Origin of the sequence: Chromobacterium alkanivorans, assembly GCF_016937655.1 — a bacterium.
GTDB classification, from domain to species: domain Bacteria; phylum Pseudomonadota; class Gammaproteobacteria; order Burkholderiales; family Chromobacteriaceae; genus Chromobacterium; species Chromobacterium alkanivorans.
The window spans coordinates 1-55952 of the sequence record NZ_JAFHKL010000017.1; the positions used below are offsets into that span (position 1 = coordinate 1).

The following is a 55952-nucleotide window of genomic DNA, read 5'->3' on the forward strand; positions in this document are numbered from 1 at the left end:
CGCGCTATCCTTCCATTCCCATCCCGTTTTCCTCTCTATGCCGTGCGCCGATGCGGCGGCCGTCATCTCCATGTACTAATTGCGCGCTTGATGAACTAAGCTGAATGCAATCATCTAATTAAATAGTTGTTGAATAAGATTAAAAAACTTTATACCACTGCAGCTTGATACCAATGGACTAGGAAAGGACGCGAATGAGCGAGCATCTGTGTCGGGAAGAAAATTGCGGCGAGTCGATCGGCCGGCGGACGGTGATGAAGACCGCGCTGGGCGCGGCGGCGCTGTTTGCCGTGGGCGCCGGCGGCGGCTTGAGCGGGGTGGCTTACGCGGCGTCTTTGAGCAAGGCTCAGCGCGACGCGATGACGCCGGAGCAGGTGCTGGCGGAGATGGCGAAAGGCAATGAGCGCTTCCGCACCGGCAAGGCAATGCAGCACGATTACCTGGCGCAGAAACGTTCCAGCGCCGAGGGGCAATATCCCTCCGCGGTGGTGCTCAGCTGCATCGATTCGCGCGCGCCGGCGGAGATCATCATGGATGCCGGCATCGGCGAAACCTTCAATTCGCGGGTGGCCGGTAATGTGGTGAACGACGATTTGCTGGGCAGCATGGAGTTTGCCTGCGCGGTGGCCGGCGCCAAGGTGGTGCTGGTGATGGGGCATACCGCCTGTGGCGCGATCAAGGGGGCGATCGACCATGTGGAGCTGGGCAATCTGACCGGCCTGCTGGCGCGCATCCGGCCGGCGATCGGGCAGACCCGTTACGATGGCGAGCGCAGCAGCAAGAACGCGGAGTTCGTCGACGCGGTGGCGCGCAGCAATGTGCTGCACACCATCGACCAGATCCGCAAGCGCAGCGATGTGCTGGCCAAGCTGGAAAACGAGGGCCGGATCAAGATCGCCGGCGCCATGTATCACTTGAGCGGCGGCCGTCTCGAGTTTCTGTAAACGCCGTGGATAGCAGCGCCGGCGGCGTTTAGCCCGCCGGCGTTCTCAGCCGTTCCGCCATGTCCTCTTCCGAACAGACTTCAATGCCGGCCTGGCGCAACAGGCTGGCGGCCACGCCTTCCCCGTCCTTGAGCATTCCGGAAAACTCGCCGTCGTAGATTCGGCGCGTGCCGCAGGAAGGGCTGTTGGCCTTCAACAGCGCTTGCCGGCAGCCATGGGCCTGCGCCAGGCGCAAGCTGGCCTGGGCGCCGCGCAGAAAAGCGGCGCTGACGTCTTCGCCGGCGGCGGTTTCCACCGTGGCCTGGCCGCGCAAGGCGGCCGCGCCGTCGCCGCCGCGCAACTCCGCCGCCGGCCTGGGCGTGGGCAGGCCGCCCATGCATTCGGGACAGGCGGGAATCAGGGTGAAATCCCGGCGCAAGCGCGCCCAGTCATGTTCGGCCAGCGGTTTGGCCTGGCCGTCGTAGCGCACGGCTTGCCCCAGCAGGCAGGCGCTGACCAGCAGCGTAGCTTTCACTTCCATCGCGTTTCCAATAGCGCCGCCAGCTTGAGCGCGGCGGCGTGAAGTTCCTGTTCCTCCACGCCGGCGTAGCCCAGCACCAGCCCGCTGCGGTCCGCCGGGCCGATGAAGTGCTTGGCCAGCGGGCGCAGCCACAGCTGCTGCCGGGTGGCGGCGAGGCTGAGTTCCCATTCATCGAAGCCGGCGGGCAACTGAGCCACCAAGTGCAGGCCGGCCTCGCCGGCGGACAGCGGCAGCGCGTCGCCCAGCGCGCGCTGCAGGGTGCCGCGCAACAGTTGTTGCCGCAGCTGGTAGAGTTCGCGCATATGCTTGATATGGCGGGCGAAATGGCCTTGTTCGATGAAGTCGGCCAGCGCGGCCTGCACCTGGTAATTGCCTTCCCGGTACAAGCGGGCCTGCACGCGGCGGAAGGGTTCCACCAGTTCTTCGGGCAGGATCAGATAACCCAGGCCCAGCGCGGGAAACATCACCTTGCTGAAGGTGCCTAGATAAACGACGCGTTCGCTGTCCGCCAGGCCCTGCAGGGAGGCGATGGGATGGGTGGCGTAACGGAATTCGCTGTCGTAGTCGTCCTCTATGATCCAGCTGTCGTGCTGCTTGGCCCATTGCAGCAGCGCCAGCCGACGCGCCAGCGACATGACGACGCCGGTTGGATACTGGTGGGACGGGGTGATGTAAATCAGGCGCGGCGGCGTGGCTTGGTGCGCGGGCGTCGGGGCCATGCCCTGGGCGTCCACCGGCACCGGGACGATGTTCAGCTCCGACGCGCGCAAGGCGGCTTGCGCGCCGCTGTAGCCGGGGTCTTCCACCCAGGCGGCGTCGCCGGGATCGGCCAACAGCCGGGCGAGCAATTCCAGCCCTTGCTGCGCGCCCTGGGTAATGACGATTTGCTCCGGCTGGCAGCTCACCGAGCGCGACAGGTACAGGTATTGGCTGAGGGCGCGTTTGAGTTCGGGCAGGCCGCCGTCGTGGCGGTAGTGCAGATGGTCCAACTGCGGGCGCTGGACATGGCTTTGCAGGCAGCGTTGCCACTGGGCGTGGGGAAATTGTTTCAGCTCCGGAGTGCCGGGAGCGAAGGCGCCGGCCAGGCCGGTGGGCAGCGTGCAATGGTCGGAGACGCGTTGGCCGCGCCGCGACAGTCCCGGATGTTGCCGGGCGCGCTGCGGCGGCGAGGCGCTGGGGCTGAACAGGGCGGCGACATAGGTGCCGGAGCCGTGGCGGCTTTCCAGATAGCCTTCGGCGGCCAGTTGTTCGTAGGCGTTGAGTATGGTGTTGCGGCCCAGCGCCAGCTCCGCCGCCAGCGCGCGGCTGGCCGGCAAGGGGGCGCCGCCGGCCAGCTGGCCAGCGCGGATCAGTTCGCGCAGTAAACGGTACAGCTGGCGCGCCAGGCTTTCCGCGCCTTGACGTTGCAAACGCTGGCGCAGGAAGTCGATCAACCACTCGGCGGACAAAGTGGTTCCTCCAGATTTTGCATGGTGGCACTGTTTGGGGTATGACTTGTCGCTTAGGCTAACAGCATTCCAGAGCCGCAGGAGAAAAAAATGTTGAGTCAGCAGGATTTTTACGCCGCCAAGCTGGCGTACGAGATGGACGCCGCCGATGTCTGGAGCGCTTTGCAAGCCGGGGAGAAACTGGTGTTGATCGACGCGCGAGCGGAAGAGGCCTTCCTGAAGGAAACCCTGCCCGGCGCCGTGTCCGTGCCGCACCGGACCATGGACGAGGCCAGCACCGCCCATCTGCCCAAGGACGCGGTCCTGGTGTCCTTCTGCGACGGCATAGGCTGCAACGCGTCGACCAAGGGGGCGTTGAAGCTGGCGCGCCTCGGCTTCAATGTGCGCGAACTGCAGGGCGGCCTGGATTGGTGGGTGCGCGACGGCTACGCCACCACGGCGCGCGCCGGCGTCGCCGTGTCCTGCGCATGCTGAAGGGAGCCGTGATGATGGAAGCGGGCATGGCGTCGCCGGGCACGGTCAACGCCTTGGGCCAGGCGGTGGGGCTGCCGCTGGCCGACTGGCGCGAGGCGGCCTGGCCGCCCAAGACGGATTTGCAGGGGCGCTTCTGTCGGCTGGAGCCGCTGCAGGCGGAGCGCCACGGCCCCGCTTTGTTCGCGGCGATGAGCGTGGACGCGGACGCGCGCAACTGGACCTATCTGAGCTATGGCCCGTTTGCCGATTACGCGGACTACTACGGCTGGCTGGCCGAGCAGCAGCGGCGGCGCGATCCGCATTTTTACGCCATCGTGGACGCGGCCAACGGGGAGGCGCTGGGCGTGGCCGCTTATTTGCGCATCGATCCGGCCATGGGCTGCGTCGAGGTGGGGCATCTGAATTTCTCGCCCTTGCTGCAGCGCAGGCCGGCGGCGACCGAGGCGATGTATTTGCTGATGCGCCAGGCCTTCGCGCTGGGCTATCGCCGTTATGAATGGAAGTGCGACGCCTTGAACCTGCCTTCGCGGCGGGCGGCCGAGCGGCTGGGTTTCCGCTTCGAGGGCGTGTTCCGCCAGGCCATGGTTTACAAGGGGCGCAACCGCGACACCGCCTGGTTTTCCATCCTGGATCATGAGTGGCCGGCCTTGCGGCAAGCCTTTGAAGCTTGGCTGTCCGCGGGCAACTTCGACGCGGCGGGCGGGCAGCGCCGGACGCTGGCGCAATGGCGGGGCGAGGACTGATTTGGCCGGCGGACTTCAAGCCGCCACGCTAGGCAGGTACAATGAGTATTTGATTTATTGAATAGATTTGCTTGCCAGATGAAATCCCTGCCGCGTAATGCCCGCATCAAGGGCGAGCCGTTTTTGCCCAACCGCTTCATTTTTGGTGATGCCGTCGACGATCAGGGCCTGGAAGGCTCCGAGTACCTGATTCACACGGAAGCGCCGGCTTTTGTTTGCCGCCTGCTTGGCGACGACGACACCGACTTTCCCGGCCGCGGCCGGGAAGGCCTGAGCAGCGCCATGCTGTTCGACGAGGCGGACAATGTGACGGTCTATGTCTGCAATCTGCGACTGCGCCTGTTCGACTTCAACTTCAGCAATGAAGACGAGATGCCGACCGTGGGCCAGTTGCAGGCGATCTGCGACGAGGCGATGGAGGCTTACCAGCGCCTGCACAAGGCTTACGCCGACCGCGAGGCCGCCGGTCCGGTGCCGCGCGAGATGCGCATCGGCCCCACCGAGCCGTTGCCGCCGGCGGAGCGCGGCCGCGCGGTGAACCAATTGGTGGAGCTGGCGCGACGCGCGGTGGATCAGCCGATGGAGCGCGCGCAGCTGGCCGGCGAGGTGCAGATGGCGCTGGCGGCCGGCGACCAGGCGGTGTTCACCGAGTCGCAACTGGCCTTGCTGTCCCAGCCGGCCGCGCGGCAGTTGCTGGTCAATTGCGCGCGCGACGCGATCGCCTTCCCCGAGGTGATGCGCAAGGACGGCGCGGTGGTGTCGTTTGAGCTGTGGGCCTTGCCGTTCGCGTTTTCGCGCGCCCAGGGCGGCGTCTGGTGGCATTTCCCACAGCTGGAGCGGCTGGAAGTGGCGCTGGCGGACGCGCTGGAAGTGCCGGAGCAGTCGATACTGTGGATCTCCCCGACCCTGTTCACGCTGGAGATGCTGAACGAGCGCGCCTGCCAGGACCTGGTGCAATTGGCGCCGGTGATGGACGCCGGCTGCGATTTCGCGCCGCTGGATCCGGATTCCTCGCGCGCCACTTTCGAGGCGGCGCGCAAGACCAACGAGCCGCAACTGGTGTTGGCCTGGATTCCCTTCCTGGTGGAGCGCGGCGCCTTGCCGCCGGATCAGGCGCGCCGCTTGGCGCGCAAGGCGCTGGACGCGGCGATGCCGCTGGTGCAGCAGGCGGTGGGCGCCGAGATGGAGTACGGCGAGGCCGAGCTGTTCGCGCCGCTGCCCTGGTGGGAGGCGGTGCAGACCGGCGTGCGCGCCTGGAACCGCAAGCGCCTGGGCGTGACCGCGGCGCTGTTGGCCGCGAGCGCGGGCGGGGTGCAGGAACTGGAGGCGGTGGCCGAATACCAGCCGGAACTGCAGGGCTATGAAGTGGGCTTCCGCCTGCGCGGACGCGAGGAGTCCGCCGCGCACGCGCCGTGGCTGGTGACGCCGGACGTGGCGCCGGAGCGGGATGAGGCCTGGCGGGATCTGGCTGAATGCCTGAAAGAGGCCGGCATTCCCTTGTCGGAGACCTTGGCCAAGTTCCACTGAGGCCATTGTCTTCGCCATAAGAATCTGTTTACGGTCTCGCGAGCTAAGGCGAGACAAGGCGAAAACGGCTGAGAAAGCGGAATGTACACACGGTACATGAGCATTTCGAAGGTGTTTTCAACGCCGTATCGCCGACGCGCAGCAGATCGTAAATAGGTTCTAAAAAACGGGCTGGATTTCCAGCCCGTTTTTCCTTGGCGCGGCGCTTTACTGGTCGATGCCGCCCAGCAGCACGTATTTGATTTCCAGATAGTCCTCGATGCCGTACTTGGAGCCTTCGCGGCCCAGGCCGGATTGCTTGACGCCGCCGAAGGGTGCGGCCTCATTGGACAGGATGCCGGTGTTGACCGCCACCATGCCGTACTCCAGGCCTTCGGACACGCGGAAGATGCGGCCGATGTCGCGGGCGTAGAAGTAGCTGGCCAGGCCGAACTCGGTGTCGTTGGCCATGCGGATCGCTTCCTCTTCGCTGTGGAAGCGGAACAGCGGCGCCAGCGGGCCGAAGGTTTCCTCCTTGGCCACCTTCATCTGCGGGGTGACGCCGGTGATCACCGTCGGTTCGAAGAAGCTGTGGCCCAGCGCGTGGCGCTTGCCGCCGGCCACCAGCTTGCCGCCCTTGGCCAGCGCGTCGGCGATGTGCTCTTCCACCTTGGCCACCGCGTTCATGTCTATCATCGGGCCCTGGGTGACGCCGGCCTCCAGGCCGTTGCCCACCTTGAGCTTGGCCACCGCGGCGGCGAACTTCTCGGCGAAGGCGTCGTAGACGCCGTCCTGCACCAGCAGCCGGTTGGCGCAGACGCAGGTCTGGCCGGCGTTGCGGTATTTGGAGATGATGGCGCCTTCCACCGCGGCGTCGAGATCGGCGTCGTCGAAGACGATGAAGGGCGCGTTGCCGCCCAGTTCCATCGACACTTTCTTGACGGTGTCCGCGCATTGGGCGATCAGCTTGCGGCCCACTTCGGTGGAGCCGGTGAAGGAGAATTTCTTCACCGCGTCGTTGCCGGTCAGCACCGCGCCGATTTCGCTGGAGCCGCCGGTCAGCACCGAGAACACGCCGGCGGGAATGCCGGCGCGCTCGGCCAGCACCGCCAGCGCCAGCGCTGACAGCGGGGTCTGGCTGGCCGGACGCACCACCATCGGGCAGCCGGCGGCCAGCGCCGGCGCCGCTTTGCGCGTGATCATCGCATTGGGGAAGTTCCACGGCGTGATCGCGGCGGTGACGCCTATCGGCTCCTTGTTGACCAGGATGCGCTTGTCGGCGCCGGGGGAGGGTATGGTGTCGCCGTACAGGCGCTTGGCTTCTTCGGCGTACCACTCGATGTAGGACGCGCCGTAGGCGATTTCGCCCTTGGCTTCCGAGAGCGGCTTGCCTTGTTCGCTGGTGAGGATGACCGCCAGGTCGTCCTGGTTCGCCATCACCAGATCGAACCAGCGGCGCAGCAGGGCGGCGCGTTCTTTCGCCGGCTTGCGCTTCCAGCCTAGGAAGGCCTCGGCCGCGCCGGCCACGGCGCGTTCGGCTTCGGCCTTGCCCATCTTGGGCACGCTGGCGATGATTTCGCCGGTGGCCGGATTGCTCACCGGGATGGTTTCGCCGTTGTCGGCGTCAAGCCAGACGCCGTTCACATAGCACTGCTGTCTCAGCAGCGCGGGGTCTTTCAAATTCAACATGCGGCTCTCCAACGCGGAAAATGTCGGATAAGGCCCGCGCCGGGCGGCGCGGGCCTTGAACTATGCACAGGCGCTTAAGCTTTGAGCGCGGCTTCCAGCTTGGCCAGGCCTTCTTCGAACACCGCGTCTTCTATGGTCAGCGGGAACAGGAAGCGGACCACGTTGGCGTAGACGCCGCAGGTCAGCAGGATCAGGCCGGATTCCAACGCCTTGGTCTGCACTTTCTTGGCGAAGTCCGGGTCAGGCTGCGAGCTGCCGGGCTGGTTGAACTCCACCGCCAGCATCGCGCCCAGTCCGCGGACTTCGGCGATCTGCGGCACCGCGCCTTTCAGGCCGTGCAGTTTTTCCTTCAGCAGTTCGCCCAGGCGGTTGGCGCGGTCCAGCAGCTTTTCCTCGGCGATGACGTCGATCACCGCCAGCGCCGCGGCCACCGCCAGCGGGTTGCCGGCGTAGGTGCCGCCCAGGCCGCCGGGGGCCGGGGCGTCCATCAGCTCGGCGCGGCCGGTCAGCGCGGACAGCGGGAAGCCGCCGGCCAGCGATTTGGCCATGGTGATCAGGTCGGCCTGCACCGAGTAGTGCTCCATCGCGAACAGCTTGCCGGTGCGGGCGAAGCCGGACTGCACTTCGTCGGCGATCAGCAGGATGCCGTGTTCGTCGCAGATCTTGCGCAGCTGCGCCACCCACTCGTTGGGCGCGGCGTAGAAACCGCCTTCGCCCTGCACCGGTTCAAAGATGATGGCGGCGACGCGCTTGGGGTCGACGTCGTATTTGAACAGCTTTTCCAGCCCGTGCAGGGAGTCTTCCACCGACACGCCGTGCAGCGCGTTGGGATAGGGGGCGTGATAGACGTCGCTGGGGAAGGGGCCGAAGCCCACTTTGTACGGCGCCACCTTGCCGGTCAGCGCCATGCCCAGCAGGGTGCGGCCGTGGAAGGCGCCGCCGAAGGCGATCACGCCGGCGCGGCCGGTGGCGGCGCGCGCCACTTTCACCGCGTTTTCCACCGCTTCGGCGCCGGTGGTGAACAGCGCGGTTTTCTTCGCGTGCTGGCCAGGGGTCAGCTGGTTCAGCCGCTCGGCCAGGCGGATATAGGATTCGTAGGGGACGACTTGATAGCAGGTGTGGCTGAAGCGGGACAGTTGTTCGGCGACCGCGGCCTGCACCTTGTCGTGCAGATGGCCGGTGTTCAAGACGCCGATGCCGCCGGCGAAGTCGATGTAGCGTTTGCCGTCGGTGTCCCAGACTTCGGCATTCTTGGCGCGTTCGGCAAAGAAGCCGCACATGACGCCCACGCCGCGCGGGGTGGCGTCGGCCTTGCGTTGCATCAAATCCTTATTGCTCATCTGCTATCTCCTCGACGTTGTGCGGTCGGCGCCGCATCGGACGGGCCGCCGCGAATCGGTGTCGGAACGGGGCTGGTCTGTCATGGCGCCGGTTGCCGCTCCGTGGTTTTTTGCTTTCATTATTGCTGTCTGACCATCTCAGGCATTCTATGTTCGTGTTTAGCAAAAAGCTACACATGCCCTAAAAAATTAAACACCTGTTGCGTGGACGTCAGCGGGGGAAGGAGAGGGACGGAAAGAAGCGGAAGAAGGCGGCGGCCATGCCGGTTGGCATGACCGCGGAGAAGCGGATTTAACGGCGGATGACGGCGTTGACCTTGCCCAGCACCTCGCTGTCCAGTTGGCCGGCGGCCTGGGACAGCGACAGCCGCGCGATCAGATAGTCGTACTTGGCGGTGGCCAGGCTGGTCAGCGTCGAGTAGTAGGCCTGTTCGGCCTGTAGCAGGTCGATATTGGTGCGGATGCCCACTTCCTTGCCCAGGCGGGTGGATTCGACCTTGCTTTTGGCCGAGATCAGCAGCTGTTCCTGGGCGCGCACCAGCGCCGCGCCGTTGGTGACGCCGAGGAAGGTGCGGCGCACGTCTTCGCGCACCTGGCGGCGGGTGGCTTCCAGCTTGTCCTTGGCGGACTCTTGCTGCGCCGCGGCCTCGCGCACTTGCGAGTTGATGCCGCCGCCGGCGAACAAGGGCAGGGTGACGCCGACGCCTATGCTGCTGCCGCGGGTGTGCGGCTGTTGCATCGGGGCGCGGGTCTGGGTGTCGCTGTAGCCGGCGGTCAGGCTGATCACCGGCAGGTGGCCGCCCTTTTTCTCGGTGACGTTCTTGTCGGCGATCTCCAGCGCCTGCTCGGCGGTCTTGATGCTCAGGCTGTTGCGCAGGGCGATCCCGATCCAGGCTTCCAGCGTGGCCGGCGTCGGCAGTTCCAGCGGCAGCTTGTCCAGCACCGGCTGGATGGTTTTGGGGTCCAGGCCGGTGACGCGGCGCAGATTGTTTTCCGCCAGCTCCAGGCTGTTGATCGCCTTGATCTCCTGAGCCACCGCGCCGTCGTAGCCGGCCTGGGCTTCATGGGTGTCGGTGATGGTGGCGGTGCCCACTTCGAAGGCGGTCTTGGCCTGTTCCAGCTGTTGCTGGAAGGTTTTCTTGCTGGCGCTGGTGGCGGACAGGGTGTCCTTGGCCAGCAGCACGTTGAAATAGGCCTGCGAGGTGTCCAGGATCAATTGCTGCTCGGCCGCGCCGAAGCTGGTTTCCGCCTGCTGCGTCGCCAGCTTGCCTTTTTGGTAGCCGGTGTATTTGCCGACGTCGAACAGCGGCTGCTGCAGATTGACGCCGTAGGTGGTGGCGTCGTAGCGGCCCTGGCCGGCGGGCGCGATCGGATTGGTGTAGTTGTAATTGGCGGTGGCGCCGACCTGGGGCATCAGCAGCGCGCGGCCCTGCACTGCTTTCTCGCGGCCGGCGTCGAGGTCGGAGCGCGCGGCGGCGAAGTCGGCGTTGTAGTCGCGGGCGGCGCGCCAGGCTTCGACCAGGTCGAAGGCGTGGGCCGGCAGGGCGAAACTCAGCAGCAGGCTGCCCAGCACGGGCAATCGGAATCGGGTCTTGTTCATTTGTGTTTGTATGCTCGGTTTGTTTTGTCTCAATCGCGCGCTCAGGCTTGAGGCCGTCGTATCTTGAACCATTGCGCGTACAGCGCCGGCAGGAACAGCAGGGTTAGTACCGTGGCCACCAGCAGCCCGCCCATGATGGCCACCGCCATCGGTCCCCAGAAGGTGCTGCGGCTCAGCGGAATCATCGCCAGGATCGCCGCCAATGCCGTCAGCATGATAGGCCTAAAACGTCTAATTGTGGAGCCGACAATCGCGTGCCAGGGATCGATGCCGTCGCGAATGTCGTGCTCGATCTGATCGACTAGGATAACCGAGTTGCGCATGATCATGCCGGACAGCGCGATCACTCCCAGCATGGCGACGAAGCCGAAGGGCGCGCTGAAGGCGATCAGGGTCAGCGTCACGCCTATCATGCCCAGCGGCGCGGTCAGCAGCACCATGATGGTGCGCTGCACGCTATGCAGCTGCAACATCAGCAGGGTGATCACCACCACCAGCATCAGCGGCGCCACCGCGGCGATGGCTTTTTGCGATTTGGCGCTGGATTCCATGCTGCCGCCGGTTTCGATGTGATAGCCCAGCGGCAGGGTCTGCTCCAGCGCCTGCATCTTGGGCAGCAATTGCCGGGAGATGTCCGCGCCCTGGGCGCCTTCCGCCGGGTCCGCGCTTACCGTGATGGCGGGCAGGCGGTTGCGCCGCCAGATGATGCTTTCCTCCGGCTGGTATTCGATGTGTCCGATCTGCGACACCGGCACGAAGCGGCCGCTGCCGGTTTGTATCATCAAATTGCCGAGGCCGGCGACATTCTTGCGCTCGTCCGGATTGAGCCGCGCGACGATGGCGATGGCCTGGTCGCCTTCGCGGAAGCTGGTGACGGTGGCGCCGGAGATCAGCATCTGCAATTGCTGCGACAATTGCTGCGAGGACAGGCCGAGCGCGCGCGCCTTGTCCTGATCGATGCGGATGCGCAGCGCCTTCACCTGTTCGCCCCAGTTGATGTTGACTTGGCGCGTGGACGGATGCGCGCGCATCAGCGCCTCCACCTGGGCGGCGATGGCGCGCACCTTGGCGTGGTCCTCGCCCATCACCCGGAACTGCACCGCGTAGCCCACCGGCGGGCCGTTCTCCAAGCGGGTCACCCGGCCGCGGACGTTGGGGAAGTCGTTGTCGAACAGTTTTTCCAGCCGTTTCTTCACGTTTTCGCGCACATGCTCGTCGCGGGTCATCAGCATCAGCTGCGCGTAGTTCAGGTGTTGCAGCTGCTGATCCAGCGGCAGATAGAAGCGCGGGCTGCCGCTGCCCACATAGCTGGTGACGCTGACGATGTCCGGGTCGCGCTTGAGCAGCGCTTCCAGTTTCTCCACTTCGCGCTCGGTGGCCTGATGGCTGGCGCCGCGCGGCAGCCACATGTCCACCATCAGCTCGGGCCGGTTGGACGAGGGGAAGAACTGCTGGGCCACCAGCAGCTTGAAGGCGAGCAGGGACAGCACGAAGGCGGCCAGGGTCAGCGCGATCACGGTCTTGCGCCGCTCCAGGCACCATTCCACCACCCGGCGGAAGCGGCGGTAGAACGGTTTGTCGTAGACATCGTGCGTCTCGTGCTGCTGCAGGTTTTCCGGCAGCAGCTTGTAGCCCAGATAGGGGGTGAACACCACGGCGACGATCCAGGACAGCACCAGCGCGATGCCGACCACGGCGAACAGGCTGAACACGTATTCGCCGGCGTTGGACTTGGCGATGCCCACCGGCAGGAAAGTGGCCGCGGTGATCAGGGTGCCGGTCAGCATCGGGAAGGCGGTGCTGGTGTAGGCGAAGGTGGCGGCCTGGAATTTGCTCCAGCCCTGTTCCAGCTTCAAGGCCATCATTTCCACCGCGATGATGGCGTCGTCCACCAGCAGGCCCAGCGCGATGATCAGCGAGCCCAGCGAGATGCGCTGCAGGTCGATGTTGAAGAAGTACATCGCCAGAAAGGTCATCGCCAGCACCAGCGGGATGGACAGCGCCACCACGATGCCGGTGCGCAGGCCCAGGCTGAAGAAGCTGACCGCCAGCACGATGACCACGGCCTCCACCAGCGAGCGCATGAATTCCCCAACCGCGTTCTTGACCACCTTGGGCTGGTCCGACACCGAGTGGATTTCCACGCCCACCGGCAGCTTGGACTGGATCTGCTGCATCGAGGCGTCCAGGTTCTTGCCCAGGCGCAGCACGTCGCCGCCGCCCTTCATGGTGATGGCCATGCCCAGCACCGGCTTGCCGTTGAAGCGCATGGTGTTCTGCGGCGGGTCGATATAGCCGCGCTTGACCGTGGCGATGTCGCCCAGGCGGAAGGTTTTGCCGTTGACGGTGACCGGGGTGGCGGCGATGGCCTCCACGCTGGCGTAGTTGCCGGTGGGGCGGACCCAGATGCGGTCGCTGGCGGTTTCGAACACGCCGGACGGCGTCATCGCGTTTTGCTGCTGCAGGGCTTTCCAGATCGCGCCGGTGTCCAGGCCCAGCGAGGCCAGCTTGGCGGTGGACAGGTCCACGTAGACGCGCTGCTCCTGCACGCCCAGCAGGCTGACCTTGGCCACGTCCGGCACGCGCAGGATCTCGCGTTTGGCGTCTTCCAGGTATTGGCGTAGTTCTTCGTAGCTGAAGCCGTCGCCGGCGAAGGCGTAGATATTGCCGAAGGTGTCGCCGAACTCGTCGTTGAAGAAGGGGCCCTGGATCTCCGCGGGCAGGGTGGCGCGGATATCGCCTATCTTCTTGCGCACCTGATACCACAGCTGCTGCACGTTCTTGGGCGGCACGTCCTCGCGCACCGAAATCAGCAGCAGGCTTTCGCCGGGCTTGGTGTAGCTCTGGACGAAGTCGATCTCGCCCATTTCCTGCAGTTTTTCCTCCAGCTTGTTGGTGACCTGCTGTTCCATTTCCAGCGTGCCGGCGCCGGGCCAATAGGCTTGAACCAGCATGGCCTTGAAGGTGAATTCCGGGTCTTCCTTCTGGCCCAGCTGGGTATAGGCCCAGACCCCGGCCAGCATCAGCATCACCATCAGGTAGCGCACCAGCGACTGGTGGCGCAGCGCCCATTCGGACAAGTTCAGTTTTTTCATGGCCGTCTCAGCGCTCCAGCAGTTTCACGGCCTGGCCGTCGCGCAGCAGGTGGATGCCGGCGGTGACGATCTTGTCGCCCGGCCGCACGCCCTGGGACAGGGTGGCGGAATCGGCGTCGACGCGGCTGACCGTCACCGCGCGGCGGGCGACCTTGCCGTTGGCGGCGATCAGCCAGACGTAGTGCTTGCCCTGCTCGTCCAGCAGCGCGGTCAGCGGCAGCCGCATCCGCGCGTCGGCGGCGTCAGGCAGCGCGACGTTGGCGGTCATGCCCAACTGCAGGCGGCTGGAGTCGCCGCCGATGGCGACGCGCGCAGCATAGGTGCGGGTGGCCGGATCGGCGTCGGCCGCCAGTTCGCGCAGCGTGCCCGGCAGCGGCGCGCCGCCGTTCCACAGCAGCACCTGGAATTGGCCGGCGCGGCGCACCTTGTCCAGCGCGTTCTCCGGCACCTGGATCGCGGCTTCGCGCGCGCCGTCCTGAGACAGCCGCGCCATGGCCTGGCCGGCGGCCACCACCAGGCCGGGCTCGGCCACCATCTGGCTCAACACGCCGTCGGCGTCCGCCACCAGGCTGGTGTAGCCGGTCTGGTTGCGGCTGGCCGCCAGTTGCGCCCTGGCCTGGTCCGCCTTGGCGCGGGCGGCGTTGACCGCGTTCTGCTGGCCGTCCACCTGGGCCTGGCTGACGAACTGCTTGGCCAGCAGTTCGCGGTAGCGTTTCAGGTTCAGTTCCTGCTGGGCCTGGTCGGACTGGGCTGCGGCCAGCTGCGCCTGTTTGGCGGAGAGATCCAGCGCGTAGTCGCTGGGGTCCAGCCGCGCCAGCACCTGGCCCTTCTTCACCCGGTCGCCGCTGTTGGCCAGCTTGGCCACCACCTTGCCGGCCACGCGGAAGGCCAGGTTGGTCTCGTGGCGGGCGCGGATTTCGCCGGCGTAGCTGTCGCCCTGTTGCGAAGCGGTGGCGCCGGCCACCACGTAGCGGACCGGGCGCGGCGCTTCCGGCGGCGCCTCCGGCTTGCTGCAGGCGGCGAGGGTCAGGCTGGCGATGCCCAGCCAGAGGCAGTGAGCGGCAGTTTTCATGTCAATTCTCGTAGGTGGGATTCTTCAGGCCTTGCAGCACCAGCTGCAAGGCTTCGCTCAAGTGCGCGCGGGAGTATTGATGCGAGTAGCCGCAGACATCGGGCACCACCTTGGCGAAGGAGTGGGCCCAGGTCATCGCCATCACCAGCGGCGCCAGCAGCGCGTCGCTGCTGCTGGCGATGGGCAGGTCGCGGAATTCTCCGCTGTCCATGCCGCGGCGCAGGATGTGCTCGACCATGCGCAGACAGGGCGAGATCACCTCGGTGGTGTAGAAGCGCGCCAGTTCCGGGAAGTTGGTGGCTTCGGCGATGGCCAGCTTGCACAGGCCGGCGGCCGGGGTGGCGCCCACTTCGTCCCACCATTTGAGCAGCAGGATCTGCAGCAGCTCGCCCACCGGGCCCTGGTGCTGCTGTTCCAGTTCCACGAAGGCGCTGAGCCGGCTGGACAGGTGATGGCGCACCATGGCCTTGAAGATTTCTTCCTTGTTCTGGAAGTACAGATAGGGCGTGCCCTTGGTCACGCCGGCGGCGCGGGCGATGTCTTCCATCTTGGTGGCGCTGAAGCCTTTCTCTACGAACAGGGTCAGCGCGGCGTCCAGGATTTCGCTGGGACGCGCGTCTTTTTTGCGCTGCCAGCGCGAGGCGGGGGCTTGTGCCATGGTTGTGTAGCTGAATCTTGGTTCATTAATGATTCGGACTGTAGGGCAGAATGCCGTTGTTCTGCAATTAATAAATCACAGTTCATTAACGAGCTTGATTAAAATGCAACAGATCAGAACCGTCATAATCGCCGGCCGGCAACGGCGCGGCGCAAACCTGGAGAACGCCGTGCCGACCGATGCAGCAGAAAAAGCCCTGATTCTTGCCGAAGCCCTGCCTTATATCCGCCGTTTCTCCGGCAAGACCCTGGTGATCAAGTACGGCGGCAACGCGATGACCGACGCGGCTTTGAAAGAGGGCTTCGCCAAGGACGTGGTCTTGCTCAAGCTGGTGGGCATCAATCCGGTGGTGGTGCACGGCGGCGGCCCGCAGATCAACGAGCTGTTGAACCGCGTGGGCAAGCAGGGCGAGTTCATTCAGGGCATGCGCGTCACCGACTCCGACACCATGGACCTGGTGGAAATGGTGCTGGGCGGCCTGGTGAACAAGGAAATCGTCTCGCTGATCAACAAGCACGGCGGCAAGGCCGTCGGCCTGACCGGCAAGGACGGCCACTTCATCCGCGCCAGCAAGATGTATCTGAAATCCGAAACCGACGACGAGATCGACATCGGCCAGGTAGGCGAAATCTCCGGCATCGATCCGTCGCTGGTGTCCTTGCTGGACAGCCAGGACTTCATCCCGGTGGTGGCGCCCATCGGCGTCGGCGAAGACGGCGAGGCCTACAACATCAACGCCGATCTGGTGGCCGGCAAGCTGGCGGAGACGCTGGGCGCGGAAAAGCTGGTGTTGATGACCAATACCCCGGGCGTGCTGGACAAGAGCGGCAAGCTGCTGACCGGGCTGTCCGCGCAGCAGGTGGACGGCCTGTTCGCCGACGGCACCATACACGGCGGCATGTTGCCCAAGATCAGCTCGGCGCTGGACGCGGCGCGCAACGGCGTCAACGCGGTGCACATCATCGACGGCCGCGTGCCGCACGCGCTGTTGCTGGAGATCCTGACCGACGCCGGCGTCGGCACCATGATCCGGGCCTGACGCGCGTTTCCGCCCAGGCAGGCGAGGGCGCGGGCCGCCGCGCTTACCGAGGCGCCGCAGCCTGCGCTATAGTGGATTGGTGGGCGCTCGTCCGCGTCGCCTGGCGGCGGGAGAGGGCTACGGGAACGGCCGGATTGCCGGTTTGAAAGGGGACATGCATGCAAACGGTAAGACAGTTGTTGGACAGCAAGCCAAACCGAGCCTTGGTCTATGTGAACCCGGACAGCACGGTGTTCCAGGCCTTGCAGGTGATGGCGGAAAACGACATCGGCGCGGTGCTGGTGATGGAGGAGGGCGGCATCGTCGGCATCTTCTCCGAACGCGATTACGCGCGGCGCATCGTGTTGCAGGGCCGCACCTCAGCCGGCACCAAGGTGCGCGACATCATGACCAGCCGCGTGGTCTACGTGACGCCCAGCCAGACGCTGGACGACTGCATGGGTCTGATGACGGAAAAGCGCATCCGCCACCTGCCGGTGCTGGAAGGCAGCGACGTGATGGGCATGTTGTCCATCGGCGACCTGGTGCGCGCCACCATAGAAGAGCAGGAACAGGTGATCAACCACCTGGTCCATTACATCCAGTCCGCCTGAGCGCGCGCTCAGCCCGGCGGCGCGAGCCGCAACCGCAGCGCTTGCAGAGCCGGCGCGATGCGTTCGCGCATCGCGCCTTCGTTCAAGGCGAAGGCCGGACCGCTGGCGTTCAGCGCCATCGCCGGCTGGCCGGGCACGGCCAGGTGCACGCCCACCGCCATCACATCCGCCTCGTATTCTCCGAAGGACGCGGAATAGCCCTGGCGCAGATAGTCCTGGCGAGCCTCCTCCAGACGAGCGCTGATTTCCTCCCATTCCGCGCCGTAGCGCGCGGCCAGCAGCGGCTGCAGCTTGAGCTGTTCCGCCGCCGGCAAGCCGGCGTAATAGGCGCGGCCTATGGCGGTGGTGGCCAGCGGCACCCTTGAGCCCACGGTCAGTTGCACCGAGATGCGGGCCGGGCTGCGGCAGGTTTCCAGATACACCATATCGCTGCCGTCGCGCAGCGCCAGGCTGATGGACATGCCTTGTTCCAGCGCGAACTCGCGCATCAGCGGCCCGGCGATCTGGCGGATGTCGTAGCTGGCCAGCACGGTGGAGCCCAAGGCCAGCACCGCCAGTCCCAGCCGGTAGTGGCCGCTGGCCTCGTCCTGGGCCAGATAGCCCAGCCGGGTCAGAGTGTAGCTCAAACGCGACACTGTTGATTTCGGCAGGCCGGTGCGTTTGGCCAGCTCCTGGTTGGACAGCGCCAGCTCGCCGGGGCGAAACGCCGCCAGCACTTCCAGTCCGCGCGCCAGCGCGGTGACGAACAGCCGGTCCTTGTCGGTTTCCAAATCCATTGCATCCATCTTGTTTCGTGAGCCTCCGCTGGGGTTGCGCGCAGGGGGCGGGCGTCGAGTTTCGCAAAAACGCTTTACATCCGTCCAGGCGGCGATTAGCCTATTCTGCAATGTGAAACCAAGTTCCGCAATGCGGAACAAGTTAACGCGGAGACAGAACTTATGGCAGCCCCCTCCAGTCGCGCGCCGTTCAACTGGGACGATCCTCTGCTTTTGGCCGAATGCCTGAGCGAAGAAGAACGCATGGTGCAGCAGAGCGCCTATGACTACTGTCAGGACAAGCTGTTTCCGCGGGTGCTGAGCGCCAACCGCGAAGAACGCTTCGACCGTGAAATCATCAACGAGATGGGCGAGCTGGGCCTGCTGGGCTGCACCATCGAAGGTTACGGCTGCGCCGGCCTCAGCCACGTGGCCTACGGCCTGGTGGCGCGCGAGGTGGAGCGCGTGGATTCCGGCTACCGCTCGGCGATGAGCGTGCAGTCCAGCCTGGTGATGCATCCGATCTGGGCTTACGGCTCGGACGCGCAGAAGGACAAATACCTGCCGCGGCTGGCCAGCGGCGAATGGCTGGGCTGTTTCGGCCTGACCGAGCCGGACTCCGGCTCGGACCCGGCCAGCATGAAGACCCGGGCGCGCAAGGTGGACGGCGGCTATCTGCTCAACGGCAGCAAGATGTGGATCACCAACAGCCCGCAGGCCGACGTGTTCGTGGTCTGGGCCAAGGACGACGAGGACGAAATCCGCGGCTTCGTGCTGGAGAAGGGCATGGCCGGCCTGTCCGCGCCCAAGATCCACGGCAAGTTTTCGCTGCGCGCCTCCATCACCGGCGAAATCGTGATGGACGACGTGCTGGTGCCGGAGGACGCCATCCTGCCGGGCGTCAAGGGTTTGAAAGGGCCGTTCGGCTGCCTGAACAAGGCGCGCTACGGCATCGCCTGGGGCGCGTTGGGCGCCGCCGAATTCTGCTGGCACGCGGCGCGTCAGTACACGCTGGACCGCAAGCAGTTCGGCCGCCCGCTGGCCGCCAACCAGCTGATCCAGCTGAAGCTGGCCAATATGCAGACCGAAATCAGCCTGGGCCTGCACGCGGCGCTGCGCGTGGGCCGCTTGATGGACGAGGGCAAGGCCGCGCCGGAAATGATCTCGCTGATCAAGCGCAACAACTGCGGCAAGGCGCTGGACATCGCCCGGCTGTCGCGCGACATGCACGGCGGCAACGGCATCGCCGACGAATTCCATGTGATCCGCCACGTGATGAACCTGGAGGCGGTCAACACTTACGAAGGCACGCACGATGTGCATGCCTTGATTCTGGGCCGAGCCCAGACCGGTATTCAGGCATTTGCCTGATAAGCCGGCGCGGCCGGGAGGCCGGCCGCGCCGTTATTCCTGTCTGTCCTTGGAGGCCCGGCTTGCCGGGCCGCTTTTTTTCGATGGACCGATGTATCGGGAGACGCAGATGACGGGCGCGCTGGAAGGCATCAAGGTATTGGATTTGTCCAGGGTATTGGCGGGGCCGTGGACCGGCCAGCTGCTGGCGGACCTGGGCGCGGAAGTGATCAAGGTGGAGCGCCCGGGCTGCGGCGACGATACCCGGCAATGGGCGCCGCCCAGCCTGCCGGACGGCACCGCCGCCTATTTCCTGTGCGCCAACCGCGGCAAGAAATCGCTGACCGTGGACATCTCCCAGCCGGAGGGGCAGGACATCGTCCGCCGGCTGGCCGCCGACGCCGACGTGCTGATCGAAAACTACAAGGTGGGCGGCTTGGCCAAATACGGGCTGGATTACGCCAGCCTGGCCGAACTCAATCCGCGGCTGGTGTACTGCTCGATCACCGGCTTCGGCCAGGACGGGCCGTACGCGCAGATGGCCGGCTACGACTACATCGTGCAAGGCATGTCCGGGCTGATGAGCATTACCGGACCGGCCGACGGCGAGCCGCACAAGGTGGGCGTGGCGGTCACCGACCTGTTCACCGGGCTCTACGCCGCCAACGCGATCCAGGCCGCGCTATGGGCGCGGCAGCGCAGCGGGCGCGGCCAGCATATCGACATGGCCTTGTTCGACTGCGCGCTGGCGATGCTGGCCAACGTCAATATGAACTGGCTGGTGGGCGGCGCGGTGCCGCCGCGGCTGGGCAACGGCCATCCCAACATCGTGCCCTATCAGGTGTTCAAGTGCGCCGGCGACGGCCACTTCATCCTGGCCTGCGGCAACGACCGCCAGTTCCGTTCGGTATGCGAGCTGATCGGCCGGCCGGAGCTTGCCGACGATCCCCGCTACGCCAGCAATCCGCAACGCGTCGCGCACCGCGACGCGCTGGTGCCGCTGCTGGCCGCCGGCTTCCTGGCCCAGCCGCGCGACGCCTGGCTGGCGCTGCTGGACCAGGCGGGTGTGCCCTGCGGGCCGATCAACACCGTGGACGAAGCCTTCGCCGATCCGCAAATCCGGCATCGGCAAATGCAGATCGAGCTGCCGGGACAGGACGGCCAGGCCGTGCCGCTGGTGGCCTGCCCGATCAAACTGTCGGACACGCCGCCGCAATACCGAGACGCGCCGCCTCGGCTGGGGCAGCATACCGAAGCCTTGCTGGAGCAGGCCGGCTACGGCGCGGACGAGATCGCCCGTCTGCGCGGAGCGGGCGTGATCTGAAACGGTTGAATGCCTTTGGCATTTATCGGGTCCGGGTGTCGAGCGCGGATTCGTGCGAGAATGCGCCGTCGAGTTGCCGCCGGCGGTCTGCGCCGCGGCAAGGTCCACCGCCATGCTCAATCAAATGCCCAGCGTGAAGAGCCGCTTCCTTTTCGTCTGTTGTCTGTTCGCCGGGCTATTGTCCTGCGCCGCGGCTTACGCCGCCCTGCCGGCAGTGCCCAAGCCCGCGGCCAAGCCGGCGGCGTCGGCGCCCGCGGTCAGCCTGGCGGACAAGCTGGCCGAGGCGCAGCAGGCGCTGGATCAGTTGGAAACCATCAAGCTGGACAAGTTGCCGGCCGGCGTCACGGCGGGGGAGCTGCTGTTTAGGCGCGCCTTGCTGGAGCGTTTGGTGGCGTCCTACGCCTGGCAGCTGGATCTGGCGGGCGAACGCGACCAACGGCTGAGGCAGCAGGCCGAGGCCGAGGAGGCCTTGCGGAACTGGAACGGCTTCGCGCAAGCCGGCCCCTATCCGGTGTCCTTGGTCGAGGGCTTGCGCAGCCGCCTGCAGACCGGCGGCTGGGAAAAGGATACACAGCAGGCGCAGCAACTGATGCTGTCGCAGATGCAGGACGCGATGCGCAACAGCCTCAAGCTCAACGAAGTAAGCTTGCGCCAGGCGCGGGAACAACTGGAAGGCGCGGCGGCCGGCGAAGCCGCGGCGCTGCGCTGGCGGATGGACGGCGCGCGCTGGCGCCGCGACATCAGCGCGTCGGAACTGCTGCAGTTCGACGCCTTGGGACAGGTGCTGCGCATACGTCAGCAGACGCTGCAGGCGCAGCTGGATTTATGGCGCAAGCAACTGGACGGCATCGGCAAGCAGGTCCGTTTCCAGCCGGCCGAGCTGGACGGGGTGCAGCGGCGGCTGGGCGAGGAGCGGCTGCGGCTGGAGCGGGAGATGGGCGCGCACGAGCAGCGCCGCCGCCGGGTCAAAGGCGAACTGGAGGAGCTGGAGAGGCAACTGGCCGCCTTGAAGCAGAAAAAGGACGCGCCGGCGCAGGCGGCGCTGCTACAGGATTTGACCCAGCGCACAGTCGAGCAGCGCCAGGCTCTGGACAATAGCGACCTCGCAGTGCAGCTGATGCGCATCCGCCAGGAGGCCAACTCTCAGGAAAGCGGCATCTGGGAATACCGCTACCAGCTCTACGCCGGCAAGGCGGCCAATCTGGCCGAAGTGGCCACCGCCAGCCATCAGGCCGGCGAGGAATTGGGCGCGGTGCGCGACTACCTGCAAAAAGAGGCCGAGCTGACCATGGCCAAGATGGCGGACGTGCAACATGAAATCGGCCTGGACAGCGGCGGCGGCCACGCGCTGGCGATGTTGCAGCTGCTGCGCCAGCGGCTGGACATCGTCAACGCCGCGCAGCAGCCGGTGCAGGCGGCCTTGACCGGCATTCTGCTGCTGCAGCAGGAGTTCGACGTCGGCGCGCCGGCGACGGGCTCGCCGCAAGAGGTGTCGCGCCGGTTGAGCGAGCGCGTATTGCAGGCGGCGCGGGCGCTGTGGAATTATGAGCTGTTCAGCGCCGACGACAGCGTGGAGATCAACGGCCAGAAGGTGCAGGCCACCCGCAGCGTGACCATAGGCAAGAGCCTGGGTGCCATTCTGGTGCTGCTGATAGGCTACGCCGCCAGCACCGCGCTGCTGCGCGCTTTGCGGCGCCTGGCCACGCAGCGGCTGGGCGTCAGCGAGGCCGCCGCCAATATCTGGTGGCGCTGGAGCTATGTCTGCGTGATCGCGCTCCTGGTGGTGTTCGCGCTCAATCTGGTCAAGATTCCGCTGACGGTGTTCGCCTTCCTGGGCGGCGCGCTGGCGATCGGCATCGGCTTCGGCACCCAGAACCTGCTGAAGAACCTGATCAGCGGCGTGATGCTGCTGGTGGAGCGGCCGCTGAAAGTGGGCGATTTCGTCCAGGTGGGCGGCATCAGCGGCACCGTCAGCAGCATAGGCTTGCGCTCTTCGGTGGTGCGCGCCGGCGACGGCATCGAAACGCTGATCCCCAACTCCACCTTTGTGGAGAGCGCGGTGACCAACTGGACCTACAGCAACCGGCGGATTCGCAGGAAAATCGCCATCGGCGTGGCTTACGGCAGCCCGCCGCGCGAGGTGTGCAATCTGTTGCTGGCCGAGGCGGAGCGTCACGGCCTGCTGCTCAAGGAGCCGCCGCCGCGGGTGTTGTTCAGCAACTTCGGCGCCGACGCGCTGGAGTTCGAGCTGGAATACTGGTTGGACATCGGCGACGCCGACTCCGTGCTGGTGGCCAGCGACCTGCGCCACATGATAGACGGCGCGCTGGCCAAGGCCGGCATCGAGCTGCCTTTCCCGCAGCGCGATGTGCATTTGCAACAGGACGAGCCCCTACAGATTGAAGTCAGACGGGCGGCCGACGGCCGGACGGCTGACAGTTTTTAAACGGTTGTTTGATTTTTGATCGCGCGCCATGCAACATGCATGCGGCAGCGGGGCTTTTGAACCCGGCGCGCGATTAAGGAGATGCAGTGGAACGCGATTACATGGAATACGATGTGGTGATCGTCGGCGGCGGCCCCTCCGGGCTGACCGCGGCGATTCGCCTGAAGCAACTGGCGGCGGAGCAAGGCCGCGAGCTCAGCGTCTGTCTATTGGAGAAGGGCTCGGAAATCGGCGCCCACATCCTGTCCGGCGCGGTGATCGAGCCGAGGGTGCTCAACGAGCTGATCCCGGACTGGAAGGAAAAAGGTGCGCCGCTGACCACCGAGGCCAAGTCCGACCGCTTCCTGTTGCTGACCGAAACCGAATCCATCCAGCTGCCGACGCCGCCGCAGATGCACAACCACGGCAACTACATCGTCAGCCTGGGCAATTTCTGTCGCTGGCTCGGCCAGCAGGCCGAGGAACTGGGCGTGGAGATCTACCCCGGCTTCGCCGCCGCCGAAGTGCTGTACCACGAGGACGGCTCGGTCAAGGGCGTGGCCACCGGCGACATGGGCATAGGCAAGGACGGCGAGAAAACCGACGCCTGGCAGCCCGGCATGGAGCTGTGGGCCAAGCAGACCATCTTCGCCGAAGGCTGTAGGGGCTCGCTGACCAAGACGCTGTTCGAGCGTTTCCGTCTGAACGACGGCGCCGATCCGCAAACCTACGGCATCGGCATCAAGGAGTTGTGGGAAGTGCCGCCGGAGCTGCACCAGCCGGGCAGCATCACCCATACCGTGGGCTGGCCGGTGGACACGGCCACCTACGGCGGCTCCTTCATGTACCACCTGGAAAACAATCAGGTGGTGGTGGGCTTCGTCATCGGCCTGGACTACCAGAACCCCTATCTGTCGCCGTTCGAGGAATTCCAGCGCTTCAAGACCCATCCGGCGATCCGCAAGGTGTTCGAAGGCGGCCGCCGCCTGTCCTACGGCGCGCGCGCGCTGACCGAGGGCGGCCTGCAAAGCCTGCCGCGGCTGACCTTCCCCGGCGGCTTGCTGGTGGGCGACACCGCCGGCTTCCTCAACGTGCCCAAGATCAAGGGCACCCATACCGCGATGCAGTCGGCGATGCTGGCGGCGGAGGCGGTGTTCGAACTGCTGGGCCAGGAGCGGCCGGCGCGCGAAGCCACCGCCTACAGCCAGAAGTTCAAGCAAAGCTGGCTGCACGAGGAACTGCACCGGGTGCGCAATATCCGGCCGTCGTTCCGCTGGGGCCTGTGGCCGGCGATGATTTACTCGGCGCTAGACACCTTTTTGTTCCGCGGCAAGGCGCCGTGGACGCTGCGCCATCACCAGGCCGACCATCAAAGCCTGAAGCCGGCCGACGAGTGCGCGCCCATCGCCTATCCCAAGCCGGACGGGGTGCTGACCTTCGACCGCCTGTCCTCGGTGTTCATCTCCAACACCAATCACGGCGAGGACCAGCCGCCGCATCTGAAGCTGAAGGACGCCAGCGTGCCGGTGGCGCTCAACCTGGCCAAGTACGATGCGCCGGAACAGCGCTACTGCCCGGCCGGCGTCTACGAGATCGTCGGCCGCGAAGAGGGCGAGCCGCGCTTGCAGATCAACGCGCAGAACTGCGTGCACTGCAAGACCTGCGACATCAAGGACCCGAGCCAGAACATCGTCTGGACCACTCCGGAAGGCGGCGGCGGCCCCAATTACCCCAATATGTAAACGGGATGATTTGGCGAAACCCCGGAGCGCGCCCCGGGGTTTTTCTTGACAAGCCGGGCCGATTGTTGGCAGCATGGACGACATGACTCAATCTTTCGCCTTCTTCAACAGCTATTTTTATTGGTACCGCACACCGGCGGCGCCAAGGGATGGCTGTGAACTGAAAGATTGATCCAGCACTAGCAAGATTCCCGATAAATGCCGCCGCGCTACCGGCGGCATTTGTTTTTCCTCCCCGAAATACATGACCTCCGGAAGCCAGGCCAGACCCCAGGAGGTCCGTTCCATGAATGAAGTCAGCGATGCCGCGCAAATCGCGCGCCAGTCTTGGTCCCTGCTATGCCCCAGCGACGCCGTGCCGGTGAGAGTGTTGGCCGACGGCGAACGCTACGCCAACCGCCCGGCGCCGGACGCCGCGTGGATGGCCGGCGCGCGGCGCGACGGCGGCGTGCTGGAAAGCCGCTTGCCGCAGCTGCGCGCGATGGCCATGCTGCTGGCGGCGCAACGCTGGCGCGAACGGAGCGGGGAGACGCCGGCGCAGCTGGCCGACGCCGCGGACTGGCTGGCGGCGCGCATTCTGCTGCTGGGCCTCAGCCACGTGCTGGTGACGGCGGAGAGCTTTTCTCTGCTGGATCTGGCGAACCGTCGCTGCCGCGCGTGGTCGGAGCAGACCGGCCAGCCGTTTGCGCCGGCGCTGCCCATCCTGGTGGCGGACGCCGGCGGCGAATTCTGCCTGCAGGCCTGGAGCCGCAGCGCCGAAGTGGCGCTGGCCCTGGCCGGCGGCAGGGCGGAGGCGGCGCTGGCGCGGCATTGCGAACAGCGCTTGCAAGCGTTGCTGGCTAGGGTATCTTGTTAATTGTTTCGCATGAAATTTAAGCCGGGGAGGCATGATGTCCATGGACGTGATCACGCAAGAAGACGAACGCAAACTGAATAATCTGACCCTGGTGGTCTATATCCTGCAGGCAATCAGCCTGTTTGTCGGCCTGACCGGCCTGGTGGCGGTGATCATCAACTATGTCAAGCGCGACGATGTGCGCGGCACGCGCTATGAAAGCCATTTCAGCTGGCAGATCCGCACTTTCTGGTGGGCCTTGCTCGGCACCGTGCTGGGCGTGGCGCTGGCCTGGATCCTGGTGGGCTTCGTGATCCTGGGCATCACCTGGGTATGGTATGTCTACCGCATCGTGCGCGGCTTCCTGAATTTCAACGACGGCAAGCCGATGCCGGAATAAAACGGCAAAAAAGACGGGCGCGGACATGGATGATGCCCGGCGCCCGCAAGGGTTCTGCGCGAACCGGAAAATAGGCGGCTGGCGGGCCGCTGGCTTTATGAAAGCCGCCTACATGCTAAACCCCGCGCCGTATCGTCCCCAGTCAAACCCCGCCCGCGTTTGCGCCATGTCAAGCCGGCGCCGGCGGCGGGCATGGCCAGAGCGCCGCGGTTTTGGCACAATGCGCAACTTGCTTGAAGGGAGCCGCAATGCAAGCCGATGATTTGCAAAGCCTGGTGACCCGGGCGATGCCGTTTGGCAAACACAAGGGCACGCTGATCTGCGATCTGCCCGGCAACTATCTGAACTGGTTCGCCCGCGAAGGCTTTCCACCCGGCGAAATTGGCCGCCTGCTGCAATTGATGCAGGAGCTGGACCATAATGGCCTAACCTATCTACTTGATCCGATAAGAAAGCGCTAGAAGCATGGCAATCCAATGGTTCCCCGGCCATATGAACAAGGCCCGCAAGGATGTGGCCGAGCGATTGAAAGACATCGACGTGGTCATTGAGATGCTGGACGCGCGCTTGCCGGCTTCCAGCGCCAATCCCATGCTGGCGCGCATGGCCAAGGGCAAGCCGCGGCTGATGATCCTGAACAAGCAGGACCTGGCCGACGCCGCCGCCACCCAGCAGTGGCTGGAATGGTATCGCGCCAAGAAAAACACCCAGGCGCTGGGCATGGACGCCGGCGAACGCGCGCCGGCGCAAAAGCTGGTGGCCGCCTGCCGCGAACTGGCGCCGACGCGCGGCGGTCTGGAAAAGCCGCTGCGGGTGTTGATCTGCGGCATTCCCAACGTAGGCAAGTCCACGCTGATCAACAGCATGAGCAGCCGCAAGGTGGCCAAGACCGGCAATATGCCGGGCGTCACCAAGAACGAGCAGCGCATCATCCTGGCCGACGACGTGGAATTGTTCGACACCCCGGGCATGCTGTGGCCCAAGATCGAGGTGGAAGAGGGCGGCTACAATCTGGCGGCCAGCGGCGCGGTGGGCCGCAACGCGATGGACGAGGAAGAGGTGGCGCTGGAGCTGCTCAAGTACCTGATGCAGCACTACGCGCCGGAACTGAGCGCCCGCTACAAGCTGGACGACATCGCCGGTCAGCAGGACTGGCAGGTGCTGGAAATGATAGGCCGCAAACGCGGCGCGGTGCAGTCCGGCGGCAAGATCAATCTGCAGAAGGCCGCCGAGATCGTGTTGACCGATTTCCGCGACGGCAATATCGGCCGCATCACGCTGGAGCGCCCGGCCGAGTGGCTGGCCTGGGAAAAGCGCGCCAAGGAATTGGCCGCCATCCGCGCCGCCGAGCGCGAAGCCCGGCAGCAGGAGAGGGACGGCAAGAAATCCGGCCGCCGTTGAGCCGGCTTCCCTCTCGCTTCGCCCACGCGCGGCCCGTTTAAGGGGCCGCGTTTTTTTTGCCGGGTCAGAGCGGCTGGCAGGGTTCGCTGAAGCCATAACCCACGCCCCTGGCCGCCAGGATGGGGTTGTGCTGCGGCGCGATGCCGCTGAGCTTGCGCCGCAAGCGGCTGATCAGGGTTTCCAGCCGGCGTTCGTCGTAGTGCAGGTAATCGGCGCCCAAGGCTTCCGCCAGTTCGCGGCGGTGCGCCGGCTCCGGCGCGCGCCGCAGCATCGCGCTCATCACCTTGTGCTCCGCGTGAGTCAGATGCAGCTGCCGGCCGTTGGGCGCGGTCAGCGTGCGGTTGGCGGCGTGGTAGCGCCAGCCGTCGACGCGCTCCGCCGCGTCGCCGTCCAGCCGCCGCAGCACGCTGGCCAGCGTGGCCAGCAATTCCGCCAGCGGCGTCGGCTTGACCAGGTAGGCGTCGGCGCCTTGCTGCAGTCCCTGCACCTTGTCGTCCAGCGCGCCGCGCGCGGTGAGCATGACTTGTCCCAGGCCGGGGTGGCTGGCGCGCAGCCGCTGGCTGAGCGCCATGCCGTCGATATCGGGCAAGCCCAGGTCCAGAATCAGCAGGCGGCAGGGGTGTTCGGCCAGATGCCGTTCCAGTTCCCGGCCGCAGGCCAGGCCGGTGGCCTGATAGCCGCAGCGCTTGAGCTGGAACAGCAGCTCTTCGCGCAGGTCCGGGTTGTCTTCAAGCAAGGCTATGTGCGTCATGAGCGGCTTTCGGTAGATGCAAGATGAAGCTGGCGCCGTGCGGCCAGTTCGGGTCCAGACCCAGTTCGCCGCCGTGCTGGACAGCGATGCGCCGCGCCAGATGCAGGCCCAGCCCCAGGCCTGGGCGGTTGCTGGTTTCCGCCAGCCGGGTGAAGCGCTGGAAGATCGCTTCCTCCTGGCCCGGCGCGATGCCGGGGCCGTGGTCGCTGATCTGCCAGACGATGTGCTCGGCCAGGCGGTGGACGCCGATCTGGATCGGCGTGTCCGGATGCGCGTATTTCAGGGCGTTTTCCATCAGGTTCTGCAGCAGCACCGACAACAGCTGCGCGTCGCCGCAGAGCGGCATGAGCGTCCCGTCGCTTTGCAGCCGGAATCGCCGCTGCTCGTCGGCGTCCAGCTGTTCCAGGCTGTGGCGGGTCAGTTCCAGCAAGTCCAGCGATTGCGCGTGCAGCCCGGCGTCGCTCACATCGGCGCGGCCGTGTTGTTCGGCCAGCCGCATCAATTCCTGCATCCGCAGCAGCGCGCGCTGAATGCGCTCGTGGCGGGCCTGGCGCTGCGCCAGCACCGTCGGCGCCGGCCCGTCCTCCTCCAGCAGGCGCAGGCTGCTGCTGGCGGCGTCGATGATGGCCACCGGGGTGCGGATTTCATGTGTGATCATCGCCAAGAGATCGGTCTGCTCCTCGCGCGCCTCGCGCTGGCGCAGGCTGTCGGCCTGGGCCTGGCTGGCCTGGTGCAGCGCCTCGATGCGTTCGCGCTCCAGCGTGCGCATGCGCAGGAACAGGCCGATGTAGAGCAGGGTGATCGGCGGCAGATCGGCCAGCCGGCCGTATTCCTGGATCCAGGACTGATAAGGAATGTGCCCCAGATGAAATAGCAGCGCGGGGATGTTGAGCGCCAGATTGGTGGGCAGGTGCAGCGCGATCAGGCGGTCGCCGCTGTCGTTGCGCCGCCACAGACGCCAGCAGACCGGCAGGGTCAGCAGATTGATGCCGATGACGGCGTAGAGCGTGAGGGGGATGCTGTAGGCCAGGCCGAACGGCCAGAACAGCGCGCACAACACGGTGGCGGCGCCGGTGGCGGCCTGCAGCTGGTAGAGCCGGTAAGTGCGCGGGTAGTCGCGCTTCAGCTCCAGCAGGTGGGCGAAGTAGGCGCAGCCCAGGATGACGGCGGCGCCCAGGCCGACGTAATTGCACAGCAGCGCGATCTTGGGCTGTTCCGGAAACAGCAGCAGCCGGGCCATGCCGTCGGTGGCGAAGCGGTGGCAGGCCACCGCCAGGATGTAGCCGAACAGCTTGGCGTGCTGCGCCCTGCGGGTGATCAGCCAGGCGGCCAGCGCGATCAGCACCATGCTCAGCATATAGCCGTAGATCAGGCCCAGTTGCAGCATGCGTTCGTTGTGGTGGGCGATCAGATCCGGCTCGCTCCACAGCCGCGGCTGCGCGTTCAGCGCCAGCGACTGGATCTTGACGAACACCGTCTGTTCGCGCGGCTGCAGGGAAAAGCTGGCGGCCATCAGCGGCAGCTCCATCGCGGACATCGGCCGCCAGGAGCCGATGTCCTGCCGCCGCCAGCCGCCGTCGGGCAAGGGCTGGAATAAGCTTAGGCGGGCCAAATAGCTGGGGATCAGCTCCAGCCAGGGCCGCGGCGGCAAATCACGCAGCTGGAGCCGCAGCCAGCAGGTGTCGTGGCCGTAGCCGCGCGCCAGTTTGCCGTCGGGCAGCGGCTGGAAGCGCGTTTGCCAGCCGGGGCCGGCAATTTGATCGATGTCGAGACCGGCGTCGGCGCTGCAAAAGGCGCTGGCGTCCCGTTCGCTGAACGGGCGGAAGCCGGCTTGCGCCGCGTTGACGGCGAAGAGCAGGCATAGCAATAGCAAGATCGGCAACGCGCGAGGCATGGCTAAGCGGGGCGTGGTCTCAGATGGGCCGACATTGTGACGGCAATGTCATTTTTTGTCAGCGCTTACGCCAAAAATTAAAACAGATATCGTTGGCGTAATGAAAGATGACTTTGTAATGATAGGCGCAGGCGGACGGTTTTCTCCGTTCGTCGCTTGGGGGCAGGTCCGAATTCAGCGCCGCAGCAAGAACAAGCCGACCAGGAGCACCAGCGCGCCCACGGCCTGGGCCAGCCACGCCGACCAGTGCTTGCCCGGCTCCAGGCAGGCTTCCTCGGGGTTTTGCGGGTTGTAGAACACCGGCACGGCTTGGCCCGCCGGATAGCGCTGCACGATCTCGCGCGCCTGTTGGTCGCTGCCGCCGTAGCCGGGATTGGGGAAGCGCAGCCGCTCGGCGCGGTAGACGCGGTCGGCCACGCGGTATTCATAGCGCACGACGGCGCGGTATTCCCTGCGGTCCGAGCTGTCGCCGCCGCGCGCATGGCGCCAGTCCACTTCGCTGGAGACGATGTTGCCGACGACGCTGGGCCAGCCGACGGCCTGTTGCGCCTTGGCGGACTGCTGCCACAGGTAGACGGAAATGGCCAAGCCGACGGCGATGACCAGCAGGGCGATGACTTTTTCGCTCATGGGGCGCGGATGCCTCGCTGAACGCGCCGGCGCGGCAGCGGCAGCTTGGCCCGCAGCCGATACAGCAGCGCCCAGCCGAACAGCGCGCTCAGCGCCGCCAGGATGAATTTGGCGCTGCCGATGTCGCTGTCGCCGCCCTTGATCAGCACGGATTCGGCCGGGCTGCGCGGATTGTAGTAGACGGTGATCGCCTTGCCGGCGGGAAAGCGCCGCGTCAGGTCGTCGGCGTTGCTGCGGTCGCCGGGCAGGGCGTTGTCGACGGCGAACAGCCGGTCGCTGTGGTAGACTTGGCCGCGCACCGTGTACAGGTATTGCACATGCGGCTGCCAGTAGAGCTGATCGGGGTGCTCGGCGTTGGACACCACCAGCATGCGGCTACTCTCCACGTGGCCCGGCGCGTTGCGCCATTCGCGCAATTGATGGCTGGGCGTCAGCAAGACCGCGATCAGCCCCAGCAGGCTGGCGAGAAAGGCCAGCATCAGCGCGCTGACCCGGGCTTGCGGCGAGAATTTCATGATGGGATCAGACGGCTTGGCCGGGGTGCTCGAACCAGGTCAGCAGAATGGCCTGGGCCGCCACCTGATCCAGCGCCGGCTTCTGCTTGCGGCCGCGCACGCCGGCCTCTTCCAGCATGGATTCGGCCACCACCGAGGTCAGCCGTTCGTCCACCAGCCATACCGGCAGGCCGTAGCGGCCCTTGAGCCGGTTGGCGAAGCGGCGCGCCAGCTGCGTCATCTGGTGCTCGGTGCCGTCGATGTGCATCGGCAGCCCCACCACCAGCTGCGCCGGCCGCCATTCCTCTATCAGCGCGGCGATGGCGGCGAAGCGCGCGTCGTTGATTTCCGTGTCTATGGTCAGCAGCGGGTGGGGAATGCCGAGCAGGGTTTCCCCGACGGCGACGCCGATGCGGCGCTCGCCGAAGTCGAATGCCAAGGCGCAACCTTCAGGCATGGCCGACATCCGTGGACAGCAGGGAGGGGTCGAAGCCCAGCAGCGCCATCGCGGCGTCGTAGCGCTCTTCGCAGGGCAGGCCGAAGATGATGTCCGGCCGCGCTGGCACCGTCAGCCAGCCGTTGTCGGCGATTTCCTGCTCCAGCTGGCCGGCGCTCCAGCCGGAATAACCCAGCGTGATCAGCATGCGGTCCGGCTGCTTGTGGTTTTCGGACACCGCTATCAACACGTCCTTGGACGTGGTCAGCGCGATGTCGTCGGTGACCAGCAGGCTGGACTGCCAATTGCCCACCGGCATGTGCAGCACGAAGCCGCGATCCGGCTGCACCGGGCCGCCGAAGTAGATCGGCTCGGCGCGGAGCGAGTCGCCGTCCAGCGGCAGATCGATCTGATCGAACAACTGCGCCATGGCGATGCCGGAAGGCTTGTTGACGATCAGGCCCATGGCGCCGTGCTCGCCGTGCTCGCAGACGAAGACCAGCGAGCGCGAGAACAGCGGGTCCGCCATATTGGGCATGGCGATCAAGAATTGATTGGACAACGATAGCGGTTCCATGCGGCCATTATGGCATAAGTCGGCAGGCCGGGTAGATGCGGCTGCGCGACGCGCAACAGCGCCGCGCGCGACGCGCGGTCGGCGCGGGCAACTGCTAAAATGCCGATTTTCGCCCAGCCATTGCGAGGACATCTTGCGTCTCACCCACATCAAGCTTGCCGGTTTCAAGTCATTCGTCGATCCCACCAGCATTGCCGTGCCCGGCCAACTGGTGGCGGTGATCGGCCCCAATGGCTGCGGCAAGTCCAATGTGATAGACGCGGTGCGCTGGGTATTGGGCGAGTCCTCGGCCAAGCAGCTGCGCGGCGAATCGATGCAGGACGTGATCTTCAACGGCTCGTCCACGCGCAAGCCGGTCAGCCGCGCCTCGGTGGAACTGGTGTTCGACAACGGCGACGGCGCGCTCACCGGCGCCTGGGGCCAGTACGCGGAAGTGGCGATCAAGCGGGTGCTGACCCGCCAGGGCGAATCCAGCTACTTCATCAACAATCAGCAGGTGCGCCGCCGCGACATCACCGATCTATTCCTCGGCACCGGCGTCGGCGCGCGCGGCTACGCGGTGATCGAGCAGGGCATGATCTCGCGCATCATCGAGGCGCGGCCGGAAGAACTGCGCGCCTATCTGGAAGAAGCGGCCGGCGTGTCCAAGTACAAGGAGCGCCGCCGCGAGACCGAACACCGCATCGCCGACACCCGCGCCAATCTGGAACGCATCGCTGACTTGCGGCAGGAACTGGAGCGCCAGGTGGAGCGCTTGTCCGAGCAGGCCGAAGTGGCCGCTCAATACCACGATCTGCGCGGCGCGCTGACGCACAAGCAAAACCTGCTGGCCCTGGCGCGGCGCGAAGAGGCTGCGCGCAACGAGGCGGCGGCGCGCGCCGAACTGGCGCGCATCGAAACCGAAGAGGCGGCGCTGGAAGCGGCGGTCACCCACGTGGAGGCCGAATCCGAAACCGTGCGCGAAAGCCATTTCGCCGCCAGCGACGAAGTGCACGAGGCGCAGCAGCGCTTGTTCGAGGCCAACGCCCAGCTGGCGCGGCTGGAAGAGGCGCAGCGCCACCGCGAGCAGAACCGCGCCCGCGTGGACCGCGAACTGGGCTCGGTGCGCACCGAGCGTCAGGTGCTGGCCGAAAGCCGCGGTCAGGTGAGGGCCGAACTGGACGACTGGCTGCCGCGGCGCGAAGAGGCGCAGATGCGTTTGGAAGAGGCGCAGATGACGCTGGAGGACGGCGCCGACGAACTGCCCACCGCCGAGGCGGAATACCGCGCCATCGAACAACAGTTGAACGGGCTGACCGCGCAGCAGGCCAAACTCAGCCGGGATCGGGACCTGGCGCGTCAGAACGGCGAGCATCAGCGCCGCAGCCTGGAGCAGCTGTCCGGCCGCGAGGACGCGCTGCGGCGCGAACTGAGCGACCTGAACCTGCCGGATCAGGCGCGGCAGCAGGCCGCCGCCGCCGAAGTCGAGCGCGCGCGCGGCGCGCTGGAGACGGTGCGGAGCCGGCTGGTGGCCGACGAGGCCAAGCAGGCCGACCTGGCCGCCGAACGGGAAAAACTGGACGAACAACTGGCCGCGCTGCGCGGCGAACAGGCGCGGGCCGAGGCCGAGGCCGCCGCGCTGGCCGGCATGCTGGCGCGCGAGGCGGCCAGCGAGCAACTGGACGGCTGGCTGCAGCGCCGGGGCCTGGCCGAGGCGCCGCAGCTGTGGCAGAGCCTGCAAGTGGAGCCCAAGTGGCAGCCGGCGCTGGAAGCGGCGCTGGGCAAACGCCTGGCCGCGCGCGCCGCCGCGCTGCAAGGCGAATTGCCGCCGGCGGCGCTGGCGCTGGCGGACGGCGCGGCGGCGCGAGACTGGACGGCGGAGCGCCCGTGGCCGACGCTGCTGCAACAGCTGCGCGCCGCCCAGCCCTTCCAGGCCGCGCTGCAGGACTGGCTGGCCGGCGTTTATCTGGCCGATTCGCTGGACGAGGCGCTGGCCTTACGTGAACAGCTGCCGGCCGGCGCCTGTCTGCTGACGCCGGAAGGCCACCGCGTTTACGCCGCCAGCCTGTGCCTGCACGCCGAAGCCGGCGGCGACGGCCTGATGGCGCGCAAGGCTTTGCTGGAAGCGGCACAGGCGAGCTTGGAGCGGCTGTCGCCGGAAATCGACGCCATGCAGCGGCGCCGCGAATCCTTGCAAAGCCGCGGCGCCATGCTGGCCGAGGCGGTGCGCGCGCAAAAGGGCGCGCTGACCCGCCTGGAGGCGGAGCTGAACGCGGCGACGCTGGAGCACGTCAAGCTGGACCAGGCCGCGCGCCAGGGCGCGGCGCGCTTGGCGGCGATCGAGGCGGAGCGCAGCCGCATCGCCGAAGAAGGCGAACTGGCGCGCGAGGGCATCGCCGAGGCGGAAATGCTGGGCGAGGAAACGGCGCTGACGCTGGAAGAACTGGCGGTGCAGCTGGAAGACATGCGCGTGGACCGGCTCAACGCCGAGACCGGCCTGCAGCTGGCGCGCAACAAGACCCGCGACGCCGAGCGCATGCTGCACGAGATCAAGCTGGAAATGAGCACCGCCGAGCAGAAGGTGGCGGAGCTGGCGCGGCGCGGCCGCGAGCTGGACGAGCGCGACCAGCAACTGGCCGAGCGGCTGGAAACCCTGGCCGAGGAGGCCGAGGCGGTGGAAGAGGCGGTGCCGGAGGAGGCCTTGCAACTGGCGCTGGCCGAACGCGAACAACGCGAGCACAGCCTGGGCGCGGTGCGCGACCGGCTCAACGGCCTGACCGAAAAACTGCGCGAGCTGACCCAGCGCCAACAACAGGCCAACGCCGCCTTGCCGGCGCTGCGCGAAGCGCGCTCGGACTGGCTGCTCAAGCACCAGGAAGCGCGGCTGGCGATGGAGCGTTTCGCCGAAGAACTGATCAGCGCCGGCGTCGACGAGGCCGCGCTGATGGCGGACCTGAACGAGGCGGTGAAGCCGAACGCGCTGGCCGCCGAGATCGCGCGGCTGGCGCGCGCGCTGGAAGGCTTGGGCGCGGTCAATCTGGCGGCGCTGGAGGAATTGGACGAGGCCAGGAAGCGCGGCGATTACCTGGCGGCCCAGTCCGAGGACCTGAACCAGGCGATGGCGACGCTGGAAGAGGCGATCGCCAAGATAGACGGCGAAACCCGCGAAATGCTGCAAGCCACTTACGACGCGGTCAACGCCAAGATGCGCGAGTTCTTCCCCACCTTGTTCGGCGGCGGCCGCGCCGAGCTGGTGCTGACCGGGGAGGACTTGCTGGACGCCGGCGTGCAGATCATCGCCCAGCCGCCGGGCAAGAAGAACAGCACCATTCATCTGCTGTCCGGCGGCGAAAAGGCGCTGACCGCGATGAGCCTGGTGTTCTCGCTGTTTTCCCTGAATCCGGCGCCGTTCTGCCTGCTGGACGAGGTGGACGCGCCGCTGGACGACGCCAATACCAGCCGCTTCTGCGATCTGGTCAAGCAGATGTCGGAGCGCACCCAGTTTCTCTATATTTCCCATAACCGCCTGACCATGGAAATGGCCGAGCAACTGGTGGGCGTGACCATGCAGGAACAGGGCGTCAGCCGCATCGTGGCGGTGGACATCGTGAAGGCGCTGAAGATGCGGGAAACCGCCTGAGACCCTGTTTACGATCTGCGGCGATTCGTCAGACGCGACACGGTGAGTGGCGCTTCGAAATGCTCGTGTGCCGCTTGTGCATTTCGCTTTTTCGCTTATTTTCGCCTTGTCTCGCCCTGGCTATCGAGATTTTGGGCAGGGGCTTGGTTTCGCGGTCAAGCCCGCTTGGTAGCGGCAGGGTTTTGTTAGCCCTTATTTAAATAGACGGGTGCGAACTATCTCCGTCAGTTACAGTTTGACGGCGCGCAAACCGACGCGCGCGCGCGGATGGCATACTGCGCAGCTTCCCGGCGGCAACGGCCGCCGGGCGATATCGTTGCTGGATGAATGGGCATGACCGTAAGCATCAAGCGTTGGGAACCTGAAAACCCTATCTTCTGGCTGCGCCGCGGGCGGCGCATCGCCAATCGCAATCTCTGGCTGTCCGTCCTGTCGCTGCACCTGAACTTCAATATCTGGATGATGTGGAGCATGGTGGTGGTCAACCTGCCGGCGGTTGGCTTCGCGCTCAGCAATCAGCAGCAGTTTCTGCTGGTGTCGATTCCGCCGCTGGTCGGCGCCTTGATGCGGCTGCTGTATTCGTGGATCTGGAGCTGGGTGGGCGGCGGCCTGTGGCTGGGCATTTCCACCTTGCTGCTTTTGCTGCCGGCCTTGGGCGTGGCCTCGGTGGTACAGGACATTTCGACGCCTTTCCCCATCCTGCTGCTGGTGTCCGGCCTGTGCGGCATAGGCGGCGGCGCCAGCGCCTCCCATCTGTCCAACACCAGTTTCTTCTTCCCCAAGGCGGCCAAGGGGCTGGCGATGGGACTAAACGCCGGCCTCGGCAATCTGGGCGTGTCGGTGGCGCAGCTGGCCATCCCGGTGGCCATCCTGCTGCCCTTGTTCGGCGCGGCGGGGGGCGGGCCGCAGATCTGGGGCGTAGGCGGCGCCGTGCATCCGGTATGGCTGCAGAACGCCGGCTATCTATGGCTGCCCTTCATCGTCGTCATCGCGCTGGCCTGCCTGCTGTACGCGCACGACCTGCCCAAGCTGCGCATCACCCCGCATGACCAGCTGGACGCGATGCGCGATCCGCACACCTGGTATATCTGCCTGCTGTACATGGGCAGCTACGGCACCTTCCTCGGTTTCGCCGCCGCCTTTCCGCTGCTGGCGCGCAATATGTTTCCGCTGATCGACGTCACCCCCTACGCCTTCATCGGGCCCATGGTCTGCGCCTTGTCGCGGCCCTTGGGCGGCTGGATGGGCGATCATATCGGCGGCGGCATCGCCACCATGCTCAGCAACGGGGTGATGGCGCTGGCCACCGTCGGCGTTTACCTGAGCATGCCCTCGGCCGGCAATGGCGGTTCGTTCTGGCTGTTCCTCGCCATGTTCCAGCTGATTTTCTTCGCCGCCGGCGTGGGCAACGGCTCTTCCTTCCAGTTGGCGCCCAAGGTCTTTCTGCTGCAGGCCGGCCAGCGGGCCAAGGCCGCCGGCCTGGACGTCGCCGAGGCCTATGCGCGCGGCGGCCGCCGCGGCGCGTCGGCGATGAACGTCAGCTCGGTGATGGCGGCGTTCGGCGGTTTCGTGATTCCCAAATCCTTCGGCAGCGCCTTGGCCGCCTTCGGCAGTTTCCTGCCGGCCTTCGGCATGTTCTTCGTGTTCTATCTGGTGTCCATGCTGGTGGCCTGGTGGCAGTACAGCCGGCCGGGCAGCCGGATGCGCTGCTGAGGCGAGAGATGGGCGCGCGGCCGGTCTGGCGCTGGGCCTTGCTGGCGTCGCTGGCGCTGCACGCCTTGCTGTTGTTCGGCTGGCCGCGCCGCCCGCCGCCGCCGGCCGCCGCGGCGTTGACGCTGCGGCTGACGTCGCCGCCGGGGGCTGTCGCGGCGGCCAAGGCCGGCAGTCGGACGGAAACCAAGGCGGAAGCCAGGCCAAGCGCCAAACCGCGCGGCAGCCTTGCCGCGTCGCCGTCCTTGCCGGCGGTCGGCGGCGAGCCGGCGACGGAGGCCGCCGCCGCGGGCGGGCCGGGAGCCAGGAGCGGGACCGCCGCGCCGTCGGGCGGCGGCGGCGCATCGCAGGCCGGCGCGGACAGCGTGGCCTTGTATCGCGCCGAGTATCTGAACAATCCGCAGCCGGAATACCCGGAGCGCTCGCGGGAAAACGGTGAGCAGGGCACGGTGTTGCTGCGGGTGGAGGTTGGCGCGGCCGGCAGAGCCGGCGAGGTGGCGGTGGCCAGCAGCAGCGGTTATCCGCGGCTGGACCGGGCGGCCAAGGCCGCGGTGGAGCGCTGGCGCTTCGCGCCGGCCAGGCGCAACGGCCAGGCGGTGGATTCGGTGCTGATGGTGCCGGTGTGTTTCCAGAGCCCTTGAGCCGCGCGCGGGCGGCGCTGAAAACGCAATGGCGGCGAGGGCGCGGGCCGCATCGCGGAGCCGCGTCTCGCCGCCGGGTAAAGGGCGGTGACGGCAGGGGGATCCTAGGCCGTGACCTCTTCCTGCTCCTCCAGCGCCAGGCTGAAGCCTTCGCGCAGGCGGCCCAGCTCCTGGCAGAAGCCGGACAGGTCGTGTTCGCCAAAGCGTTTGAAGGCGATCTGCATATAGTCGATATGAGCGGGGAAGGCCTGATCGAACAGGCGCTCGCCGTGCTGGGTCAAGGAAACGAACACGCTGCGGCGATCGTTGGGCTGCATGGTGCGGGTAACCAGACCCTTGTCTTCCAGCCGGTCGATGACGCCGGTCAGCGTCCCTTTGGTGATCAACGTGCGGTCGGACAGCTCCTTGCAATTCATGCCCTTGCTGTGGCCCAGCGTGGCGACCACGTCGAATTGCGGCGGAGTCAGGCCCAGCTGACGAATGTGCTGGCTGGCAAACTGTTCGAATGCCTGGTAGGTGCGCGCCAGCTCGTGGACCACCGGAAGGAAACTGGCTTGAGAAGTGTTTTTCATCGATCTATCCCTTGCTTTCCTAAGCAGTGTTTAAGACGATTTGGAATCATTCATTTGCATGAACACGAAATATTCTGGCACGAGATATTTCAGAGCGCCCCTGTCAGAAATGTCATCTGCCGGCCCTTCCGGTCCTGAAAATGACGTTCCGCTTCCATTTGGCCCGTTTGCGGCGGGCCCGGCTCGCGGCGCCGAACGGCTGACTGGAGCAGTTCGACGCGGTCCGATGGAACCAGCAGGGGCGATTCGGCATCCAATTCAGGTTGCGAACCCGGTTTGAAGCGCCAAATTGCCCGCATCAGCTATCGCCCCGGCTTGATTTACGCTGGCGGCAAGGCATTTACGGCTAAATTGCCGCCAAATGATGCGCAAGCTGAGGCTTTCGTTATAATAACCGTGGTCTATCGCCGTTCTCGACTGGCCGAAACGCCAGATTCGAACGGTTTTGTTGCCGAATACTTAAAGGGAGGCTGTCGGCCCGGCTATTGCCGAAAGACGCCGCATCGCGCATTGACAGAATGCGCCAGAGCGCGGCGAAGGGGCGGCCGACGGCTTCGATTATTCGCCTTAATGCGGACTGGCTGATGAGCGAATTACAGATTGGTGTGTTGATACTGGGCGGCGCGGTGATCGCCCTGGTGTACGGATTCAATGCTTTTCAGGAATGGCGTTTTCGCAAGAAGACTCGCCAGGCCTTCACGCGCGGCCACGACGACGTGCTGCTGGACGTGCCCAAGAACAATGTGCGCGACGGGGTGAAGCAGGACCGGATGGAGCCGGTGCTGGTGGACGCCGCGCCGGAGCCGGACGACTACGCCGCCGCCTACTTCGAGCCGCAAATCCCAGCGGAGCCGGCGCGCGCCGAAACCGAACGGCCGCGCGAGGCGGTCTTCGACGCGGTGCCGGTGGTGGAAGTGGAAGAGGAAGAAGAGGCTCCGCAGATGGATTCAGCCGACCACCAGGCGCTGGTGGTGGCGATGCTGGACCCGTCGCTGGATTTCATCGCCGAGGTGGTGTTCCACGCGCCGCACGAGCTGGCGGCGATTCCGCGCTTCAACGTGGGCAAGCGCACCCAGTTGATCGGCCGCACCGAAAAAGGCTTGTGGAAGCCGGCCGAGGCCTTGCCGGGCACCCGTTACAAACAGATCAACGTCAGCATGCAGATGGTGGACCGCAGCGGCGCGGTGACCGAGCAGGAACTGGCCGGCTTCTGCCAGCAGGTGTCGCGCTTCGCCGAGGAGCACGACGCCGCGGTCAGCTTCCCGCAGCGCCAGCAGAAGCTGGTGGCGGCGCGCGAACTGGACCGTTTCTGCGCCGACGTGGACGTGCTGATCGGCATCAACATCGTGCCGCAGGGGCCGATAGAAGGCACCCGGCTGCGCAGCTTCGCCGAGGCCGCCGGCCTGCAGCTGGAACCGGACGGCGCCTTCCATTACCTGGCGGACTCAGGCAATACCCTGTATTCGCTGATGGCGGCGGACCAGATGCCGTTCACCTTCCACACGCTGCTGGACAAGTCCTTCCCGGCGCTGACCTTGTTGTTCGACGTGCCGCGCGTGGCCGGCGGCGTCGAGGTGTTCGACCGCGCGGTGTATTTCGCGCGCCAGCTGGCGCAGGAATTCGACGCCCAATTGGTGGACGACAACCGCCGTCCGCTGTCCGACGCCGGCCTGACCCGCATCCGCGACCAACTGCTGCACATCTACGGCAGCATGGACGACCGCGGCATCGCCCCCGGCAGCGTGGCCGCCTTGCGGCTGTTTGCCTGACCGGCCGCAAGCCCCGGTGTCGCCTTGGCGCGCAGCCGCTACACTGGGGTGATCGGCCCGCTTGATGATCTTCCGTTTCCAAGGCCGGCGCCACGCCGGCTTTTCTCGTTTGAGCCCGACTGAACATGACCACCCTCATTCCGCAACAGCGCGTAGCCGAACTGCATCAACTGCTGAACCGCTACGGCCACGAATACTATGTGCTGGACGCGCCCACGGTGCCGGACGCCGAATACGACCGCCTGTTCCGCGAGCTGCAACAGCTGGAGCAGGAGCACCCGGAGCTGGCGGGCGCGGATTCGCCTACCCGCCGCGTAGGCGGCGCGCCGCTGGACGAGTTCCAGCAAGTGACCCACAGCGTGCCGATGCTGTCGCTGTCCAACGCGTTTTCCGACATGCAGCTGAGCGAGCGCGAACAGCGCCATGAAGAGCTGCTGCAGTTCGACGAGCGGGTGCGCAAAGGGCTGGATGTTGCCGAGGTGGAGTACGCCACCGAGCCCAAGTTCGACGGCCTGGCGATTTCCCTGCTGTACCGCGACGGCGTGCTGGTCCAGGCGGCCACCCGCGGCGACGGCGTGACCGGCGAGAACGTCACCGAGAACATCCGCACCGTGCGCGCGATTCCGCTGCGCTTGTCGGCCGCCGCGCCCGGCCTGCTGGAAGTGCGCGGCGAGGTGCTGATGCTGAAGCAGGACTTCGACAAGCTCAACGCCGAACAGGCGGCGCGCGGCGACAAGACCTTCGCCAATCCGCGCAACGCCGCCGCCGGCAGCCTGCGGCAGCTGGATTCGCGCATCACCGCCCAGCGCCGGTTGTCCTTCTTCGCCTACGCCATCGCCCAGGTGGAGGGCGCGGTCTGGCCGGCCAGCCACAGCGCGGAAATGGCCTGGCTGCGTGAACTGGGCTTCCCGGTGGTGGCCGAGGACTTGCGACCGGTGGTGCGCGGCGTGGATGGCTTGATCGCCTATTACGAACAGGTGCAGCAGCGCCGCCCCGGCCTGCCTTTCGACATCGACGGCGTGGTGTACAAGGTCAATCAACGCGCCTTGCAGGACGAACTGGGCTTTGTGTCGCGCGCGCCGCGCTGGGCCATCGCCCACAAGTTTCCGGCCGAGGAGGCGCTGACCCAGGTCGAGGCGATCGAAGAGCAAGTGGGCCGCACCGGCGCGATTACGCCGGTGGCGCGGCTGAAGCCGGTGTTCGTAGGCGGCGTCACCGTCACCAACGCCACCCTGCATAATGAAGACGAGGCGCGGCGCAAGGACGTGCGCGTCGGCGACACCGTGATCGTGCGCCGCGCCGGCGACGTGATTCCCGAAGTGGTGTCGGTGGTGATGGAGCGCCGGCCGATGCTGCCGGCGGCGGACGGTCAGTTGTTCGGCGAGCCGGAGCACCCGGCTTACCGGCTGCCCAGCGCCTGTCCGGTATGCGGCAGCCACGTGGTGCGCGAAGAGGGCGAGGCGGTGGCGCGCTGCTCCGGCGGCCTGTCCTGCCGCGCGCAGCGCAGCCAGGCGATCCAGCACTTCGCCGGCCGCCGCATGATGGACATCGACGGCCTGGGCGAACGCTATATCGACAAGCTGGTGGAGTACGACTATGTGCGCGGCGTGGCCGATCTGTACCGGCTGACGCTGGAAGACCTGCTGGAAATGAAGCGCCGCGCCGACGAGGACGAGGGCGTCACCCCGGAAACCGTCAAGGCCGGCAAGGTGGCCAGCAAATGGGCGGAAAACCTGATCGAGGCGATCGCCGCCAGCCGGCGGCCGCCGCTGGCGCGGCTGCTGTTTGCGCTGGGAATCCGCCATGTCGGCGAATCCACCGCCAAGACCCTGGCCGACTGGTTGGGGACGATGGCCTTGATCCGTCGCTCGCCGGCGGCCTTGTTCGCCGCGCTGCCGGACATCGGCGGCGTGGTGGCGGAATCGCTGGCGGACTTCTTCGCCGAAGCCAATAACGAAGCCGCGCTGGACGCCTTGTTGAGTCATGTGGCGCCGGCCGACGAGCACGCGCCGTCGCCGCGCCTGGCCGAGCGCTTGCAGCCGGCCATGCTGCTGGCGCGGTTGGACATTCCGCGGCTGACCGAGGTGCGCAGCCAGCAGCTGGCGGCGCAGATCGACGGCCTGGCCGCGCTGGCCGATCGCGAGCGGCGCGCGCTGCTGGACCTGGAACTGCCGGCCGAGGTGATCAACGCGCTGGCCGACTGGCTGGACCTGCCGGGCAAACGCGACAAGTTGCGCGCGCTCGCGGCCCTGGTCGACGAGATACTGGCGGCGCTGCCGGCGCAAGCGGCGGCGGCCGGCGTGCTGGAGGGCAAGACCCTGGTGCTGACCGGCACCTTGCCGACGCTGAGCCGCGACCAGGCTAAGGAGTTGATCGAGGCCGCCGGCGGCAAGGTGTCCGGCAGCGTGTCCAAGAAGACGCATTACGTGGTGGCGGGCGCGGAGGCCGGCAGCAAGCTGGCCAAGGCGGAAGAGCTGGGCGTGGCGATTCTGGACGAAGCCGGCTTGCAAGCCTTGCTGGCCGGAGAGTGAGCCAAGGAGCGGATATGGCGGACCAAGCTTTCGAACGAGGCAATCAATTGGCGGCGCAGGGCCGCTGGCGCGAGGCTGAGCAGGCGTTCGACCAGTGTCTGCGCCAGAACGCCAAGGACTGGCAGGCGCTGGCCAATCGCGCCAACGCCCGCCTGCGCCAGGGCGACAGCGCGCGCGCGCTGGACGACTACCTGGCCGCCGCCGCGCTCAATCCGCAGTCCGTCAATATCAAGTGCAATCTGGCGGTGCTGCTCAAGGAGCTGGGCGAGCTGGAGCTGGCGGAAGCGCTGCTGCGCGAGGCGCTGGCGGCGGAGCCCGAGCATGTCGACGCCTGGAGCAATCTGGGCGTGGTGCTGCAGCACCGCCTGCAATACCAGGAGGCCATCGCCTGCCATTTGCGCGCCATCGAGCTGGCCGGCGCGAGCCCGGCGCGCTGCAACAACCTGGGCTACGCCTGCACTTGCGCCTTACTGCTGGACGACGCCGTTGCCGTATTGCAGGGCGGGCTGGAGCTGGACCCGAACGACGCCAATCTGCGTTTCAGCCTGTCCATCGCGCTCTTGTTGGCCGGGCGCTACGCCGAGGCCTGGCCGTATTACGAGGCGCGCTGGGAGGCCATCCTGCAGCCGCGTCACCGCGAGCGGCGTTGGCAGGGCCAGGCGCTGGACGCGTCCACCCTGCTGTTGTGGGCGGAGCAGGGTCTGGGCGACAGCCTGCAGATGGCGCGCTTCCTGCCGCGGCTGCGGGCCGAGCATCCGCGGGCGCGGCTGCTGCTGGCCTGCCCCAAAACCTTCCATCGCCTGTTCGCCCAATTCGACGGCATCGAACTGTTGGAGCCGGACGCCGCGCCGGCTTTCGATTGGCAACTGCCGCTGATGTCCTTGCCCGGCGTGCTGGGCGTCACCCTGGACAATCTGTCCGCCCAGCCTTATCTGAGCGCGGTGCCGGCCGCCGAGGTCCCGCCGCGCGCCGGCGGCCGGCCGCGCGTCGGCGTGGTGTGGGAGAGCGGGCAATGGGGCGTGGGCAAGGCCGATCACTGGCGCCGCCACAAATCGCTGCCGCCGGAGGATTTCGCCGCGCTGTGCCGGCTGCCCGGCATCGACTTCGTGTCCTTGCAGCCGGGGGAGACGCCTGCGGCTTTGCAAGGCTTGTTGGCCGCGCCGGTCTTGAGCGACTTCGCCGACACCGCCGCCTGGGTGGCGGAGCTGGATCTGGTGATCACCGTAGACACCGCCGTCGCCCACCTGGCCGGGGCGATGGGCAAGCCGGTGTGGGTGCTGATGCGCGCGGAGAGCGCGCCTTTCTTCCTGACCGCCGGCGAGCGCGCGCCGTGGTACGAGTCGATGCGGGTCTGGCGTCAGGCCGAGCCCGGCGTCTGGGCGCCGGTGCTGGAGGGCGCGGCTCAGGCGCTGGCGCAGCGTTTCGCCGCCGCTTTATGAGGCCGGGACTTTCACCAGCGGGCCGCGGCGCGGTAGAATGCGCGGCTGTCAACGCTTGTTAACGAGAATGGGCATGAAAAAAATCACGAAAGCGGTTTTCCCCGTCGCCGGACTCGGCACCCGCTTCCTGCCGGCCACCAAGGCCAGCCCCAAGGAAATGCTGCCGGTGGTGGACAAGCCGCTGATCCAGTACGCGGTGGAAGAGGCGATCGCCGCCGGCATGACCGAGCTGATTTTCATCACCGGCCGCAACAAGCGTTCGATCGAAGACCATTTCGACAAGGCTTACGAGCTGGAAACCGAACTGGAAAACAAGAACAAGCAGAAGCTGCTGGAAACCGTGCAGGGCATCATCCCGCCGTCGGTGTCCTGCATCTTCATCCGTCAGACCGAGGCGCTGGGCCTGGGCCACGCGGTGTTGTGCGCGCGGCCGGTGGTGGGCAATGAGCCGTTCGCGGTGATCCTGGCCGACGACCTGATCGAAGGCGCGCCGGGCGCGATGGAACAGATGGTCAAGCTGTTCGACGAAACCCACGCCTCGGTGCTGGGCGTGGAAACCGTGGCGCCGGAGGAAACCAGTTCCTACGGCATCGTCAAGGTGGCCCCGGACGCGCGCGGCCATCAGCAGGTGGAGCACATCGTGGAGAAGCCGCGCCCAGAAGCGGCGCCGTCCAATCTGGCGGTGGTGGGCCGTTACATCCTGACCCCGCGCATCTTCGACAAGCTGGTCAACACCACGGCCGGCGCCGGCGGCGAAATCCAGTTGACCGACGGCATCGCCGCGCTGATGAAGGACGAGCCGGTGCTGGCGCTGCCGTTCAAGGGCGTGCGTTACGACTGCGGCTCCAAGCTGGGCTATCTTAAAGCCACGGTCAATTACGGCTTGCAGCATCACGAGGTGGGCGCCGAGTTCGCCGCCTACCTGCGGTCGCTGGCCAAGAACTAATCGTTTTTTCAATCACGCCGCTCGGAATCATGAGCGGCGTTTGTACGTGTGAATCAAGGAGGCATCATGCCCAATATTGCCGAGGCCCGTGGCCTGATCAACAGTTCCGACGTGCTGTTTACCGCCGAGGAAGTCAGCGCGGCCGTTGACCGCATGGCGGTGGAAATCACCGAGGAACTGGGCGAAACCTATCCGCTGGTCTTGTCCGTGATGGGCGGCGCCGTGGTGTTCACCGGCCAGCTGCTGCCACGCCTGGCCTTCCCGTTGGACTTCGACTACGTTCACGTGTCCCGCTACGGCGACAAGACCCAGGGCGGCGAGCTGGTGTGGAAGCAGGCGCCCAAGGAAGACGTGCGCGACCGCGTGGTGCTGGTGCTGGACGACATCCTGGACGAAGGCCACACCATGGCGGCGATCCGCGACAAAGTGATGGCCATGGGCGCCAAGGCCTTCTACAGCGGCGTGTTCGCCAACAAGCTGATCAGCAAGGCCAAGCCGATGCAGGCGGACTTCGTCGGCCTGGACGTGCCGGACCGTTACGTGTTCGGCTACGGCATGGACGTGCGCGGCGCCTGGCGCAATCTGCCGGCGATCTACGCTTTGAAATAAGCGCGGACTGATCGCGAAAAACCCCCGGCTCGCGCAAGCAAGCCGGGGGTTTTTATTTGATGACTTGGGTTTAGGCGCCGGAGGCCAGCGCCGCCGGCTGCTGCGCCTGCGCCAAGGCGGCGTTGACCTGCCAGTCGTTGCCGTTGCGCTGCAAACGCACCGGCCAGCGGTAGACCGCCAGCAGCCGTTCCGGCGTCAGCACCTGCTCCGGCGCGCCGGCCACCACCAGCCGGCCCTGTTCCAGCAAGGCCACGTGGTCGGCGTAACTGGCGGCCAGCGCCAGATCGTGCAATACCTGCACCACGGTGCGGCCCTGGCGCGACAACTCCAGCAGCAATTGCTGCAAGCGGTGCTGGTGGCGCAGGTCCAGATGGTTGGTGGGTTCGTCCAGCAGCAGTACCGGCGCTTGCTGCGCCAAGGCACGGGCGATGGCCGCGCGCTGGCGCTCGCCGCCGGACAGCTGGTCCAGCCGCTTGTCGGCGTAATCGTCCAGCTCCACCGTGCCCAGCGCGTCCGCCACCGCGCTCTTGTCCTCCACTCGCGGTTGAGAGAAGGGACCCAGATAGGGCACGCGGCCCAGCATCACGAACTCGCGCACCGTCAGCGGAATGCCGGCGGGAATGTGTTGCGGCACCCAGGCGATGCGGCGCGCGCGCACCGCCGGCTCCATGCGGCCTACGCACTGGCCCGCCAGGCGCACCGCGCCGGCGCTGGGCGTGTTCAGGCCGGCCAGCAGCCGCATCAGCGTGGTCTTGCCGGCGCCGTTGGGACCCAGCAGCGCGCTGACCCGGCCGGTGGGCAAGTCCAGGTTGATGTCGTCCAGAATCCGCTTGCCGCCGATGTCACAGGCCAGCTGGCGCACGCACAGATTAGTGGTTTCAGCCATTGATCAGACTCCTTTGTTGACGCCGGAACAGCCAGACGAAGAACGGCGGCCCGGCGAACGCCGCCATCAGGCCCACCGGCAGATCGATGGGCCAGGCGATGGTGCGCGCCAGCGTGTCCACCGCCAGCAAAAACAGCGCGCCGGCCCAGGCCGACAACAGGATCAGCCGACGGCGGCAGCCGCCCAGCAACAGGGCCAGCGCGTTGGGAATCATCATGCCGACGAAGCCTATCACCCCGGACAGCGCCACCGCGCCGCCGGTAGCCAGCGCCGCGCCGACGGCGGTGAGGCGGCGGGTGCGGCGCACGTCTATGCCCAGCGAGCGGGCGGCGTCCTCGCCCAGCAGCAGGCAGTCCAGGTCGCGGCCCACCGCGATCAGGATCAGCAGGCCCAGGCCGGCCACGCCCAGGCAGGCCAGCAGCCGTTCCGACGAGGCCGACGACAGATTGCCGGCCAGCCAGCTGGTGGCGGCGCGCAGGGTCAGGTCGTCGGACATGAAAATCATCAGGCTGGTGACCGCGCCGCAGAAGGCGCCCACCACCAGGCCCATCAGCAACAGGCCGGCCAGGCCGCCGCGGACCAGCCGCGACAGCAGCAGGATCAGCCAGGTGGCCAGCAGGCCGCCGCCGAAGGCGGCCAGCGGCAGGGACAGGCCGGCGGCGCCGATGGCCAGCATGCTGACCACGGCCAGCGCCGCGCCGCTGGAGGTGCCGATCAGGCCGGGGTCGGCCAGCGGATTGCGGAACAGCGCCTGCAAGGCCGCGCCGCTGGCGGCCAGCGCCGCGCCCACGCCCAGCGCCGCGGCGATGCGAGGCAGCCGCAGCTGGGTCAGCAGCGGATCGCTGAAGTCCGGCCAGGCCAGGCCGTTGCCGCCGCTGGACAAGGCCAGCAAGGGCAACAGCAGGCTGGCGGCGATCAGGCCCAGCAGCAGCCAGCGGCCGCGATTGGGCGCGGCGGCGTCCATGGTCAGCGCGCTCACATCTTCACCATCTGCTCGACCACCGCCGGGCTGTTCAGGCCCACCATCATCGCGTCCTTGGCCGGCAGCAGATAGATGCGGCCCTGCTTGCCGGCCGGGGTGGAGGCGATCTCCGGCCGCTTGGAGAAGGCCTCCTTGCCGCCGTGCACCGCGCCGGTGTGGCTGCCCAGGATGATCACGTCCGGCTGCAGGCTCTGCCAGGCGTCGCGCGCCATCGGCTTGAAGCCGGACAGCTGGCTGGCGACGTTGACGCCGCCGGCGGCGCGGATCAGGGTGTCGGCGGCGGTGTCGCGGCCGGCCACCAGCTGGCCGTCGTAGCTGACCAGGTAGCGCACGCCGCGCGCCGGGCGCGGCGTCATCTCGCGCTGCCAGCGGCTGGCCAGTTGCTGGGCGTTGGCGTCGCGGCCCAAGAGCTGTCCCACTTTGCGGATCGCGTCGGCGAAGTCCGCGCCGTCCTCGCGGCGCGTCACCTCCTCGGCGCGCACCTGCAATTGGCGCAGCTGGGTCCATACCGTGGGCGGCTGCGCCTCGGCGCTGCCCAGCACCAGGGTGGGTTTGAGCCGGGCGATGGTCTCGGCGTTCAGCGCGCGGGAAAAGCCCACCACCTGCGCCTGGGCCAGCGCCGGCGACTTGCTGGAGCGGTCGCGGCCGACGACTTCCTTGCCGGCGTCCAGCGCCACCACAATGTCGGCGATGTCGGGGGTCATCACCACGATGCGTTGTACCGCCCAGGCGGGCAACGCGGCAGCCAGGCCCAACAGGGCGGCGAAGGCGAATTTAGGCGACATCGGCGCGCTCCAGTGCCGGCAGCTCGCCCAGCAGCTTGATCCATTCCACGCGTTCCGCCTGGCCCGGCTTGCGCTCGCCGAAGAAGGTGGCCAGCGACAGGCCCTTGTCGTCGAACAATTCCAGCGAGGTCACCACGCCGTGATCGCCCGGCTTGCGGGTGACCCAGGCTTCGGCGATCAGATCGGTGCGCAGGTGCAGGTTGAAGTGCGTGTCCAGCACATTGAGCCAGTTGCCGACGATCTGCACATTGCGCACAGGGCCGGTGTGGATCTGGATCATGCCGCGGTTGCCTGCGAACACCATGATCGGGGCTTCGATATGAGCGGCGCGGCGCAGCAACTGCTCCACCGCTTCCGGCAGCACGCGCCAGGCCTGGCCTTCCGGCGCCAGGCGGAAGCCCTGCTGGCGGGACACGCCCCAGCGGCGCAGGAAGGGATGGAAGGCGTGCACGTCTTGCAGGCTCTGCCACTCTTGCTGGAAGCCGGCCTTGTCGATGGCCTCGTCGTCCAGTTCCGCCGCTTCGGCTTCCGGCGGGTCTACGCGCAGCGCGGTCTTGGGCGCGGCGAAGTTCTCCACCAGGCGCTGGTAGGCGGCCACGTCGCTATTGGCGGTCAGGTAGATTTTGTGCACCGCTTCGCCGAAACGGTCGAAGAACTGCAGGCTGCGCTGCTCGCCGCGCGCGCCGGCCACGGTGACGGCGAAGGCGTGCTGCCAATGGAACAGGAAGATGCGCAGGTCTATCACCGGGTTGATGGCCAGGCCGATCTTGCCGTCGATCTGCACATTGCGGTAATCGCCGGTGGTTTCATGCACGCAGGCGTGATTGCGCGTCAGCGCCATCACCGGGCCAAGCTGGGCGATCTGGCCCAGGATATCGTTCCAATGCGGCTGCAGGGCCTGGCTGGCCGGATCCGCGGCCACCAGTTCGGCTTCGCTGACGCCCAGGGCGTCGGCGGCGTCGCGCGCGCGCAGTTTCGGCTGGCTGGCTTTCAGGACTTGGAAACGATCCCACAGCTGGCTGAAGTCGGTCATGTTTGGATTCTCCTTGGAACGATCAAAAACGGGCGCCCGCCGGGGAGCGGGCGCTTGCGGTTAGAAGGTGTATTCGACGCTGGCGCTGATGTTGCGGCCAGGCTGGGTGAACAGGTCCAGCGTGCGGTCGCTGCTGGGTTTGCCGCGCACGTCGGCGGCTTTCCAGTACTTCTGGTCGAAGACGTTGAACACGCCGGCGCGCAGCACGGTATTCTTGGCCGGCTTCCAATAAGCGGTCAGGTCCAGCACCGCGTAGCCGGGGGCTTTGAACGGTGTGGTGCTTTGGCCGCGTGCTTCTTCAGGACGCAGGTTGGGAAGGCGAGTATTGGCGCGGGCCAGTTTCAGTAAGGCTTCGCCGCCGAAGCTCGCCTGGTCGTAGCGCAGGCCCAGCGTGGCGTTGAGCGGTGTCAAGCTAGCTAAGGGCTCGTTCGTCTGCTTGTTCTGGCCATGGGTGTAGGCGATGGACGCCATCGCGCGCCAGCTCGGCGCGAAGCGCCAGGCGGCGCGGCCTTCCACGCCCTTGATATCGACTTCGCCGACATTCTGGTACTGGTAGGTGTCAAAGCCATCAATCATGCCCAGTCCAACTCGATCAATGAAGTCCTTGTAGCGGTTGGCATAGGCGGTGACGCCGAAGTCAAATTCCGTCCACTGGCCCTTAAGTCCCAATTCAACTCCGCGGCTGCTTTCCGATTTCAGGTTGGGATTGGGAATGACTTGGTATTTGTAGCTGCCAGCTGTATTGGAGAAAGCCATATTGGCATCATCGAACGGCGGCGCGCGGAAACCGGAGGAGAACTGCAGGAAGCCGGTGTAATGATCGGCGAAGGGCAGGCTCAGGCCCAGCTTGGGCGAGAAGGCGCCGTCCTTGAAGGTGGGCACCTGATAGTTGTTGGGGTTGCCGTTGGCGAAAGCCTGGTCCGGCTGCGGCGTCATCTTGTAGTGATCCCAGCGCAGCGACGGCGAGGCCACCAGGCCGTTGCCGAACTTGATCTCGTCCTGGACAAACAGGCCGATGCGCTCGGAACGGCTGTCTGGGAAGGTCTTGTTGGGGAAGGTATCGGTTCCCACGACATTGCTGCTGCTGCCATTTGTGTTGAACAAGGTCTTCATTCGCGGCCGGCTGGTGTCGCTGCGGCTCAAGTCCGCGCCCCACAGCAGCTGGTGCTCGGCAGAGAGGGCCTTGAAGTTGTGCTCGGCCTCCAGGGTCAGGCCGTAGCTGTCCTGAGTGAAGCCGTAGTCGGAGAAGATGCGCTGGCCGTTGCTGCGCCATTCGGTGTTGGTGTCCGCGTTGTCCAGCTTCTGGTAATAGGCTTTCACCGCCAGGCGGTCGAAGGCGCCCAGCTGCTTGCCTTCCCAGGCCAGCGACACACGGTCGCGCTGGGTTCTGTCCTCTGACTCATTTTTGCGTACCGTCGAGGTCAAGGTGTTCAGCAGATTGGTATTGGCATCGCGCCGATAGTGTTCCAGCGTCAGCTCCAGCCGCTGATTGGCGGCAGGCTTGAAGCCCAGCTTGGCCAGCACGTTGTCGCTGTTCCAGCTTTGCGGATTGGGCTTGGTGCGCAGCGTGCTGCTGCTGTCGTTATTGCCCTGGTTGTCGGTTTCGTGGCCGTTGCGGTGGGTGTAGAGCACCATCAGATCGGTGCGCTCGCCCTTGACGCCCACGCCGGCGCTAGTGCCCCAGCCGTTGTTGGCGGTGCCGCCGAAGCCCTTGACGCTGCCGCCCACGCCTTGCTCTTCCGGCACGAAGTCGTCCACGGTCTTGGTGCGGTAGCCCACCACGCCGCCGATGGCGTCGGAGCCGTACAGGCTGGAAGTGGGGCCTTTGACGATGTCGATGGCGCGCAGGGTTTCCAGTTCAACGTAGTCGCGGCCGGAGATGGCTCCGCCATTGTTGCCGCCGCCGGTATAGGATTCCGGCAGGCGGATGCCGTCGATCAGCATCAGGATGCGGTTACCGTCTATGCCGCGGATGGTGTAGCCGGCGTTGCCGCGGCGCGCCGGATCGGTGGCCACTTCCACGCCGGGCTCGTATTTGACCGCGTCGGCGATGTCGCGCACCAGTTGATCGTCCAGCTTGTGACGCGAGATCACGCTGGCGTTGGGCGCGGTTTCCGCCAGCGGTTTGCTGCTGCGGTGGGCGGTGACCTGAACGGTCTCCAGTTCCGCCGGCGTCGCCGCCAGCGCGGGCCAGGCGGCGGCCAGGCTCAGAACCAAGGGGGTGGCGCGAAATAAGGCCATGGAAACTCCAAACTTCCTAAGGTTGGGTGCTTCCGCTGGCTGGCGAGTCTTGGCTGGCTTGCGGTGTGTGTGGTCTGGGACCTATTTGATCAGGATGAGCTTGCCGTTGCGCGTTAACTGCAAGCGGTACATCTCGCCCTGATGCTCGATCAGGATTTCTCTGCCTTTGGCGAACAACTCGCAGCTGCGCAGCACCGGGGGCAGGCTGGCAGCGCCGGTTCCGGTGCCGGGCTTGGAGGCAGTGTGGGCGTGCATGAATTTATCCATAGCCAAATGGTAACGATTCTCATTATCGAGTTCAACCAAGAAATGTGATTATTACGCATGAAAAGTGCCAAATTGTAGCGGGATGGTCACAAATGGCCTGGTTGAGCCGCTGCGGGCTAGGGATAATGGCGGTTTTTGCGCGGAGAGGCGGATGGAACTGAACGCTTTGATCAAGCCCTTGCCTTGCCCGGCGGGGGCTCCGCAGGGCTTGCTGTTGTACCGTGTGCGGCTGGATGTGGATTGGCCGGTGGACGAGGCGCTGCTGGCGGGCTTGAGTCCGGACGAGCGCAAGCGCTGCCTGCGCTATCTGCGCACCATCAATCAGTTGCAGTTTGGCCTGACCCGGCTGGCCTTGCGGCGTTTGCTGGCGCAAGAAACCGGCCTGGCGCCGGACGCGCTGCGGTTTGAGCAGGGCGAGCACGGCAAGCCGGCTTTGGACTGGGCGGCTGCGCCGGTTTTCAACGTGTCTCATTCCGGCGCCTACGCGCTGATCGCCATCGGGCGCGGCGGCCAGGTGGGCGTGGACATCGAAACGGTGCAGCCGATGCGCGACGTGCCGGCGCTGGCGGAGCAGACCTTGCTGCCGGGGGAGCTGGAGCTATGCCGGCATGGCCGGGACGTGGAGGCTTTTTTTCAGCTGTGGACCATCAAGGAGGCGGTGCTGAAAGCCTGGGGCGTGGGCATCGCCCAGCATTTGTCCGCGTTTGAGGCGCTGGAACTGACGCGCAGCGAACTGCCGTTGCGGATTGCCGCTCCCGAGCGCTGGCCGGCGACAAGGGCCTGGGCGCTGGAGGCGCCGGACGGGTATCGGGCGACCTTGGCTTGGGCAGAGAGCTAAGAACCTGTTCAAAGTCTGCTGCGCTTCAGCGATACGGCGTTGAAAACGAACTCAAAATGCTCATGTATCACTCGTACATTCCGCTTTTTCGCTCGTTTTCGCCTTGTCTCGCCCTTGCTCGCGAGGATTTGAACAGGCTCTAAGAAGCTGTTCACGATCTGTTGCGCCTTGTGGAGCGTTACCTGGTGAGTGCGCCTTAGCCCGCGAGGCTGGGCTCCCAGGCGCAAGCTGAGGAGGGGTTATTGGTTTGTGTGAGAATGGTCTTGTGCGAATCAATGCAAACCAGGTGGCTATTGCGGGCGGCGTGCGCGGCAAGCCGTTTGCCTTGGTGGTTTGGTTCGCGCGGACGACAAAAAACCCGTCATGTTGCCATGACGGGCTTCTTGAGAAAGCTGGCGTCCCCACGGGGAATCGAACCCCGGCTACCGCCGTGAAAGGGCGGTGTTCTAACCGCTAAACTATAGGGACTTAAATTGTGGCGCACCCGGAGCGATTCGAACGCCCGACCCTCTGGTTCGTAGCCAGATACTCTATCCAACTGAGCTACGGGTGCTAGTGGCGTCCCCACGGGGAATCGAACCCCGGCTACCGCCGTGAAAGGGCGGTGTTCTAACCGCTAAACTATAGGGACACTTTAAGTTGTGGCGCACCCGGAGCGATTCGAACGCCCGACCCTCTGGTTCGTAGCCAGATACTCTATCCAACTGAGCTACGGGTGCGCTGTCTTGCGAGACGTTGTGTCTTGCGAGAAGCGGAATAATATAGATCCGGCTTTTGAGCGTCAAGCACTTTTGAAAAAAATTTCACATGGCCGCGAGCGGGGGGATTCCGGATGTCGCTTCATGCCAACATGCTAAGCTCGATCTTCCGGCCAAAGACCCTACCGGGGCTTTGGTCGTTTATAAGGCTCAGGCCAATTCCTGCATTTGCATCGTGGTTTGTTGCAAGCGGTGGGCGAAGGGCTCCAGCAGGCAATACACCTGCTCGCATTCCAGCGTGTCGAGATTGGGTAGTTCCAGTATTGCTGCCAGCGTGCTCAGGGCGCTGCGGACCTGGCCGAGTTCCAGGCTGATCAGGCGGGCATGGTGTTCGAACTGTTGGCAGTACTCGTCGAGTGGGCGTAATGGCGGGTCATGTAGCAAGTTAGGGTGGGAAAGCCCAAGAGTTTGCTCACGCGAGGTCACATTTGCCGGGTGGACAAATGAAGACTTGCCTACCCTAAAAACTGATAGGTTGATTCGATAATAGCTAAATGCGAGGTGAAATCAGATGATTCAACTTAAGCAAAGCTCAGAGTGATCCGGTGAAGATGTCTGTCGTAATATTTTGCAAAGATCGCAAAAGACTCGAGAGAAAGTTAATCGCCGATATGGATTGGAGTAAGGGAAGATGAGTATGCCCCCTGTTTTGAAAGGAAGAAATGATAAAGGAGAGGTTGAGTACCATCTCGAGTTTGACCCGGCGTGGGATGGTTTTGACTCGTTTGTCGAATATCTGCAAATATATTGGGAGGCGGAAGTGTCGGAGTCCAATGATGATATCTATATGCGTAGATGGGTCTTGAGATCGCATGGGGTTCCCATCACAGTTCGTCACGATGGTCAGATTGGGAACTATTTTCTGCGTGAGGATGGGGTTTTTGATCAGGGGCTGCTGGAGAAAATTGAGCAGGATCTCCTTCGTCGGATGGGCTGATTACGTTTATCACCAATTCCTTGTCTGTAGGGTAGGTTCTTCTAGAGATTATGCCTACATGTTGGGCAAGTAGGGTAGAGCAAGCCGCAGGGCTTGCTCACGCGAGGTCACGTTTGGTGTGTGGGCAAATCAGGATTTGCCCACCCTACGAACTGCGCTGTATCTGCCTCCAGATGAGTGGGGATATACGTTTGATATGGTGACGGGGACAATGCTTGGTGGTGTTAAAAAAGGGGGAATAAGAACGTTGCCAGGCAGAGGTGATCAAAAAAGTCTTCACACACAGAATGCGGTAGACTTGTTCAGTAGATATATGCAAGGAAAGTAATATGCCGATGCAACTGTTGATATCATCAGATGATGAAGATGAGGTTTGGTTGTTTGAGCGAACTGCTCGGCAGCTGAAAAAGGAGTATGGGCATACTGAGGCAGAGGCCGTAAACCTTGTGAATGGATATTATAAGAAATTTACTGACCCTGTGTTCTGCTCGTCGTACGACTTGTCCGTGCAAACCGCAGAGTTCTTTCACCGTGAAGAGTCCTTGTCGATGGCGGATAGAGTTCAGTTCTATGAAGCCATGGGTAATGCGCCAGATGAGCAGGCGTTTATTCAGTGGCAAAGAGCAAGGCGCCTACGATGAATTGGAGCAATGATGGCAGTGTTGATTGAAGGTATCTCGGTGGTAATTCGTTGCCGCTCAATTGCCGAAAAGGCATTCGGAGGTGTTGCTGAGTTTATGAATGCACTCCCCAATAAAACGCTCCGATCGGATGGAGAGTTGGCCTGCGTGCATTTTATGAATCCGCATGACACTAAAAGTTATGTGGATTTCTTGAGTGGAAGAGGTCTGGTATATCGAGATGCTGGTGGCGTGCCTGTTGATATAGTGATCGTTGGTCAAAATCGTGGTCCTATGGTTTCTTGTGATTGGATTGATTTTGGTCACACTGATTGGGATAATAATCCTCGCCAGCCGATTGCAGTTTGTTGTGCACAGCCTACTAAGAATTCTGGCGTAGTGGCTCCGGAGGGGTGGAGTTACGCAGAGTCTTTAACAGCTAACAGCAGGTTCGTGATGGGAGATGATATTCCACCCAATCTAGAGTTTGTGCAACATGACGACGGTGTAGACGTTTTGAGGGATAAGGAGACAGGGCAGAAATTCTTTGTTTCTCGCTCTTGAGGTCAAGGCCGCATATGCGGCCTTTTATTTTGGGAGGTCTGTGCCAAGGTTGGATGAAACAGCTCTCAGCCTAGGGTGTCAGTGAAGCAAGTAGATGCCATCTTGTCAGTTAACTGTTTTTTGCATAATCCGCTTGGTATGACTTCTGGTTTTTCAACAAGTAGCGTGGCTAATCCACAAGGCTTGTCCACGCGGCACCTTGGCAACACTGCCTTTAGACGCATCGCAGCTTAAAGCCCAAGCCTCTCCCCAAAGCCCCATCCGGGGCTTTGGTCGTTTATAAGGCTCAGGCCAGTTCCTGCATTTGCATCGTAGTCTGTTGCAAGCGGTGGGCGAAGGGTTCCAGCAGGCAATACACCTGCTCGCATTCCAGCGTGTCTAGCTTGGATTGCTCCAGCATCGCCGCCAGCGCCGACAAGGCGGTGCTGACTTGATTGAATTCCAGGCTGAGCAGATGAAGGCTGTGATCG

The 55952-nt window shown here is 65.4% G+C and carries 50 protein-coding genes and 4 tRNA genes (1 of these 54 running past the window's edge); 26 read left to right on the plus strand and 28 right to left on the minus strand.

Going from position 1 to position 55952, the window contains the following annotated elements; all coding sequences use genetic code 11:
* The first annotated feature begins 194 nt into the window (after nt 1–194).
* Complete coding sequence (locus JW897_RS21980) at nt 195–944, plus strand: carbonic anhydrase family protein (RefSeq protein WP_205467644.1); 750 nt, start codon at nt 195–197, stop codon at nt 942–944.
* A 28-nt stretch (nt 945–972) separates the two neighbouring features.
* Here the strand turns inward: JW897_RS21980 and JW897_RS21985 are convergent, their stop codons facing one another.
* Nucleotides 973–1464, minus strand: a complete 492-nt coding sequence (locus tag JW897_RS21985; protein WP_205467645.1) for a 2-thiouracil desulfurase family protein — start codon at nt 1462–1464, stop codon at nt 973–975.
* Nucleotides 1455–2912, minus strand: a complete 1458-nt coding sequence (gene pdxR, locus JW897_RS21990) for a MocR-like pyridoxine biosynthesis transcription factor PdxR (RefSeq protein ID WP_205467646.1) — start codon at nt 2910–2912, stop codon at nt 1455–1457. The genes JW897_RS21985 and pdxR overlap by 10 nt, the downstream gene beginning before the upstream one ends.
* Nucleotides 2913–3002: 90 nt before the next feature.
* Here pdxR and JW897_RS21995 point away from each other — a divergent pair, with 90 nt between their 5' ends.
* From JW897_RS21995 to JW897_RS22005, 3 genes are all read left to right on the plus strand, one after another.
* Nucleotides 3003–3386, plus strand: coding sequence for a rhodanese-like domain-containing protein (locus JW897_RS21995; protein WP_205467647.1), 384 nt, complete (start codon nt 3003–3005; stop codon nt 3384–3386).
* The gene (locus JW897_RS22000) at nt 3380–4129 is read left to right on the plus strand and encodes a GNAT family N-acetyltransferase (RefSeq protein ID WP_240352334.1); all 750 of its coding nucleotides are present in this window, start codon (nt 3380–3382) and stop codon (nt 4127–4129) included. Before JW897_RS21995 ends, JW897_RS22000 begins: the two co-directional genes overlap by 7 nt.
* 78 nt (nt 4130–4207) lie before the next feature.
* Nucleotides 4208–5656 (plus strand): hypothetical protein, encoded by a 1449-nt coding sequence (locus JW897_RS22005; protein ID WP_048414421.1) that lies wholly within the window; start codon nt 4208–4210, stop codon nt 5654–5656.
* A 207-nt stretch (nt 5657–5863) separates the two neighbouring features.
* Here the strand turns inward: JW897_RS22005 and gabD are convergent, their stop codons facing one another.
* The 6 genes from gabD to JW897_RS22035 all read right to left on the minus strand — a co-directional run bounded on the left by gabD (nt 5864) and on the right by JW897_RS22035 (nt 15089).
* Nucleotides 5864–7324 (minus strand): NADP-dependent succinate-semialdehyde dehydrogenase, encoded by a 1461-nt coding sequence (gabD, locus tag JW897_RS22010; protein ID WP_205467648.1) that lies wholly within the window; start codon nt 7322–7324, stop codon nt 5864–5866.
* A 74-nt stretch (nt 7325–7398) separates the two neighbouring features.
* Entirely contained in the window at nt 7399–8664 is a 1266-nt protein-coding gene (gabT, locus tag JW897_RS22015; RefSeq protein WP_205467649.1) for a 4-aminobutyrate--2-oxoglutarate transaminase, read from the minus strand.
* A 292-nt stretch (nt 8665–8956) separates the two neighbouring features.
* Nucleotides 8957–10264 carry a TolC family outer membrane protein gene (locus JW897_RS22020; protein ID WP_205467650.1) on the minus strand — a complete coding sequence of 436 codons (1308 nt, stop codon included), beginning with the start codon at nt 10262–10264 and terminating at the stop codon, nt 8957–8959.
* Nucleotides 10265–10305: 41 nt separating this feature from the next.
* Nucleotides 10306–13359, minus strand: coding sequence for an efflux RND transporter permease subunit (locus JW897_RS22025; protein ID WP_048414417.1), 3054 nt, complete (start codon nt 13357–13359; stop codon nt 10306–10308).
* 7 nt (nt 13360–13366) lie between these two features.
* Nucleotides 13367–14431 carry an efflux RND transporter periplasmic adaptor subunit gene (locus tag JW897_RS22030; RefSeq protein ID WP_205467651.1) on the minus strand — a complete coding sequence of 355 codons (1065 nt, stop codon included), beginning with the start codon at nt 14429–14431 and terminating at the stop codon, nt 13367–13369.
* A gap of 1 nt (nt 14432) precedes the next feature.
* Complete coding sequence (locus tag JW897_RS22035) at nt 14433–15089, minus strand: TetR/AcrR family transcriptional regulator (RefSeq protein ID WP_205467652.1); 657 nt, start codon at nt 15087–15089, stop codon at nt 14433–14435.
* 169 nt (nt 15090–15258) lie between these two features.
* Between JW897_RS22035 and argB the strand changes: the two genes are divergently transcribed.
* Both argB and JW897_RS22045 read left to right on the plus strand, forming a co-directional pair.
* Nucleotides 15259–16128 carry an acetylglutamate kinase gene (argB, locus tag JW897_RS22040; RefSeq protein ID WP_338030584.1) on the plus strand — a complete coding sequence of 290 codons (870 nt, stop codon included), beginning with the start codon at nt 15259–15261 and terminating at the stop codon, nt 16126–16128.
* A 158-nt stretch (nt 16129–16286) separates the two neighbouring features.
* On the plus strand, nt 16287–16721 hold the full coding sequence (locus JW897_RS22045; protein WP_048414414.1) for a CBS domain-containing protein: 435 nt from the start codon (nt 16287–16289) through the stop codon (nt 16719–16721).
* A gap of 8 nt (nt 16722–16729) precedes the next feature.
* Here JW897_RS22045 and JW897_RS22050 read toward each other — a convergent pair whose 3' ends face one another.
* Nucleotides 16730–17497 (minus strand): IclR family transcriptional regulator, encoded by a 768-nt coding sequence (locus tag JW897_RS22050; protein ID WP_048414413.1) that lies wholly within the window; start codon nt 17495–17497, stop codon nt 16730–16732.
* Nucleotides 17498–17659: 162 nt separating this feature from the next.
* Here JW897_RS22050 and JW897_RS22055 point away from each other — a divergent pair, with 162 nt between their 5' ends.
* The 8 genes from JW897_RS22055 (at nt 17660) to ylqF (ending at nt 26953) form a co-directional block, all read left to right on the plus strand.
* Complete coding sequence (locus JW897_RS22055) at nt 17660–18847, plus strand: acyl-CoA dehydrogenase (RefSeq protein WP_048414412.1); 1188 nt, start codon at nt 17660–17662, stop codon at nt 18845–18847.
* A 109-nt stretch (nt 18848–18956) separates the two neighbouring features.
* Nucleotides 18957–20150 carry a CaiB/BaiF CoA transferase family protein gene (locus tag JW897_RS22060; protein WP_205467654.1) on the plus strand — a complete coding sequence of 398 codons (1194 nt, stop codon included), beginning with the start codon at nt 18957–18959 and terminating at the stop codon, nt 20148–20150.
* Between the two features lie 112 nt (nt 20151–20262).
* Nucleotides 20263–22596: a mechanosensitive ion channel domain-containing protein gene (locus tag JW897_RS22065; protein WP_205467655.1), complete on the plus strand. Its 2334-nt coding sequence runs from the start codon at nt 20263–20265 to the stop codon at nt 22594–22596.
* 101 nt (nt 22597–22697) lie between these two features.
* Complete coding sequence (locus tag JW897_RS22070) at nt 22698–24317, plus strand: electron transfer flavoprotein-ubiquinone oxidoreductase (protein WP_048414445.1); 1620 nt, start codon at nt 22698–22700, stop codon at nt 24315–24317.
* A 286-nt stretch (nt 24318–24603) separates the two neighbouring features.
* Complete coding sequence (locus JW897_RS22075; protein WP_205467656.1) at nt 24604–25173, plus strand: hypothetical protein; 570 nt, start codon at nt 24604–24606, stop codon at nt 25171–25173.
* A 40-nt stretch (nt 25174–25213) separates the two neighbouring features.
* Nucleotides 25214–25552, plus strand: coding sequence for a DUF4870 family protein (locus tag JW897_RS22080; RefSeq protein ID WP_205467657.1), 339 nt, complete (start codon nt 25214–25216; stop codon nt 25550–25552).
* 248 nt (nt 25553–25800) lie between these two features.
* Nucleotides 25801–26013 (plus strand): DUF3820 family protein, encoded by a 213-nt coding sequence (locus tag JW897_RS22085; RefSeq protein WP_019100859.1) that lies wholly within the window; start codon nt 25801–25803, stop codon nt 26011–26013.
* A 4-nt stretch (nt 26014–26017) separates the two neighbouring features.
* Entirely contained in the window at nt 26018–26953 is a 936-nt protein-coding gene (ylqF, locus tag JW897_RS22090) for a ribosome biogenesis GTPase YlqF (protein ID WP_048414410.1), read from the plus strand.
* 64 nt (nt 26954–27017) lie between these two features.
* On the opposite strand, the gene JW897_RS22095 is transcribed toward ylqF, so the two are convergent.
* The 6 genes from JW897_RS22095 to JW897_RS22120 form a co-directional block, all read right to left on the minus strand.
* Nucleotides 27018–27704: a response regulator transcription factor gene (locus JW897_RS22095; protein WP_053077372.1), complete on the minus strand. Its 687-nt coding sequence runs from the start codon at nt 27702–27704 to the stop codon at nt 27018–27020.
* Nucleotides 27682–29598 carry a sensor histidine kinase gene (locus JW897_RS22100; protein ID WP_205467658.1) on the minus strand — a complete coding sequence of 639 codons (1917 nt, stop codon included), beginning with the start codon at nt 29596–29598 and terminating at the stop codon, nt 27682–27684. The genes JW897_RS22095 and JW897_RS22100 overlap by 23 nt, the downstream gene beginning before the upstream one ends.
* A 174-nt stretch (nt 29599–29772) precedes the next feature.
* Nucleotides 29773–30228 carry a DUF3592 domain-containing protein gene (locus JW897_RS22105; RefSeq protein ID WP_205467659.1) on the minus strand — a complete coding sequence of 152 codons (456 nt, stop codon included), beginning with the start codon at nt 30226–30228 and terminating at the stop codon, nt 29773–29775.
* Complete coding sequence (locus tag JW897_RS22110) at nt 30225–30743, minus strand: DUF3592 domain-containing protein (protein ID WP_048414407.1); 519 nt, start codon at nt 30741–30743, stop codon at nt 30225–30227. Before JW897_RS22110 ends, JW897_RS22105 begins: the two co-directional genes overlap by 4 nt.
* A gap of 7 nt (nt 30744–30750) precedes the next feature.
* Nucleotides 30751–31188, minus strand: coding sequence for a Holliday junction resolvase RuvX (gene ruvX / locus JW897_RS22115; protein ID WP_048414406.1), 438 nt, complete (start codon nt 31186–31188; stop codon nt 30751–30753).
* Nucleotides 31172–31735 carry a YqgE/AlgH family protein gene (locus JW897_RS22120; RefSeq protein WP_048414405.1) on the minus strand — a complete coding sequence of 188 codons (564 nt, stop codon included), beginning with the start codon at nt 31733–31735 and terminating at the stop codon, nt 31172–31174. The genes ruvX and JW897_RS22120 overlap by 17 nt, the downstream gene beginning before the upstream one ends.
* Between JW897_RS22120 and smc the strand changes: the two genes are divergently transcribed.
* The 3 genes from smc (at nt 31734) to JW897_RS22135 (ending at nt 37705) form a co-directional block, all read left to right on the plus strand.
* The gene (smc, locus tag JW897_RS22125; RefSeq protein ID WP_476727392.1) at nt 31734–35354 is read left to right on the plus strand and encodes a chromosome segregation protein SMC; all 3621 of its coding nucleotides are present in this window, start codon (nt 31734–31736) and stop codon (nt 35352–35354) included. The genes JW897_RS22120 and smc overlap by 2 nt on opposite strands.
* Before the next feature lie 333 nt (nt 35355–35687).
* The gene (locus JW897_RS22130; RefSeq protein WP_053077371.1) at nt 35688–37067 is read left to right on the plus strand and encodes an MFS transporter; all 1380 of its coding nucleotides are present in this window, start codon (nt 35688–35690) and stop codon (nt 37065–37067) included.
* On the plus strand, nt 37028–37705 hold the full coding sequence (locus JW897_RS22135; RefSeq protein ID WP_205467661.1) for a TonB family protein: 678 nt from the start codon (nt 37028–37030) through the stop codon (nt 37703–37705). Before JW897_RS22130 ends, JW897_RS22135 begins: the two co-directional genes overlap by 40 nt.
* A gap of 104 nt (nt 37706–37809) precedes the next feature.
* Here the strand turns inward: JW897_RS22135 and JW897_RS22140 are convergent, their stop codons facing one another.
* Nucleotides 37810–38277, minus strand: a complete 468-nt coding sequence (locus tag JW897_RS22140; RefSeq protein WP_019103187.1) for a MarR family winged helix-turn-helix transcriptional regulator — start codon at nt 38275–38277, stop codon at nt 37810–37812.
* A 584-nt stretch (nt 38278–38861) separates the two neighbouring features.
* Here JW897_RS22140 and JW897_RS22145 point away from each other — a divergent pair.
* The 5 genes from JW897_RS22145 (at nt 38862) to JW897_RS22165 (ending at nt 45571) form a co-directional block, all read left to right on the plus strand.
* Complete coding sequence (locus JW897_RS22145) at nt 38862–40046, plus strand: cell division protein ZipA C-terminal FtsZ-binding domain-containing protein (RefSeq protein WP_205467662.1); 1185 nt, start codon at nt 38862–38864, stop codon at nt 40044–40046.
* 125 nt (nt 40047–40171) lie between these two features.
* Entirely contained in the window at nt 40172–42577 is a 2406-nt protein-coding gene (ligA, locus tag JW897_RS22150; protein ID WP_205467663.1) for an NAD-dependent DNA ligase LigA, read from the plus strand.
* 14 nt (nt 42578–42591) lie between these two features.
* Nucleotides 42592–44016, plus strand: a complete 1425-nt coding sequence (locus tag JW897_RS22155; RefSeq protein ID WP_205467664.1) for a tetratricopeptide repeat protein — start codon at nt 42592–42594, stop codon at nt 44014–44016.
* Nucleotides 44017–44089: 73 nt separating this feature from the next.
* Nucleotides 44090–44962 (plus strand): UTP--glucose-1-phosphate uridylyltransferase GalU, encoded by an 873-nt coding sequence (galU, locus tag JW897_RS22160; RefSeq protein ID WP_048414440.1) that lies wholly within the window; start codon nt 44090–44092, stop codon nt 44960–44962.
* Nucleotides 44963–45028: 66 nt separating this feature from the next.
* Nucleotides 45029–45571, plus strand: coding sequence for a hypoxanthine-guanine phosphoribosyltransferase (locus JW897_RS22165; RefSeq protein ID WP_048414399.1), 543 nt, complete (start codon nt 45029–45031; stop codon nt 45569–45571).
* Nucleotides 45572–45641: 70 nt separating this feature from the next.
* Here the strand turns inward: JW897_RS22165 and JW897_RS22170 are convergent, their stop codons facing one another.
* The 6 genes from JW897_RS22170 to hemP form a co-directional block, all read right to left on the minus strand.
* Nucleotides 45642–46457, minus strand: coding sequence for an ABC transporter ATP-binding protein (locus tag JW897_RS22170; RefSeq protein ID WP_205467665.1), 816 nt, complete (start codon nt 46455–46457; stop codon nt 45642–45644).
* Nucleotides 46450–47436 carry a FecCD family ABC transporter permease gene (locus JW897_RS22175; protein ID WP_231589274.1) on the minus strand — a complete coding sequence of 329 codons (987 nt, stop codon included), beginning with the start codon at nt 47434–47436 and terminating at the stop codon, nt 46450–46452. The genes JW897_RS22170 and JW897_RS22175 overlap by 8 nt, the downstream gene beginning before the upstream one ends.
* Nucleotides 47433–48224: a heme/hemin ABC transporter substrate-binding protein gene (locus JW897_RS22180; RefSeq protein ID WP_205467666.1), complete on the minus strand. Its 792-nt coding sequence runs from the start codon at nt 48222–48224 to the stop codon at nt 47433–47435. The genes JW897_RS22175 and JW897_RS22180 overlap by 4 nt, the downstream gene beginning before the upstream one ends.
* A complete protein-coding gene (locus JW897_RS22185; protein ID WP_205467667.1) occupies nt 48214–49257 on the minus strand; it encodes a hemin-degrading factor in 1044 nt (347 codons plus the stop codon). Before JW897_RS22185 ends, JW897_RS22180 begins: the two co-directional genes overlap by 11 nt.
* A 60-nt stretch (nt 49258–49317) precedes the next feature.
* A complete protein-coding gene (locus JW897_RS22190; protein ID WP_205467668.1) occupies nt 49318–51498 on the minus strand; it encodes a TonB-dependent hemoglobin/transferrin/lactoferrin family receptor in 2181 nt (726 codons plus the stop codon).
* 81 nt (nt 51499–51579) lie between these two features.
* Nucleotides 51580–51753, minus strand: a complete 174-nt coding sequence (hemP, locus tag JW897_RS22195) for a hemin uptake protein HemP (protein ID WP_205467669.1) — start codon at nt 51751–51753, stop codon at nt 51580–51582.
* Between the two features lie 163 nt (nt 51754–51916).
* Between hemP and JW897_RS22200 the strand changes: the two genes are divergently transcribed.
* On the plus strand, nt 51917–52603 hold the full coding sequence (locus JW897_RS22200) for a 4'-phosphopantetheinyl transferase family protein (protein WP_205467670.1): 687 nt from the start codon (nt 51917–51919) through the stop codon (nt 52601–52603).
* A 393-nt stretch (nt 52604–52996) separates the two neighbouring features.
* Here the strand turns inward: JW897_RS22200 and JW897_RS22205 are convergent.
* From JW897_RS22205 to JW897_RS22225, 5 genes are all read right to left on the minus strand, one after another.
* Nucleotides 52997–53071, minus strand: a tRNA-Glu gene (locus JW897_RS22205).
* An 8-nt stretch (nt 53072–53079) separates the two neighbouring features.
* A tRNA-Arg gene (locus JW897_RS22210) sits at nt 53080–53156 on the minus strand.
* Between the two features lie 3 nt (nt 53157–53159).
* Nucleotides 53160–53234 (minus strand) — tRNA-Glu (locus JW897_RS22215).
* Between the two features lie 11 nt (nt 53235–53245).
* Nucleotides 53246–53322 (minus strand) — tRNA-Arg (locus JW897_RS22220).
* A gap of 189 nt (nt 53323–53511) precedes the next feature.
* Nucleotides 53512–53745 carry a DUF1484 family protein gene (locus tag JW897_RS22225; RefSeq protein ID WP_205467671.1) on the minus strand — a complete coding sequence of 78 codons (234 nt, stop codon included), beginning with the start codon at nt 53743–53745 and terminating at the stop codon, nt 53512–53514.
* A 247-nt stretch (nt 53746–53992) separates the two neighbouring features.
* Between JW897_RS22225 and JW897_RS22230 the strand changes: the two genes are divergently transcribed.
* The 3 genes from JW897_RS22230 (at nt 53993) to JW897_RS22240 (ending at nt 55482) form a co-directional block, all read left to right on the plus strand.
* The gene (locus JW897_RS22230) at nt 53993–54298 is read left to right on the plus strand and encodes a hypothetical protein (protein WP_205467672.1); all 306 of its coding nucleotides are present in this window, start codon (nt 53993–53995) and stop codon (nt 54296–54298) included.
* Between the two features lie 329 nt (nt 54299–54627).
* Complete coding sequence (locus JW897_RS22235; protein ID WP_205467673.1) at nt 54628–54939, plus strand: hypothetical protein; 312 nt, start codon at nt 54628–54630, stop codon at nt 54937–54939.
* 9 nt (nt 54940–54948) lie between these two features.
* Complete coding sequence (locus JW897_RS22240) at nt 54949–55482, plus strand: hypothetical protein (RefSeq protein ID WP_205467674.1); 534 nt, start codon at nt 54949–54951, stop codon at nt 55480–55482.
* Nucleotides 55483–55768: 286 nt separating this feature from the next.
* Here the strand turns inward: JW897_RS22240 and JW897_RS22245 are convergent, their stop codons facing one another.
* On the minus strand, nt 55769–55952 hold the 3' portion of the coding sequence (locus tag JW897_RS22245; protein WP_205467675.1) for a hypothetical protein. Its footprint extends 146 nt past the window's final position; the window shows 184 of its 330 coding nt (coding positions 147–330); the start codon falls outside the window, past its right edge — the gene reads right to left on this strand; it ends in the stop codon at nt 55769–55771.

Excerpts from the sequence above, each read along its gene's own strand:
- JW897_RS21980 (WP_205467644.1), top strand. The coding sequence starts at position 195 with ATGAGCGAGCATCTGTGTCGGGAAGAAAATTGCGGCGAGTCGATCGGC.
- JW897_RS21985 (WP_205467645.1), bottom strand. The coding sequence starts at position 1,464 with ATGGAAGTGAAAGCTACGCTGCTGGTCAGCGCCTGCCTGCTGGGGCAA.
- JW897_RS21995 (WP_205467647.1), top strand. The coding sequence starts at position 3,003 with ATGTTGAGTCAGCAGGATTTTTACGCCGCCAAGCTGGCGTACGAGATG.
- JW897_RS22000 (WP_240352334.1), top strand. The coding sequence starts at position 3,380 with ATGCTGAAGGGAGCCGTGATGATGGAAGCGGGCATGGCGTCGCCGGGC.
- JW897_RS22005 (WP_048414421.1), top strand. The coding sequence starts at position 4,208 with ATGAAATCCCTGCCGCGTAATGCCCGCATCAAGGGCGAGCCGTTTTTG.
- gabD (WP_205467648.1), bottom strand. The coding sequence starts at position 7,324 with ATGTTGAATTTGAAAGACCCCGCGCTGCTGAGACAGCAGTGCTATGTG.
- gabT (WP_205467649.1), bottom strand. The coding sequence starts at position 8,664 with ATGAGCAATAAGGATTTGATGCAACGCAAGGCCGACGCCACCCCGCGC.
- JW897_RS22020 (WP_205467650.1), bottom strand. The coding sequence starts at position 10,264 with ATGAACAAGACCCGATTCCGATTGCCCGTGCTGGGCAGCCTGCTGCTG.
- JW897_RS22025 (WP_048414417.1), bottom strand. The coding sequence starts at position 13,359 with ATGAAAAAACTGAACTTGTCCGAATGGGCGCTGCGCCACCAGTCGCTG.
- JW897_RS22030 (WP_205467651.1), bottom strand. The coding sequence starts at position 14,431 with ATGAAAACTGCCGCTCACTGCCTCTGGCTGGGCATCGCCAGCCTGACC.
- JW897_RS22035 (WP_205467652.1), bottom strand. The coding sequence starts at position 15,089 with ATGGCACAAGCCCCCGCCTCGCGCTGGCAGCGCAAAAAAGACGCGCGT.
- JW897_RS22045 (WP_048414414.1), top strand. The coding sequence starts at position 16,287 with ATGCAAACGGTAAGACAGTTGTTGGACAGCAAGCCAAACCGAGCCTTG.
- JW897_RS22050 (WP_048414413.1), bottom strand. The coding sequence starts at position 17,497 with ATGGATTTGGAAACCGACAAGGACCGGCTGTTCGTCACCGCGCTGGCG.
- JW897_RS22055 (WP_048414412.1), top strand. The coding sequence starts at position 17,660 with ATGGCAGCCCCCTCCAGTCGCGCGCCGTTCAACTGGGACGATCCTCTG.
- JW897_RS22060 (WP_205467654.1), top strand. The coding sequence starts at position 18,957 with ATGACGGGCGCGCTGGAAGGCATCAAGGTATTGGATTTGTCCAGGGTA.
- JW897_RS22065 (WP_205467655.1), top strand. The coding sequence starts at position 20,263 with ATGCTCAATCAAATGCCCAGCGTGAAGAGCCGCTTCCTTTTCGTCTGT.
- JW897_RS22070 (WP_048414445.1), top strand. The coding sequence starts at position 22,698 with ATGGAATACGATGTGGTGATCGTCGGCGGCGGCCCCTCCGGGCTGACC.
- JW897_RS22075 (WP_205467656.1), top strand. The coding sequence starts at position 24,604 with ATGAATGAAGTCAGCGATGCCGCGCAAATCGCGCGCCAGTCTTGGTCC.
- JW897_RS22080 (WP_205467657.1), top strand. The coding sequence starts at position 25,214 with ATGGACGTGATCACGCAAGAAGACGAACGCAAACTGAATAATCTGACC.
- JW897_RS22085 (WP_019100859.1), top strand. The coding sequence starts at position 25,801 with ATGCAAGCCGATGATTTGCAAAGCCTGGTGACCCGGGCGATGCCGTTT.
- ylqF (WP_048414410.1), top strand. The coding sequence starts at position 26,018 with ATGGCAATCCAATGGTTCCCCGGCCATATGAACAAGGCCCGCAAGGAT.
- JW897_RS22095 (WP_053077372.1), bottom strand. The coding sequence starts at position 27,704 with ATGACGCACATAGCCTTGCTTGAAGACAACCCGGACCTGCGCGAAGAG.
- JW897_RS22100 (WP_205467658.1), bottom strand. The coding sequence starts at position 29,598 with ATGCCTCGCGCGTTGCCGATCTTGCTATTGCTATGCCTGCTCTTCGCC.
- JW897_RS22105 (WP_205467659.1), bottom strand. The coding sequence starts at position 30,228 with ATGAGCGAAAAAGTCATCGCCCTGCTGGTCATCGCCGTCGGCTTGGCC.
- JW897_RS22110 (WP_048414407.1), bottom strand. The coding sequence starts at position 30,743 with ATGAAATTCTCGCCGCAAGCCCGGGTCAGCGCGCTGATGCTGGCCTTT.
- ruvX (WP_048414406.1), bottom strand. The coding sequence starts at position 31,188 with ATGTCGGCCATGCCTGAAGGTTGCGCCTTGGCATTCGACTTCGGCGAG.
- smc (WP_476727392.1), top strand. The coding sequence starts at position 31,734 with ATGCGGCCATTATGGCATAAGTCGGCAGGCCGGGTAGATGCGGCTGCG.
- JW897_RS22120 (WP_048414405.1), bottom strand. The coding sequence starts at position 31,735 with ATGGAACCGCTATCGTTGTCCAATCAATTCTTGATCGCCATGCCCAAT.
- JW897_RS22130 (WP_053077371.1), top strand. The coding sequence starts at position 35,688 with ATGACCGTAAGCATCAAGCGTTGGGAACCTGAAAACCCTATCTTCTGG.
- JW897_RS22140 (WP_019103187.1), bottom strand. The coding sequence starts at position 38,277 with ATGAAAAACACTTCTCAAGCCAGTTTCCTTCCGGTGGTCCACGAGCTG.
- JW897_RS22145 (WP_205467662.1), top strand. The coding sequence starts at position 38,862 with ATGAGCGAATTACAGATTGGTGTGTTGATACTGGGCGGCGCGGTGATC.
- ligA (WP_205467663.1), top strand. The coding sequence starts at position 40,172 with ATGACCACCCTCATTCCGCAACAGCGCGTAGCCGAACTGCATCAACTG.
- JW897_RS22155 (WP_205467664.1), top strand. The coding sequence starts at position 42,592 with ATGGCGGACCAAGCTTTCGAACGAGGCAATCAATTGGCGGCGCAGGGC.
- galU (WP_048414440.1), top strand. The coding sequence starts at position 44,090 with ATGAAAAAAATCACGAAAGCGGTTTTCCCCGTCGCCGGACTCGGCACC.
- JW897_RS22165 (WP_048414399.1), top strand. The coding sequence starts at position 45,029 with ATGCCCAATATTGCCGAGGCCCGTGGCCTGATCAACAGTTCCGACGTG.
- JW897_RS22170 (WP_205467665.1), bottom strand. The coding sequence starts at position 46,457 with ATGGCTGAAACCACTAATCTGTGCGTGCGCCAGCTGGCCTGTGACATC.
- JW897_RS22180 (WP_205467666.1), bottom strand. The coding sequence starts at position 48,224 with ATGTCGCCTAAATTCGCCTTCGCCGCCCTGTTGGGCCTGGCTGCCGCG.
- JW897_RS22185 (WP_205467667.1), bottom strand. The coding sequence starts at position 49,257 with ATGACCGACTTCAGCCAGCTGTGGGATCGTTTCCAAGTCCTGAAAGCC.
- JW897_RS22190 (WP_205467668.1), bottom strand. The coding sequence starts at position 51,498 with ATGGCCTTATTTCGCGCCACCCCCTTGGTTCTGAGCCTGGCCGCCGCC.
- hemP (WP_205467669.1), bottom strand. The coding sequence starts at position 51,753 with ATGCACGCCCACACTGCCTCCAAGCCCGGCACCGGAACCGGCGCTGCC.
- JW897_RS22200 (WP_205467670.1), top strand. The coding sequence starts at position 51,917 with ATGGAACTGAACGCTTTGATCAAGCCCTTGCCTTGCCCGGCGGGGGCT.
- JW897_RS22230 (WP_205467672.1), top strand. The coding sequence starts at position 53,993 with ATGAGTATGCCCCCTGTTTTGAAAGGAAGAAATGATAAAGGAGAGGTT.
- JW897_RS22235 (WP_205467673.1), top strand. The coding sequence starts at position 54,628 with ATGCCGATGCAACTGTTGATATCATCAGATGATGAAGATGAGGTTTGG.
- JW897_RS22240 (WP_205467674.1), top strand. The coding sequence starts at position 54,949 with ATGATGGCAGTGTTGATTGAAGGTATCTCGGTGGTAATTCGTTGCCGC.